At 42.2% G+C, this 47,403-nt stretch carries 45 protein-coding genes; 18 read left to right on the top strand and 27 right to left on the bottom strand.

Going from position 1 to position 47,403, the window contains the following annotated elements:
- Nucleotides 1-375: 375 nt before the first annotated feature.
- From ssb to ACZW67_RS09215, 3 genes are all read right to left on the bottom strand, one after another.
- On the bottom strand, nt 376-1,017 hold the full coding sequence (gene ssb, locus ACZW67_RS09225; protein WP_465183011.1) for a single-stranded DNA-binding protein: 642 nt from the start codon (nt 1,015-1,017) through the stop codon (nt 376-378).
- Nucleotides 1,018-1,308: 291 nt separating this feature from the next.
- A complete protein-coding gene (locus ACZW67_RS09220; protein WP_465183010.1) occupies nt 1,309-1,941 on the bottom strand; it encodes a DUF3833 domain-containing protein in 633 nt (210 codons plus the stop codon).
- A gap of 145 nt (nt 1,942-2,086) precedes the next feature.
- Nucleotides 2,087-3,451, bottom strand: coding sequence for an MFS transporter (locus tag ACZW67_RS09215; RefSeq protein WP_465183009.1), 1,365 nt, complete (start codon nt 3,449-3,451; stop codon nt 2,087-2,089).
- A gap of 578 nt (nt 3,452-4,029) precedes the next feature.
- Between ACZW67_RS09215 and uvrA the strand changes: the two genes are divergently transcribed.
- The 3 genes from uvrA to ACZW67_RS09200 all read left to right on the top strand — a co-directional run bounded on the left by uvrA (nt 4,030) and on the right by ACZW67_RS09200 (nt 10,181).
- A complete protein-coding gene (gene uvrA, locus ACZW67_RS09210) occupies nt 4,030-6,936 on the top strand; it encodes an excinuclease ABC subunit UvrA (protein ID WP_465183008.1) in 2,907 nt (968 codons plus the stop codon).
- A gap of 372 nt (nt 6,937-7,308) precedes the next feature.
- Nucleotides 7,309-7,572: a hypothetical protein gene (locus ACZW67_RS09205; RefSeq protein ID WP_465183007.1), complete on the top strand. Its 264-nt coding sequence runs from the start codon at nt 7,309-7,311 to the stop codon at nt 7,570-7,572.
- 935 nt (nt 7,573-8,507) lie between these two features.
- Complete coding sequence (locus tag ACZW67_RS09200; protein ID WP_465183006.1) at nt 8,508-10,181, top strand: AIPR family protein; 1,674 nt, start codon at nt 8,508-8,510, stop codon at nt 10,179-10,181.
- A 171-nt stretch (nt 10,182-10,352) separates the two neighbouring features.
- Here the strand turns inward: ACZW67_RS09200 and ACZW67_RS09195 are convergent, their stop codons facing one another.
- A complete protein-coding gene (locus ACZW67_RS09195) occupies nt 10,353-11,135 on the bottom strand; it encodes a M48 family metallopeptidase (RefSeq protein ID WP_465183014.1) in 783 nt (260 codons plus the stop codon).
- 453 nt (nt 11,136-11,588) lie between these two features.
- Here ACZW67_RS09195 and ACZW67_RS09190 point away from each other — a divergent pair, with 453 nt between their 5' ends.
- The 3 genes from ACZW67_RS09190 to gorA all read left to right on the top strand — a co-directional run bounded on the left by ACZW67_RS09190 (nt 11,589) and on the right by gorA (nt 14,378).
- Entirely contained in the window at nt 11,589-12,377 is a 789-nt protein-coding gene (locus ACZW67_RS09190) for a threonine/serine exporter family protein (RefSeq protein WP_201591963.1), read from the top strand.
- Between the two features lies 1 nt (nt 12,378).
- Nucleotides 12,379-12,831, top strand: coding sequence for a threonine/serine exporter family protein (locus ACZW67_RS09185; protein ID WP_110923241.1), 453 nt, complete (start codon nt 12,379-12,381; stop codon nt 12,829-12,831).
- A 182-nt stretch (nt 12,832-13,013) separates the two neighbouring features.
- The gene (gene gorA, locus ACZW67_RS09180; RefSeq protein ID WP_465183005.1) at nt 13,014-14,378 is read left to right on the top strand and encodes a glutathione-disulfide reductase; all 1,365 of its coding nucleotides are present in this window, start codon (nt 13,014-13,016) and stop codon (nt 14,376-14,378) included.
- A gap of 115 nt (nt 14,379-14,493) precedes the next feature.
- On the opposite strand, the gene ACZW67_RS09175 is transcribed toward gorA, so the two are convergent.
- Together ACZW67_RS09175 and ACZW67_RS09170 are read right to left on the bottom strand one after the other, a co-directional pair.
- Nucleotides 14,494-15,027, bottom strand: a complete 534-nt coding sequence (locus tag ACZW67_RS09175) for a hypothetical protein (RefSeq protein ID WP_465183004.1) — start codon at nt 15,025-15,027, stop codon at nt 14,494-14,496.
- Between the two features lie 3 nt (nt 15,028-15,030).
- Nucleotides 15,031-15,549 carry an XAC2610-related protein gene (locus tag ACZW67_RS09170; protein ID WP_465183003.1) on the bottom strand — a complete coding sequence of 173 codons (519 nt, stop codon included), beginning with the start codon at nt 15,547-15,549 and terminating at the stop codon, nt 15,031-15,033.
- A gap of 366 nt (nt 15,550-15,915) precedes the next feature.
- Between ACZW67_RS09170 and ACZW67_RS09165 the strand changes: the two genes are divergently transcribed.
- Nucleotides 15,916-16,077 carry a hypothetical protein gene (locus ACZW67_RS09165; RefSeq protein WP_227686685.1) on the top strand — a complete coding sequence of 54 codons (162 nt, stop codon included), beginning with the start codon at nt 15,916-15,918 and terminating at the stop codon, nt 16,075-16,077.
- Nucleotides 16,078-16,122: 45 nt separating this feature from the next.
- On the opposite strand, the gene ACZW67_RS09160 is transcribed toward ACZW67_RS09165, so the two are convergent.
- The gene (locus tag ACZW67_RS09160; RefSeq protein WP_465183002.1) at nt 16,123-16,746 is read right to left on the bottom strand and encodes a GNAT family N-acetyltransferase; all 624 of its coding nucleotides are present in this window, start codon (nt 16,744-16,746) and stop codon (nt 16,123-16,125) included.
- A gap of 261 nt (nt 16,747-17,007) precedes the next feature.
- Nucleotides 17,008-18,693: an FAD-dependent oxidoreductase gene (locus ACZW67_RS09155; protein WP_465183001.1), complete on the bottom strand. Its 1,686-nt coding sequence runs from the start codon at nt 18,691-18,693 to the stop codon at nt 17,008-17,010.
- Between the two features lie 369 nt (nt 18,694-19,062).
- On the opposite strand from ACZW67_RS09155, the gene truD reads away from it, so the two are divergent.
- The gene (gene truD, locus ACZW67_RS09150) at nt 19,063-20,181 is read left to right on the top strand and encodes a tRNA pseudouridine(13) synthase TruD (RefSeq protein ID WP_465183013.1); all 1,119 of its coding nucleotides are present in this window, start codon (nt 19,063-19,065) and stop codon (nt 20,179-20,181) included.
- 73 nt (nt 20,182-20,254) lie between these two features.
- On the opposite strand, the gene ACZW67_RS09145 is transcribed toward truD, so the two are convergent.
- Both ACZW67_RS09145 and ACZW67_RS09140 read right to left on the bottom strand, forming a co-directional pair.
- Nucleotides 20,255-21,706 carry a GGDEF domain-containing protein gene (locus ACZW67_RS09145; protein WP_465183000.1) on the bottom strand — a complete coding sequence of 484 codons (1,452 nt, stop codon included), beginning with the start codon at nt 21,704-21,706 and terminating at the stop codon, nt 20,255-20,257.
- A 553-nt stretch (nt 21,707-22,259) separates the two neighbouring features.
- Nucleotides 22,260-23,141 carry a PHP domain-containing protein gene (locus ACZW67_RS09140; protein ID WP_465182999.1) on the bottom strand — a complete coding sequence of 294 codons (882 nt, stop codon included), beginning with the start codon at nt 23,139-23,141 and terminating at the stop codon, nt 22,260-22,262.
- Between the two features lie 369 nt (nt 23,142-23,510).
- On the opposite strand from ACZW67_RS09140, the gene ispZ reads away from it, so the two are divergent.
- From ispZ to ACZW67_RS09105, 7 genes are all read left to right on the top strand, one after another.
- Nucleotides 23,511-24,062, top strand: a complete 552-nt coding sequence (gene ispZ / locus ACZW67_RS09135) for a septation protein IspZ (RefSeq protein ID WP_194197699.1) — start codon at nt 23,511-23,513, stop codon at nt 24,060-24,062.
- Nucleotides 24,063-24,233: 171 nt separating this feature from the next.
- Nucleotides 24,234-24,563 carry a YciI family protein gene (locus tag ACZW67_RS09130; RefSeq protein WP_465182998.1) on the top strand — a complete coding sequence of 110 codons (330 nt, stop codon included), beginning with the start codon at nt 24,234-24,236 and terminating at the stop codon, nt 24,561-24,563.
- Entirely contained in the window at nt 24,560-25,000 is a 441-nt protein-coding gene (locus ACZW67_RS09125) for an SH3 domain-containing protein (protein WP_465182997.1), read from the top strand. Before ACZW67_RS09130 ends, ACZW67_RS09125 begins: the two co-directional genes overlap by 4 nt.
- Before the next feature lie 39 nt (nt 25,001-25,039).
- The gene (gene mnmC1, locus ACZW67_RS09120) at nt 25,040-27,151 is read left to right on the top strand and encodes an FAD-dependent 5-carboxymethylaminomethyl-2-thiouridine(34) oxidoreductase MnmC1 (protein ID WP_465182996.1); all 2,112 of its coding nucleotides are present in this window, start codon (nt 25,040-25,042) and stop codon (nt 27,149-27,151) included.
- Nucleotides 27,152-27,280: 129 nt separating this feature from the next.
- Complete coding sequence (locus ACZW67_RS09115) at nt 27,281-27,565, top strand: hypothetical protein (protein WP_465182995.1); 285 nt, start codon at nt 27,281-27,283, stop codon at nt 27,563-27,565.
- 67 nt (nt 27,566-27,632) lie between these two features.
- The gene (locus ACZW67_RS09110) at nt 27,633-28,070 is read left to right on the top strand and encodes a secondary thiamine-phosphate synthase enzyme YjbQ (protein ID WP_465182994.1); all 438 of its coding nucleotides are present in this window, start codon (nt 27,633-27,635) and stop codon (nt 28,068-28,070) included.
- Between the two features lie 63 nt (nt 28,071-28,133).
- Complete coding sequence (locus ACZW67_RS09105; protein ID WP_465182993.1) at nt 28,134-28,769, top strand: hypothetical protein; 636 nt, start codon at nt 28,134-28,136, stop codon at nt 28,767-28,769.
- Between the two features lie 92 nt (nt 28,770-28,861).
- On the opposite strand, the gene ACZW67_RS09100 is transcribed toward ACZW67_RS09105, so the two are convergent.
- From ACZW67_RS09100 to ffh, 7 genes are all read right to left on the bottom strand, one after another.
- A complete protein-coding gene (locus ACZW67_RS09100; RefSeq protein ID WP_465182992.1) occupies nt 28,862-29,521 on the bottom strand; it encodes a DUF4112 domain-containing protein in 660 nt (219 codons plus the stop codon).
- Nucleotides 29,514-30,431: a 4-hydroxybenzoate octaprenyltransferase gene (ubiA, locus tag ACZW67_RS09095; protein ID WP_465182991.1), complete on the bottom strand. Its 918-nt coding sequence runs from the start codon at nt 30,429-30,431 to the stop codon at nt 29,514-29,516. Before ubiA ends, ACZW67_RS09100 begins: the two co-directional genes overlap by 8 nt.
- A gap of 94 nt (nt 30,432-30,525) precedes the next feature.
- On the bottom strand, nt 30,526-30,768 hold the full coding sequence (locus ACZW67_RS09090; RefSeq protein WP_465182990.1) for a hypothetical protein: 243 nt from the start codon (nt 30,766-30,768) through the stop codon (nt 30,526-30,528).
- 41 nt (nt 30,769-30,809) lie between these two features.
- Nucleotides 30,810-31,709, bottom strand: coding sequence for a class I SAM-dependent methyltransferase (locus ACZW67_RS09085; RefSeq protein ID WP_465182989.1), 900 nt, complete (start codon nt 31,707-31,709; stop codon nt 30,810-30,812).
- A gap of 49 nt (nt 31,710-31,758) precedes the next feature.
- The gene (locus ACZW67_RS09080; protein WP_465182988.1) at nt 31,759-32,601 is read right to left on the bottom strand and encodes an undecaprenyl-diphosphate phosphatase; all 843 of its coding nucleotides are present in this window, start codon (nt 32,599-32,601) and stop codon (nt 31,759-31,761) included.
- Nucleotides 32,602-32,690: 89 nt separating this feature from the next.
- The gene (gene tsaB / locus ACZW67_RS09075; protein ID WP_465183012.1) at nt 32,691-33,383 is read right to left on the bottom strand and encodes a tRNA (adenosine(37)-N6)-threonylcarbamoyltransferase complex dimerization subunit type 1 TsaB; all 693 of its coding nucleotides are present in this window, start codon (nt 33,381-33,383) and stop codon (nt 32,691-32,693) included.
- 245 nt (nt 33,384-33,628) lie between these two features.
- Nucleotides 33,629-35,179 carry a signal recognition particle protein gene (gene ffh / locus ACZW67_RS09070; RefSeq protein ID WP_194197687.1) on the bottom strand — a complete coding sequence of 517 codons (1,551 nt, stop codon included), beginning with the start codon at nt 35,177-35,179 and terminating at the stop codon, nt 33,629-33,631.
- A 385-nt stretch (nt 35,180-35,564) separates the two neighbouring features.
- Here ffh and ACZW67_RS09065 point away from each other — a divergent pair, with 385 nt between their 5' ends.
- Nucleotides 35,565-36,356, top strand: coding sequence for a cytochrome C assembly family protein (locus tag ACZW67_RS09065; RefSeq protein WP_413786940.1), 792 nt, complete (start codon nt 35,565-35,567; stop codon nt 36,354-36,356).
- 84 nt (nt 36,357-36,440) lie between these two features.
- Here the strand turns inward: ACZW67_RS09065 and purU are convergent, their stop codons facing one another.
- A complete protein-coding gene (purU, locus tag ACZW67_RS09060) occupies nt 36,441-37,373 on the bottom strand; it encodes a formyltetrahydrofolate deformylase (RefSeq protein WP_465182987.1) in 933 nt (310 codons plus the stop codon).
- Nucleotides 37,374-37,828: 455 nt separating this feature from the next.
- Here purU and rpmB point away from each other — a divergent pair, with 455 nt between their 5' ends.
- Together rpmB and rpmG are read left to right on the top strand one after the other, a co-directional pair.
- Nucleotides 37,829-38,065, top strand: a complete 237-nt coding sequence (rpmB, locus tag ACZW67_RS09055; protein ID WP_010201401.1) for a 50S ribosomal protein L28 — start codon at nt 37,829-37,831, stop codon at nt 38,063-38,065.
- Between the two features lie 133 nt (nt 38,066-38,198).
- Complete coding sequence (rpmG, locus tag ACZW67_RS09050) at nt 38,199-38,354, top strand: 50S ribosomal protein L33 (RefSeq protein ID WP_010201403.1); 156 nt, start codon at nt 38,199-38,201, stop codon at nt 38,352-38,354.
- Nucleotides 38,355-38,464: 110 nt separating this feature from the next.
- Here rpmG and ACZW67_RS09045 read toward each other — a convergent pair whose 3' ends face one another.
- The 9 genes from ACZW67_RS09045 to ACZW67_RS09005 form a co-directional block, all read right to left on the bottom strand.
- Nucleotides 38,465-38,776, bottom strand: a complete 312-nt coding sequence (locus tag ACZW67_RS09045; RefSeq protein ID WP_110923263.1) for a hypothetical protein — start codon at nt 38,774-38,776, stop codon at nt 38,465-38,467.
- Between the two features lie 184 nt (nt 38,777-38,960).
- Entirely contained in the window at nt 38,961-39,272 is a 312-nt protein-coding gene (locus ACZW67_RS09040) for a hypothetical protein (protein ID WP_194197684.1), read from the bottom strand.
- Nucleotides 39,273-39,391: 119 nt separating this feature from the next.
- Nucleotides 39,392-39,748 (bottom strand): hypothetical protein, encoded by a 357-nt coding sequence (locus ACZW67_RS09035; RefSeq protein WP_465182986.1) that lies wholly within the window; start codon nt 39,746-39,748, stop codon nt 39,392-39,394.
- A 150-nt stretch (nt 39,749-39,898) separates the two neighbouring features.
- Nucleotides 39,899-40,588 carry a ribulose-phosphate 3-epimerase gene (gene rpe / locus ACZW67_RS09030; protein ID WP_110923266.1) on the bottom strand — a complete coding sequence of 230 codons (690 nt, stop codon included), beginning with the start codon at nt 40,586-40,588 and terminating at the stop codon, nt 39,899-39,901.
- A gap of 112 nt (nt 40,589-40,700) precedes the next feature.
- Nucleotides 40,701-40,949, bottom strand: coding sequence for a TIGR03643 family protein (locus ACZW67_RS09025; protein ID WP_227676205.1), 249 nt, complete (start codon nt 40,947-40,949; stop codon nt 40,701-40,703).
- A gap of 282 nt (nt 40,950-41,231) precedes the next feature.
- Complete coding sequence (gene fghA / locus ACZW67_RS09020; RefSeq protein ID WP_465182985.1) at nt 41,232-42,122, bottom strand: S-formylglutathione hydrolase; 891 nt, start codon at nt 42,120-42,122, stop codon at nt 41,232-41,234.
- Between the two features lie 39 nt (nt 42,123-42,161).
- A complete protein-coding gene (locus ACZW67_RS09015) occupies nt 42,162-43,640 on the bottom strand; it encodes a C13 family peptidase (protein ID WP_465182984.1) in 1,479 nt (492 codons plus the stop codon).
- A 421-nt stretch (nt 43,641-44,061) separates the two neighbouring features.
- Nucleotides 44,062-46,029, bottom strand: a complete 1,968-nt coding sequence (htpG, locus tag ACZW67_RS09010) for a molecular chaperone HtpG (RefSeq protein WP_465182983.1) — start codon at nt 46,027-46,029, stop codon at nt 44,062-44,064.
- A gap of 470 nt (nt 46,030-46,499) precedes the next feature.
- Nucleotides 46,500-47,315: a thioesterase family protein gene (locus ACZW67_RS09005; RefSeq protein WP_465182982.1), complete on the bottom strand. Its 816-nt coding sequence runs from the start codon at nt 47,313-47,315 to the stop codon at nt 46,500-46,502.
- Between the last annotated feature and the right edge of the window lie 88 nt (nt 47,316-47,403).

The following is a 47,403-nucleotide window of genomic DNA, read 5'->3' as shown; positions in this document are numbered from 1 at the left end:
CTTGTGCTCGAAAATCTGCTGAGTAGGTCATCTTTTATATTTCACTTTGCTTGGTTTAAAAGTATTGTACCTTTTCTATTTTGGACTGACTATAGACTAAGCGAGACTGAAACCGTATCCAGTTTATAGAAGATTGACTCTACTACAAAGCAACCGAGTCTAGATATATATTCAATACTTCAAGCGACGTTAACGCAGTAACATTTTTATAGCGGAATGACTATATATAGATAAAGACAGTCTAATTAATTCCTATATGGCTTTTGGTAATACAATAAAACGACTTTTTCAAATTATTTATCGTCACATACAAAAAACCCCGCTATTAGCGGGGTTTCTAGAACATATATTTTACATTAAAGTCTAAGGTGTATCCTAGAACGGAATATCATCGTCTACAGGGCCGTCTGGCATTGCCGTAGGCTTAGATTGAGCAGGTTTCTGCGCAGGTTGATTAAACTGGTTTTGCTGGGCAGATGCTTGATTGTTATTGAAGCTGTTCTGACCACCACTAGCTTGGTTGTAGCCACCTTGTTGAGCAGGCTGATTGTTTGCTTGTTGCTGACCGAAGTTGTTTTGGTTGCTTTGACCACCTTGATTGCTATAGCCACCGCTTTGACCTTGGTTCTGACCACCTTGGTTATTATTACTGAAGCCGCCGCCATTGTCTTGACCACCACCAGTCGCACCATCGAGCATTTGCATTTGCTCAGCACGAATCTCGGTAATATAGCGGTCTTGACCGTTGGGATCTTGATATTTACGTGTGCGTAAGCTGCCTTCGATATAGACTTTGCTGCCTTTACGCAAGTACTGCGCTGCAATTTCGCCTAGACGGTTAAAAAGTGCAATACGATGCCATTCAGTGGCTTCTCTTTTTTCACCGCTTTGTTTGTCTGTCCATTGTTCTGATGTCGCAACCGAGATATTGGTCACGCCACCGCCATTATTGAACTGGCGTGCCTCAGGATCTGCTCCAAGGTTACCGATGATGATAACTTTATTAACTCCGCGCATGATACCGTCCTTTTGCTTATGAATAATTTGATAAATCTTTCTAATTTTTCGTTAATAGTATCGATTAATACTATTAGTCATATAATTTTACTTTAACCAATTTTAGTTTAAATATCTACAGACTATCTACTAAAGGCGACACCTTATGTCGCCTAGATATATTTGTTCTAAATATATTTATCGCAGCCTCTACTATCAAAAGACAGTAATAGTGCTATTTTGCCACTTTAATCAGTGGATTAACACCATCAACCTTCATTGAATATTAGTATAGCGCGGCGACCTATTACTCTACTGAGCGTCAGAGCGATGACGATGCATACTCAAAGTGACACTACCCAACTCTACGCCGAATTTTTTCATCACTGATCGATTCAGCATGACATCTTCATTAATAAGATACATCCAATCGTCAAAATTGACTTTGTAAGTCTTGTCTTCAACGGGCAATTCTAATAAATAATTCCAATGGAGCGTATTACCAACGACGTCCCCTGTTGCCTCACCGATGACATCACCTGCCGTGCCTTTCCAACTACCGTCATCTTGCTTGGTCAATCGCCATATACGCTGCGATTTTGACCCATCTGCCCACGAGAATTTCTCATCTAAAACGATAACATCGTCACCCTCGTGAGTGGCATCGATATCGACATAAAAACGTTTTTTAACCTCACCATTGCGACCTTGAAACATGCCCCAACCATCAATCTGACCTGAGAAAAACTCATGCATATCGAGCGTTGGCGTAGTATTTTGATAAGCTTGAATATTTTGGGTAGCACAGCCAGAGATTAACAAAGTGGCTGATAGCCCAAAACCTATTGCCAATTTAGTCATCGATTTATTGATAGCACTTAAAAGACTGGTTGCTTTGGCTGATTTGGTCACAAACTGATTAGATAGCATCGTAAACTTACTCATATCAATTCCTTTTAAATAGAGACAGATTTAAGTACAGAGGTTTAGATTGCACTTCATAATAGTGACGGTCTATGCAGTTGTTGTCTACTCTGTTTTTGACTATCCAGACCTTTTCGACAAACCTAATACCATTATGTATGGCCTATTAGATATCTAACGGACTCTGCGCCAAGCTTGATAGTTGCTGCCTTGAATCGTGCGTCAGCTGGGTTTTATCCAATTTAAGATAGGCCACTTGCTCTTTTGCCATCACGACTAGCTCATCGACACCATCTACTGCTAGCATCTGGCGTGACCAGTCGTGGATATTGATATCTTTGGGAATACTAACGGTCGTGCTTGATAAATAAGGAGGCTGCGCAATCGGTATAATAAGCAGCAAAGCGACGCCCATAATGACCGCCAATATACCCCATGCCAAGAGGCTAGGCTGACTCAATAATAACCCACCCATTGCCCCACCCACAAATGCACCAAAAAACTGGCTAGATGAGCTTATTCCCATCGCCGTCGCTTTATTGGCCACTGGCGCGCGCTTAGAAATCCACGAAGGAATGGTCGCCTCAATGAGGTTAAAGCCCATAAAATACAGTAATAAGCCGAGTATAATACCAATACCAGCCTGACTGCCAAGTGCGAGTATGGCTAAGGCTGCGGTTATTAATGCCAATGCACCCAAAAATACTTGGCGCATTTTGCGTTTCTTTTCAGCGATGATAATAAAAGGTATCGCTACCGCAAAACCAATAAACAATAACGGCAAATAAACCAAGCCTTGCTGGCGTACCGACAATCCCATCACTTCATTGAGCTGATGCGGCAAAATAACAAATATCGCAGTCATGGTCAGATGTAGCGCAAAGATACCGATATGCAAGCGGTTAAGGTCGCCAATCTTGAGGACAGTAGCCAGTTGCTGACCAATGGTCTTATTATCGAGATTGTGTTTGAGTACGCGCAGAGGCGTTGGTACAAACACCAGTAACAGCATCGCTAAAATAGCGAACCCTGATGTCAACCAAAACAGACCAGAAATGCCAAGCGAACCAACCAACAGCGGGCCAAAGGCAAAGGCGAGCATAATGGAGGTCGCAATGGTCAAACCCATCGTAGCCATCGCTTTGGTACGCATCTCCTCACGAGTCACATCAGCTAGTAATGCCATCAACACAGCAGAGACTGCACCACTACCCGCCAGCGCCCGACCGATAATGACCTCATAAATATCTGTCGCATTGGCCGCGATGATACCGCCAATAGCAAATAAGATTAACCCTAAAAATATAATAGGTTTACGCGGAAATTTGTCAGCAGCAAGGCTCATCGGTATCTGAAAAATAGCCTGCCCAAGCCCATAAATACCAACTGCTAAACCAATCAAAAATGGCGTCGCATGCGCATAATTGTTACCGTATACAGAAAATACCGGGACAATCATAAACAAACCAACCATCCGTAAGGCAAAGATACCACCGACCCCGAGGATTGCCCGTTTTTCTACGCTATTCATACTCGCCTCACTGGTTGATCATTAGCTAGTTTATCACTGCTGCTTTTATCGAGTCATCAGCCTATAAATCAAGCCCACTAGTATAAGACATTCGTCATTTGGTTGCCGAAACTTTTACTTTTTGCGCCCAGACTTAACGGTAAATGTGATGCCATATTTTTGTTACCAAGTGCATCTGATAGCAACCATACCTTGAATAATGCCACTATCATGACAATAAAGTAAGACGGCGCAAACATTACCAGAGCAGCACTATTAGCTTGTACAGAATTGACCCTATAACGAATACCTCTCATAAAATGACATTGTTTGGCAAAATCTATAACAAACCTTACCTGTTACTCACTGCTGATTTGATTTAGATTTACTTATCAAAACAAAAACTTAAAATAAGAAACTAAAACCAGAGCACATTGGCAATTATTTATATCGCTCTATGAAGCTATCCACGCCTTTATAGAGCGATATGAATGACAGCACTATCCACAATTTTAATAAACCACTTCGACTTCATTTACGCTTTTAACGTTTAGACATTTTTTTAAATACCATTTTAGCAAATAGGAAACCTATCACCGATGGCACATGACCATATCGCAATACGCGGCGCACGTACGCACAATTTAAAAAACATTGATTTAGACATACCACGAGATAAATTCGTGGTCATCACTGGTTTATCAGGTTCTGGTAAATCATCATTGGCATTCGATACGTTATATGCCGAAGGGCAACGCCGTTATGTCGAGAGCTTATCGGCCTACGCACGTCAGTTCCTATCACAGATGGAAAAGCCTGACGTCGATAGTATCGAGGGTCTATCCCCTGCGATTGCTATCGAGCAAAAATCAACCAACCATAACCCGCGCTCTACGGTCGGTACGATTACCGAGATTTATGATTATTTGCGTCTGCTGTATGCGCGTATTGGTACGCCGTTTTGCCCTGAGCATGGCGAGCCAATGGTCGCACAGTCGGTTACCGAAATGGTCGATCAAGTCATGGCTTTGCCAGATGACACCAAAATCATGATTTTGGCACCTGTGATTCGTGAGCGTAAAGGTGAGCATACCGTCTTACTAGAGCAGCTCATTGGTCAAGGCTTTGTCCGTGTGCGTGTCGACGGCGATGTGTATGACACCGATGAGCTACCAACACTCGATAAAAAGAAAAAACACACCATCGAAGTGGTGGTTGACCGCTTCAAAGTACGTGATGACTTGGGCAACCGCGTCGCAGAAAGCTTAGAGACTGCTCTACGCTTAGGTCAAGGTCTGGTCACGCTGCATTTTATGGATGGTAATCCAAAAGAAGGCGGTGATGACAATCAAGTCATGTCAGCCAAGCATTCTTGCCCTGTGTGTGATCGTGCCGTCTCTGAGCTTGAGCCACGTATGTTCAGTTTTAACAACCCATACGGCGCTTGTCCAAGCTGTGACGGTCTCGGTAAACGTCAGTACTTCTCTGCCGAGAAACTGATTACCCATCACGAAAAATCGCTCAACCAAGGTGCCATCAATGGTTGGGATAAGCGTCATGCTTATTACTTCGGTCTATTATCGACTGTCTGCAATCATTTTAAAATTGACATGGATGCGCCGTGGCAAGACCTGCCAAAAGAGCAGCAAGACCTCATTATGAATGGCTCTGGTAAAGAAAAGCTAACCTTTAACTTTACCGATGAGCGCGGTCGTAAAACCAATAAGACCGTACCATTTGAAGGCGTGCTTCCTTATCTAGAACGTCGTTATGCTAAGACGCAAAGCAATCTCGTACGTGACGAGCTAGCCAAATACTTGGCTGATACCACTTGTAACGTCTGTGATGGTGCGCGTCTGAATGAAATCTCACGCAATGTCCGTGTTGATGATCAAACCATCGCTGAAATCGTCAAACTGTCTATCGGTGATGCAGCAGAGTATTATAAAACGCTAAAGATTGGCGGGCATAAAGGTGAAGTCGCAGAAAAAATCTTTAAAGAGATCAATGAGCGTCTGAACTTTCTAGTGAGTGTCGGACTGGATTACTTATCGCTTGCCCGCTCTGCTGAAACGCTATCGGGCGGTGAAGCACAGCGTATTCGTCTTGCCAGCCAAATCGGTGCCGGCCTAATGGGCGTGATGTATGTACTCGATGAGCCATCTATTGGACTCCATCAACGTGACAATGATCGCCTACTCAAAACCCTAACGCGCTTGCGTGATTTGGGCAATACGGTACTGGTCGTTGAGCATGATGAAGATGCGATTCGTCAGGCAGATTACGTCATCGACATCGGTATCGGTGCAGGTGTACATGGTGGTCATATCATCGCTCAAGGTACGGTCGATGACATCATGGCAAACAAAGAGTCGCTGACTGGACAATACATGTCTGGCAAGAAAAAGATTGAGATTCCAACCATTCGTCATCAACCAAAAATGATGGATGTGGAAGTCAAAGGTAAAGCTAAGCCCAAACAAGTCCCAATGACGATTGAGCTAAAAGGTGCCTCAGGCAACAACCTACATGATGTGGATTTGACCATTCCCATTGGTATTATGACTTGCGTGACTGGCGTATCGGGTTCGGGCAAATCAACCTTGATCAACCGTACGCTGATGCCATTAGCCGCGACTCAGTTGAATAATGCCTCAACGCTGATTGCCGACAAGTTTGAAAGCATTAGCGGTCTTGAGCATTTGGACAAAATGGTCGATATTGACCAAAGCCCAATTGGTCGTACACCGCGCTCAAACCCAGCGACTTATACAGGCGTGTTTACACCAGTACGTGAGATGTTTGCACAAACGCAAGAAGCACGTGCCCGTGGTTATAAAGCCGGTCGCTTTAGCTTCAACGTAAAAGGCGGACGCTGTGAGATGTGTCAAGGTGATGGCCTCATCAAAGTTGAGATGCATTTCTTACCAGACATGTATGTCCCTTGTGATACTTGTGAAGGCAAGCGCTATAACCGCGAGACGTTAGAGATTCACTATAAAGGCAAAACCATCGCCGACGTGCTCGATATGACCGTTGAAGATGCGACTGAGTTTTTCTCAGCGATACCAGCGATTTATCGTCGCTTGCAAGCCTTGATGGATGTCGGTCTGAGCTATATCCGTCTTGGACAGTCTGCGCCCACGTTATCAGGTGGTGAAGCACAGCGAGTCAAGCTAGCACGTGAGCTTGCCAAACGTGATACGGGACAGACGCTCTATATCTTGGATGAGCCAACCACTGGTTTGCATTTCCATGATATCGATAAGCTGCTCAACATCTTGCATGCCCTACGTGATAAAGGTAATACCATCGTGGTCATCGAGCATAACTTGGATGTCATCAAAACGGCGGATTGGGTGATTGATCTTGGCCCTGAAGGCGGTAAAGGTGGCGGCATGATCATCGCTGAAGGTACGCCTGAAGAAGTAGCGGAAGTCAAAGAGTCTTACACGGGTATATTCTTAAAGCCGATGCTTGAACAAGGCATGAAAGAAGTAAGCTGATATCAGTTAATGAACTATTGATAAAAGGCCACTCTACTTAATAGGGTGGCCTTTTTTTGTTAGGTATTATTTTGTTAGATACTGTTTTGTTAGGTATTATTTTATTGGATACTATAAAGCGCTACCCAGTCCATGAGTTGAAAACCTTGACTGATATATGTGTGTGTAAAATTTCGACCTGTACAGCTACATTGCGTTACCTTTCTTAATATTTATTAAAGATAATTAAACTTTGATTGTATTAATATTTAAATGGTACAACATCATGCGCAAATGCATACGATATAGAAATAACTGGTTGAGAACGATATAGCGTGCACGAATCGACGCTAGTCTCTTTAATACAACCTTTAAAAAATTTAAGGACTTTCCATGAAAAAATTACTATTTATTGTCTTAGCCTCTACTGTTGGCGTTGCTGCCTGTGCATCAAGCGGAACATCAAATAGCAGCCACAATCACAAAAAACCAGCTATGTCAGCTGACATGAAACAAGCCATGGATGATTGTGCTAAGAGAACTGGCGTAAAAATGACTAAAGACAGTCGCCCAAGTAAAAGCGATATGAAAAAACTAGAATCATGTATGACTGCAAAAGGGTATAAAAAACCTGAAGGCCGTCCATCTGCACATTAATTAGTATCTTTAGATATACGATGATGAAAAGCCACTCTCTAGTGAGTGGATTTTTTTGTTGAGAGACATAAAATACTCTCCGTTCAGCTAATGTTTCTTGATGACAGCCACAACTCGGACAAGTTAATCTCGCTTAAAGTATCGCGTCTACATCTGTACTCGGTTGCCTTAACTCTCTCTTAAACTGAATCAACCATACAATCACTGGGTACTATAACCTTCGCCCAACATATAAATTTCAGAGGAAGAAATGGGTCTTGATACAAGTGATGGCATCATTACTAATATAGATAGTGTTTTATACAAAGTCTATATTCGAGATGCGTATGAAGATACTGTCTTCTACTACGATTTATGTAAATATACAGGCAAGGAAATATTGCTCGTAGGTACTCAAGTCACATATTATAAACTTTATTATAAAATCCCAGTTGCCGTTGGCTTACTGACTAAAAAAGAAATACGTCATACTGAGTCGTTCAAGAACTATGATAAAAAAAGACAGTATTTAAGCTATTCTGAACCGGGATTTGAGATATCCACGTATAAGATTTTATTTCTTGGTATATGTTTTTCATTAAGTATCATTATAAGCTTACTGAATTTATTTTGATTTTGATAGCTAAGCTGATGCTGAAAATTACAGGCCTATATGAGTGCGAAAAGGTATAGAAAACCTGAAGGCCAAGAGCCGTCCAACTGCATACTCATTAATATCTTTAGATGACCGATGATGAAAGGCTACTCTTTATAGGGTGGTCTTTTTTTATATTTAAAATTTATAATATTTTGGTTGTTCCTGCTTTTCGTATATAGTTTACAGTGTGAATTAAAACTTTAAACATTAATGCAAGTTTGTAATAATCTAACAAATAACGTAGCTAGTATGGTAAAAATTATTACTAGCTCACTAGCTTATAACTCTGAGAAACCAAATGAATTTAAGTTACCCTAGCCTACTGAAAGAGATAGAATTTTATAAAATTAAAGGGCGCTCAGATAGTGCCGCTTTCTTAATGTGGTACCTAGAAAAATACTTCAGATTAGACCCAGAAATTGCGATTGATGCTGTTTGCGATAACAGTGGCGATAAAGGTGTTGACGGTATTTACCTTAATGAAGGTGCGGGTACTATTGATATATTCCAATCTAAAATAGTCCAAAGTGAAAACAAGTCAGTTGGAGATACAGTTTTAAAAGAGTTCTTAGGAACACTGGATCAATTTAGTTCAAGCGAAAAACTTCAAAACTTAGTTGATACAGCAGGTAAAGCAGAAGTTGCTTCATTAATAAATCGCTTAAATCTTATCAGTAATCTTGATGCTTATAAGGTTAGAGGAATATTTGTTGCTAACACTGAGCTTTCTAGTGATGGAAAATCTTTTCTGTCAGAAGTCGAGAATATAGAGTTTTTTGGTAGATATATATTAGAAGATCAATATATTAGCGATCAAAAAGAAGTAACTACATTAGAAGAAGCCACTTTCGATATTTCAGAAAATGAAACTACTATTTATCATGCTGATACAGAAACAATAACTTATATTGCTCCTATCAAAGCTAGTGAATTAGTTGAGTTAAAAGGTATTAACGACCAGTCAATATTTGACTACAATGTTCGCGGTGCTTTAGGCAACACTAAAATAAATAAAGGAATTGTGAATAGCATTAAGAACGCTGCTCTTCATAAACAGTTTCCTTTATTCCATAATGGAATTACCATTGTTGCTGAAAACGTTGAACGAACTGAAGATAAAATAGTGATTAAGAATTTTTATGTGGTGAATGGATGTCAAAGCCTAACGTCTCTTTATAGAAATAGTCAACATATTACCGATGATTTGAGGATATTGACTAAGGTTATTAAGGTTCCTATTAATTCCGATCTATCCTCTAAAATAACCGAATATTCCAATAGCCAAAATGGAGTTAAACCGAGAGATTTTAAATCTTATAGTCAAATACAGGTACGCTTACAGAATGAAGTAACTAGCAAGTTTGGTACAGATTATTACTATGAGATAAAGCGAGCAGATAATACACCTAGTAATCTAGAAGTGATTTCTAATGAAACTACAGGTGTTATACTAATGTCATTTGACTTAGAAGAGCCTTGGAATACTCATAGGAAGTATCGAATATTTGAAGACGCTCACAATGACCTTTTTGCTAGACCAGAAGTAACTGCATCGAGAGTGGTATTCCTAAAGTTATTGGATAATATATCCTTAGAAAAAATACTAAGTCTTGAAAATCAATTAATTGCTAGATACGCTCTTACAAGATACACCTTAATTTATATTATAAAAAACATACTAAAAAAAGATGAACTTGGTCAAAAGCTAGTAGCTAACCCTGAGCCTTTTGTTAAAGATTTGTCTTCAAGAACGAAGCTTATTACTGCTCTTTCAGCCATAGTTGATGAAATAATTATTGACTTAGATGCAGAAATTAATGATTTAGATGAAGAGTTTGATTATAAATCTAACTTGAGAAATGAATCTTGGGTTAAAAATTTAAGTAAAGTTATCAGTGGCAGTTATTTAAAACAAGTTAAAAGAAATAGAAGTCCTAGTTTCAAAGACGAATGGGAAGAATTAAATCCATAATAAGTTAGCCCGTAGGTTCGGCGCAGCGTGTCACACCCAGCCTACGACGTAATTTCAAAATCAGACCAGTCATTTCTCGATATTTCATTGCAAAAAAAGCAAGCCTCTCGACTTGCTTTTTTTATTTACCATGCTTTTTTAATAGTATCGTACTGATCTAATTGTACCGATCTATTGAGGTGCTTTAGCAGCCGCTTGATAAATTGGCGTCACTTCAGGCAAGAGTGCTTTGATTTTAGCGATACGCTGCTGAGAGTTTGGATGCGTAGACGTCAAAGTAACTAAGGCGCTGCTACGACCGTTTTCGGCTTCCATTTTTTCCCATACTGACACTGCAGATGCTGGGTTATAGCCTGCCTGCGCCATCAAACGTAAACCACCTGCATCGGCTTGTGATTCTTGACTACGAGAAAACGGCTTATCAATGCCTAGGTCATTAATTAAGCCCAACGCATTATCACTTAACCCTGTTTTTGACTGTAGTTGTGCACCACCTAACTGCATCGCTAAACCAGTCAGAACCTTTTGCCCTGCGTCCTTTTTACTGTGCTCAGACAATGCATGGGTCATTTCGTGTCCCATAATTGCAGCGATTTCTGCATCAGTTAACTTTAACGTCTCTACAATACCTGTGTAAAAGGCCATTTTGCCACCAGGCATTGCCCAAGCATTTAATTCAGGTGACTTTATAACAGTAATCTGCCAATCAAAAGGTACGCCTGTTGTATTGGCTTGAACGGCGTAGGGCTTTATACGATTAAAGACTTTTTTAACTCGAATGGCGGTGGCAGATGTGCTATCTACTGCGCCTTGACTCTTGGCACTAGAAACCACTTGAGAGTAGCTTTTTGCCGCATCGCTATTTAGGGTAGCGGTATCGTATCCTGCCATATCGGCGACAGTAGTACAGCCTGCCAAAGTAGTAATGGTGGTAAGCAATAGAACATTTTTCATTTTATTAAAAGTGGTCATTAGACGTCCAAGTTAAAAGATACAGTTGAAGTAGATAGCTAGATAAAGATAATGAATTTAGAATGTAACCAAGATGTAAGTAATGTGTCTGAATTATCGAGGAAGAGATTATCACCATAGAAAACAAAAGTCTATTAATTTTACAGTCTATCGCCTATTTTCCATCGCAAGTCATATCCAACATGCATCTGAAGTATATAACGTCATTATTTTAATTTGAGTCACGGCTTAGTGAGCATCTTATAACCCAAACCTACCTAAACAAATACCCTGTCTACAGTCATCACCTGCGCAACTGCGCTAGTCTCTATCTTCTATTGTCTAAAAAAACTTATCCTTTATAGTCGCATTAAATATAATGTCCAATAATGCCTGCGCGTCAGCACCCAGACCCTTTATAATAGCGTATCAATAACCAATATGCGTACTTCCATAATGACCTCTATCAGTTACGTAAAGCAGCAGCGCATTACCCGACTATGCGTGCGCTGCGGCCTACTTCTTATGCAGTATGGTGCTGAGTCTGCCATCGTGGTGGACTTGTCCAAGCGCTTGGGCATTGCTTTGGGAATGAACAGCGTAGAATGCTCGCTGAATTTTAATGCCCTTACCTTGACCACTATCTGTGATGAGCGCTGTATCACCACTACTAGAGACACGATCAATCAGAGCATCAACGTCAATTTATTGGTGCAAATTCAGCAGATCGTCAATAAAACCGAAGACACCATAGATAGTGATAATTTGATTGACCTGACTACGCTTGCCTTTGATGAGCTAGACAAGACCGTTTATCCAACATGGCTAGTCGGCATATTCGTTGGTATCTCTTGTGCTGCATTTGCTTATTTGAATAGCGCCAGTTGGTTAATGACTGCGGTGACATTTGTCGCTGGTATGGTGGCGATGCTCACTCGTATTTATCTGTCCAAACACCACTTCAATCCCTTTATAACGGTTATCGTGACGGCATTTATTGCCTCCCTCATTGGGGCAACTACCTATTATTTTGATATTGGTAACAATGCCGATATCGCCGTCGCATCTAGCGTGCTGCTACTGGTGCCCAGCTTCCCGCTCATTAATTCTTTTTCAGATATCTTAAAAGGCTATGTCAATATCGGCGTTGGACGTGCCGTGTTTACCTATATGTTGACCTTATCCGCGTGCGTTGGCATCGTGATGGCCCTCGTTTTACTTCAAATACAGCACTGGGGGTTTTGACATGTGGTTTATAGAAACCGTTGTACTGTCTTGCATCATTACCCTTGGTTGGACGCTGATGTTCACCGTTCCCAAACGCTATATTCTGCCGTGTTTGCTCATGACTGCTTTTGGGTTTGGACTAAAGACTGCACTTGTCCATCAGCAAGTACATCTTGTAGTAGCCAGCTTTTTTGGAGCCATGCTCGCCAGTTTTTTGGGCGTGTATTTTTCTAAGAAATATACCCTACCGCCTAAAGCGCTCATTTCGCCAAGTGTCATCTGTATGATGCCCGGTATCGCCGCGTATAAGGCGATGGTCAGTATGGTGCAGATTGGCTATTTTGGTTTTTCAGACGAGTTATTTAGTCAAATGATGGTGTACTTGTTTGAGGCTTTGTTTGTGACCTCAGGATTGGTACTGGGTTTGTCTATTCCTGGGCTGTTATTTTATAGACGTCGTGCTATTGTTTAAGCGGGTCTAGATAAGCTTAGCTATATAAATACTGACCACATGGAAGCAACTCAACACACCTTAACCATAAAAAACTTGTAAGATGGATTATAAGACCCATTACAGTAGAGTCCAAAACAAGAGCATTCAAAACAATAAACCTTAAAACTGTACCAATAACAATTTAACAAAGAGACCTGATTATGACCAAACATTATGACTATATCGCCATTGGCGGCGGTAGCGGCGGTATTGCTTCAATCAACCGTGCAGCAAGCTATGGCAAAAAATGCGCCATCATCGAAGCCAACCAACTGGGCGGTACTTGTGTGAATTTGGGCTGTGTACCTAAAAAGGTGATGTGGTATGGCGCACAAGTTGCCGAAGCCATCCATAAATATGCGCCAGATTATGGTTTTGATGTTGAATTTAAAGGTTTTGATTTCCAAAAACTGGTGCAGAGCCGTCAACAGTACATCGAAAATATCCACCGCTCTTATGATAATAATTTGGCGAAAAATGGCGTAGAAGTGATCAAAGGCTTTGCCAAATTTGTCGATACCAATACGGTAGAAGTGAACGGCGAACTCATTACCGCTGATCATATTTTGATTGCTACGGGCGGTCACCCGATTCAACCAAACATCAAAGGTGCAGAATATGGCATCGATTCTGATGGATTTTTTGCGTTAAATCACTTGCCAAAACGCGTGGCGATTGTAGGCGCTGGTTATATCGCTGTCGAAATTGCAGGCGTACTAAACAGTCTGGGCGCAGAGGTACATTTGTATGTGCGTAAACACTCGCCACTACGCGCATTTGACCATACTATTGTAGAAACCTTGCTGATAGAGATGGAGCAAGATGGTATTCATCTACACACCAACACTGCCATCAATGAAGTCAATAAAAATGACGACGACAGCTTGAACCTATCTACCAATAGTGGTGGCGAAGACTGTATTGACACAGTAGATTGCTTGATTTGGGCCATTGGTCGTGCGCCATCAACAGACGGTATCAATCTGCAAGTGACAGGGGTCGCGACGACTGAGACTGGCAAAATCAAAGTCGATGAGTTCCAAAATACCAATATCGACAATATTTATGCAGTCGGCGATATTATAGAAAATAGTGTTGATCTGACCCCAGTGGCGATTGCCGCAGGTCGCCGTTTATCAGAGCGTCTGTTTAACAATAAGCCCAATGAGCATTTAGACTATACGTTAATACCGACTGTTATCTTTACTCATCCTGCTATCGGTACAATCGGTTTGTCCGAAATTGACGCGATTGAACGCTATGGCAAAGACAATATCAAATGCTATAAATCGAGCTTTACCTCTATGTATAGCGCCGTAACCCAGCATCGCCAAAAGTGCACTATGAAACTGGTATGCTTGGGCGATGACGAAAAAGTCATTGGCTTACATGGTATTGGCTTTGGTGTTGATGAGATGATTCAGGGCTTTGCAGTTGCCATCAAAATGGGCGCGACTAAAGCTGACTTTAATAACACGGTTGCGATTCATCCCACTGGCTCAGAAGAGTTCGTGACGATGCGTTAGTTGACAATGCGTTAGTTGACAATGCGTTAAACTTATTATCTTAGCTAAAAGTAAAAGGCCACTCTGAATCGAGTGGCCTTTTCGTTTGGAATGTCCCGTCCTAGAATAAATGTTTTTATCTAACGCTCACATTGTCAAAATGCCCAAGTTTTTCCAGACTTCCCTGCTCGCTCTGTGGCACTGACTTGAGTAAAACGCTCTTGTTAGATTGTCTCACTGTAATGCCTTGCTTATTGATCTGATAAACCACAGGCTTATTGAGAAAGCTAAGTGTTTTTTTAGCCGTGTCATAAACAAATGGCCCATCATAATACAGCTCGATTCTGTCATTTTTATCGGCAAAGGCATAATACATCTGCTCACCTTCCTTGTCATAAGTCTTATTTAAAACCATTTTTTTACCGTTATCTAAATCCAACTTATAAATGAAAGGCAATGTCCCATCGTGGCTTTCGTTATCGTACTCAGGTAACATCTCATAGCTATCTTCTACCATTTTGCCATTAACTCTTGTGCTCTCGATGATAGAAATTAATTGTTTTGGATTATATTCTTCTACAAGCACATGTACGGCCACTGGCTTATTATCGATCACTTTATACTCTGAATACTGATGCCATCCTGCGCCACTCTTAGTCATCGTATACAAAGTTTAACTGTCTTTATTTATACCAAAAAAACCGCAATAGCCTTGTGCCAACTCAGTAAATCCTTCGCTATGAACGAAAGTCTCACCATCTTTTAGATAAACTTGATAAGAAGGCCCACCATAGCAACCATTGCGCCCATCTTTTATCGCTAAATCTTTTTGTCCGTCAAAATTAAAATCGTCATAGATCAACACACTATGTTCGCCATAAGGAATACTAACGATATTGGCACTGACTTTTTCACCCAATTCATGTTCTTCGCTATTACTTAACTCATATTCAATATCGATACTAGCAGGTTGACTGATAAGGGTTTTATGTGTTTTCTCATCTATAATTTTGATGATACTGTTCGCCTCATAACCATACTCGCTTACTTGGTTAATGACTGCATGATAATCGTCTGAGAAATCTTGGATTTGATAGGTTTGCGCCAAGGCCGAATAGGACAATAGCGGCGAAACTAGCAGCCCCGACAATAAAGCAAGCGGTTTGAGTCTCATATTAAGTATAAAAGTCATATCTGTCCTTAGTGCTTAAAACTTGCTGAACATTTAAAGATGTATTCGAATAGCCAGCAAATGATAGGATTAATACAACTATCTTACTTAGAGCATACTCTCAATCTACACAATACATATTCAATGAGCTATACAGAATTATAACTTTAAACCCAACTTTATTTCTCGATATTTGCCTATTTTTATTTGATATTGCTTTTTTATAATTGAATCACTTCTGTTTGAATAGCTCTGAAAATTTTAAGTGAAGTCACGTTCATACAGACAGCGCAATCACGATGCTGCTATCATGCATTTAATACTGACCGTTGAGAGATGACTGTGTGGCAGGTGTATTTATTTATATTACCGATTGGTCTTGGGATCATGACGTTAGCAGCAAGCTTGCTTTGTTTATTTGCTTATCTTATGTCTGATGATAATGCCACGCGCTTGCCAGCATTTAATTGGTTTAAGCGATTAATCATCGTGGCATTTTTATTGTTGAGCGTGGGGCTATTTATGACCTTTAGATATTTTTGGGGTTAAATAAAACATCCTAGTTCTAAGTGTCTTTTTACTAGACCTACATTATCAGCCAACCATTTTTTCTAGCTCTAATAGCTCTAAATCTTCACGCTTTGGCTCGCCATTATTGCCATCATTGGGAAACGGCATTTTATTACCATTTAACTGATACCCACGGCGCTCATAATAAGCCAATAGCTCAGGACGATGGCTAAGAATAGACATGGTCAAACGGCTCGGCTGATTCTGTGACTGTAAGTGTCTATCTGCAAAAGTCTCAGCCGCTTGTAGGATCACGTTACCAACGCCTTTCCCTTGTAGCACAGGATGTACCGCAAACATACCGATATAGGCTTTTTTATTTGAGTCAGCATCAGTTTTAATATCGACAGCGATACAGCCAAGTATCTCACCCGTTTCTTCTCCATCACGGTCACCCGTGGTCGTTTTTGGATAAACAAAGTAATAGTGGTTAGGGTCATTAATAACAGCAGCAAGCTCTGCTGAAGTGGTTCGAATACCACCAATCAAATCAGCCTCATTGGTCCAACCTGCGGTCTCGCGATAGCAGCAATTCAATAATCGTTCAAGTGCCCCAATATCATCTAATGTCGCTTCACGTAAAAATACAGAGTCTTTACTCAAGTGGTTTTCATTTATAGTGCTCTTATTTATAGTACTTTCGCTCATATTATAATTTTCCTTTTTGATTCATGTATAAAAAAACTGGCTTAGACTCCTAAGCCAGCCTAGGGCATGTCATCAATTAGATTGTGAGGCTTAAAATGAGAAAAATTGTAGATAAATGAGGAAGAAATTGCCGTTAATATGAACATATTGACAAAACTTCTGACGATATTTAGCAAAATTTAGCCATTTTAAGACCACTAAATGTATTAATGTGCTAATTGATGACATGCCCAAGATACTAATACTTATTCTTTAGTAGTGCTAGAGCGATAACACTTTTGCTTGATTAATAATATCGAATCCTGAGTTGATTTGAGCACGAGTTGGGGCTTGACCTATACGTAATAGCTCAGCAAAAGCAATTAGCTCTTGGTCGCGCCCTAATGTACTGGCCGCAGTGGCTCGGCTATTCTCATTACTGTCATCATCAAAGTAGTATTCAATATAATTCAGCGTATCTGGAGTGCCAAGTAATATGCTGTTGTCTGGTGTTTGGGCATGGCCGCTATAGCGTAGGCTCTTGCCAAATTGCATAGTCCAAAAAAACGGCACACGAGCATCTAACGTCTCTACTGTGTCGTCTTTTAATATCGCAGCTGCCGCCACGAGCCCATGCTGTAATGCCACACGCCAATGCTCAATACGCATACGTCCCATCTGCCCAGATGCTTTTGCAATATCGCCCAGTGCATAAACTCCATCACGCAATTGCAGTTTACTATCGACCTGTACCCCATCAGGATCGTTGACCTCTTCTAATAGCTCAGTATTGGCAGATACCCCTGTGCCTAAAATCACAATATCGGCATCGATATGCTCGCCATTTGCCAGTATCACACCACCCACTTGTGAAAAGGTTTGTCTTGCCTCACTGCTGTCCGACTTGTTTTCAACCTTGGTAATTTCATTTACGTTGGCACCTAACACAAAGTTAATGCCGTTTTCTTCGTGCAACTTGATAAGTGCTTTACTAACAGTTTCTGAGACGATATTACCCATCACTCGGTCAGACTGTCCAACCACTGTGATTGAAGCTGTGGTACCTGCCTGCGCTAAGGCTGAGGCGACCTCCATACCAATAAAACCAGTACCGATAATTACCACGCGCTGATCATGACTGGCCGCTTTAATCAACTTGGCATCATCCATACTGCGTAAGGTATACACGCCATCTAAATCTGCTCCCGTAATAGGCGGTATAGATGGCGACGATCCTGTGGCCACCACCAAATAGTCGGCCGATATGGTTTGATCACTACCATTCTCATCGTTGCTGTTGCTGTTGCTGTTGCTGTCACTACTATCACTAACAACCATTAAAGTACGCTCATTAGGCAATACCTTGCTCACGGTTTGATTTAAGCGCAAATCAATATTGTTGTCTTTGGCCCAGTCGCTACCACCCAGCAGCAGCTTTTCTTCTGGCATGTTTCCTGCCAAAAAAGCTTTGGACAATAACGGACGATTATAAGGGGCTTTGTTGTCAGCACTAATCAATGTGATATCACCGCCATATCCGGTATTTCGCAGATTATGTGCCGTCATAAACCCAGCCGCACCGCCGCCCACAATCACAGTATGAGTGTCTTTCAATTTATCGTTTGGTATATCGGTCTTTTCTTTGACTGATGTCGTCACAATCAACTCTTCGCCATTGTCAGTCAGTTGATATTGGGTCAAGCCTTCGGTGGCAATCGGCTCCAACAATGTGCCATCACGACTGTCAAAAGTAGCCTGATGCCATGGGCAAACCACACGGTTGCCACAGCGTAACCCAGTGCCTAAATCTGCTCCCGCATGTGGGCATTTACCATCAAACGCGTGAAACTCATCGTCGTCTCGGGTGATTAAAATGATACTATAATCATCTTGCTTGTATGATTTCATACCGCCACTTAGAATATCTGCCTTACTGATAGTAACTGTGTTAATCGTTGCATTGGTCATAAGTCTTCCTTAACGGTTATAATAGATTTCTAATAAAAACGGGGTGAAAACAATCCTATGATCTTTTCATATCCTATTCATCGATAGTAGCAAGACCATTTAGCACACGCTGTTTCTTTGTATATTTACTGCGTTGCAAAACGTAAGTTTGCGAGTTTCTTTCAAACCCTCTATGACTATGACTTCCATTTTAAATTTACAATCAAAATAAAAGACTACTTTATGACTTATCCAGACAACCATATTGAAACGCCTACGATCTCTGACTCTGAACCACATTTGGAGAGCAAGCCAGTTACGAGCGCATCCGTTGATATAGCTGATATTGATATTACAGCTGCCGCAGATACTACGCAGTTGCCACAGCCGATGCAGCCACCGTTAAAACAGGCAACTTATAAAGCCAATACTACGGATTTCATCGTTAATGAGCTATTGCCATTAGACTTCACCAATGAAGGTGAGCATCTATGGTTGCATATAGAAAAATCAGGAATGAATACTGCTTATTTGGCCAAACTACTATCAGAGTGGGCAGAGATTCCATTGCGTGATGTTGGATATTCAGGACTGAAAGACCGTCATGCACTAACGACACAGTGGTTTAGCCTACGAATACCAAAGAAGCAACTACCAGTAACTGAGTTTGCGCCAATAGATATCGGAGAGACAGAGTCAGTCACTATTCTCGCCCAGCATTGGCATAACAAAAAGCTCAATCGTGGTACGCATCGTGCCAATCAATTCGTAATTACCTTACGTGATATTCAGTTTGACAATAGTGATACTGAGACACTAGAACCTGAGCAACTATTGTCTGCAAAAGAGACGGTCGAGCAGTATTTAACCAATATCAGTCAGAGCGGCGTCCCCAATTATTTTGGTCCTCAGCGTTTCGGTCGTCAGGGCAATAACGTCAGAGAGGCACTATCACTGTTTGCCCGTCCACCACGAGCGCCTCGCCCATCGTCTAAAAAAAGCAAAAGCAAGCGTGCACCGCGAGAGCAAAACACGATGGAGCTGTCTGCAGCCCGTAGCTTGATATTTAATGAGATATTGGCAGCACGCGTACGAGATGGTAGCTGGAATACTGGTCTATCAGGTGAAGTGTTTAACTTGGATGGTTCAGGGTCTATATTTACCAGTGAAGAGATAGATGACACATTACGTGAACGAATGGCTAGTGGTGATATCCATCCAACGGCTGTGATGTGGGGCACAGACAATGACAAAGTCAGTAATGCAGCAGCAGACGTTGAGAATGATATTGTAAAAAGCAGCCCACTATTGACGCAGTTAGCAGCAGGATTAGAGCAACGAGATATCAAGGCACAACGACGAGCGCTGCGTTTACCTATCGAAGCATTAACATGGGAATGGCGTGATTCAGAAGAAGACTCGCAAACGCTAGTATTGAATTTCACGCTAACGACTGGCAGCTTTGCAACGAGTGTATTGGCGAGTTTGGTACAGCAGTTAGTTTTTTAATTAAGTAGATACAGATTAGGACCTTCATAGATGACAGCTATCATCTATGAAGGTCCAGCTGCTTTATCGCTTTTTAATGACTATAAAGCGACTCTATCTTGTTATCGCCTGATTTTAACATCGCGTTAGCACTCACAACTTTATCGCGCCCGAGGCCCTTAGCATTATACAAAGCCTTATCCGCCATACAAATTAAGCGCTGACAAATATCTTGGGGCAATTCTACTGTATCAACCTTTTTATCCGCTCGTTCACTATTCGACTTACTGACCTGTGGTTTTTTAAGCTGATATCCTGCCTCTGCTTGAGACAGCTTTTCGCATGCGTGTTCTATGCATGTGCGCTCATCGTGAGTCAACGTATATAACCCGAGACTAGCGGTCACGTTAAAGGTAGTATTGTCATCGACCACGATGGTTTGATCAGCGATGCTTAGCCGTAGTTGTTCGGCAATAACCATCGCACTATCATGCTTCGTATCTGGTAGCACAATCAAAAACTCCTCACCACCATAGCGGCTAACAATGGCATCATCTGTCAAAGACTGTAGTAGTGCTTGTGCCACTGTCACTAACACTCGATCGCCAATATCATGACCATAGCTATCATTGATGTCTTTAAACCAATCTAAATCTAATAGAATTACGCTAAAGTCCTGAGAACGTTCTATGCTCACCAATGCCTGTTTCATTTGCATCAGACCATAACGGCGGTTTTTTAGTTGGGTCAGCTCGTCTTGATTGGCATGTTGTAAGGTTTCTTTTCTACTGTCATCTAATATCACCAACAAAGTACGAAACATATAAATAATAAAAATGGCTTTTGGTAACGACATATAAATATGGGTAGAGCGCCACAAAAGATTGGAAGATTGACGCAGATAATTGACACTATCCCAATTCAACCTTCCATTTGGTAGGACAGTAGCAGCGGTAGCGTCTTTCATCATAACCATCTCATTATAAGTGACATAACTATGAATATTAGGAGGCAGCGTCGTAGCAATCATTTGACGTAAATTTGGTAACGTGATACCAGCATAAGGAAGGAGTGTTACCACCAAAATAGCAATGATTTGACCTATAAATGCTCGCCATACATACCGCCGGCTAATGAGCATCATGCCCAGCATCGTGCCCCCTACTAACGAGACACCCGCCACCAAACTACTATGTCCTAATACTGCGACAATAAAAGTAATATAGGCACTATAAATGGTGATAAGTATCGCTTGCCATGTATACAAATTGCTATTGGCGTTTCTAAAGGGTGAAAAACGACTGGACATCCATAGTAAAAACACACCTACCATGGACACGCCAATCCATATTGGATAGAGCAGATCTATATCAATGTAATTACTATAGGTATCACGGCGATACCAAACAAATAAGCACCACAGCCAATGCGAAAAAACATCCATCACCATAAATGCTGCAAGTAGTGCCGTCCTATCAGCTGCTTGCCATTCAAAAACTGCCTTAGACAGCTGCTTGTAGCCTAGATAAAACTTAGATACAGCCATAATGGGCTACCGCAAATAGAAAAATTGATAGAGCTAAAACCAGAATAACAACTGACAACTCATGATTACCGCTGAAGCCAAAACTACTTATTCAGTGTGGCCATTTATGCCCGAGTTATCAATCCATTTGATAGATTCACACGTCAATAACTGATGCTTTGTTTTGAATCTTGTTTCAATCGATGTATAGTTGGTTCAATTTAAAAGTAGTACAGGGCAACCGAGTGTAGATGTATATGTGATACTTCAAGCGAGGTTAACGCTGTAATACTTTTATAGTGGAATGACTATATTAACTCAAGCAGCGTTCAAGATTAAACGATAACCAACCACTTTTCAGTGGATTTTATAGGTATTTTTTGAATAGTTGTAAAACACTAGGGCTTGTCCTCATTTTAAAAATGGTGATAAAAATGAGATAAATTGCAGTCAAACAAGGATAATAGCGCAGATAATATCGAGATATTAGTCAGCTATTTGACGCTGTGTGGCAAGATTTGGCCATTTTTAACCCATTTAGATGACTATCGATTGAATTGAGGACATGCCCTAGTTAAGCAAACATCTTAAATGACTGCCAAACCCCTTGCTGTTCAGGGTTCAGAGTCGGTACATCGCCCAAACGTCGCCACGGCATATTACTACCATGAAAGTCACTACCGATTGAGGTAACAAGATCGTGCTCAGCGATACTACGATCGACCATTCTGCGAGTGCTAACTGGCTCACTATTGGCGGGCAGCTCACAAGCATCACCGCCTAACTGGGCAAACTCTTCAATCAGTTTGCGCACACGAGTCGCTGAGAGCTGATAGCGAGTAGGATGTGCCAGTACAGCCTTGCCACCACAAGCATGGATTAGCTCGATACCATGCTGCATCGTTAGCGCCTCGATTGCCACATAAGCAGGTTTATTGTCCGCCAGATATTTATCAAAGGCTTTTTGTACGGTTTTTACTTCACCGCGCTCAAACAGTACTTGACCAATATGCGCACGCCCTACTGCTTGCGGATTGCCACCTGCTTTCACAAGTACCGCTTGCCATAGCTCGTCATAACTGATGTCTAGCAATTCACTGAGCTTTTCCGTAATTTTCTGACCACGCGTGGCACGACTGTCTTGCAGCTGCTGCAATGTTGCATGCATTTTTTCAAGATCAGTAAAATCAAGCCCAAGCACATGAATAATCTTGTTGGTCGATTTATTTTTACCATAACCACCGCTAAGCGTATGCTCACAGCTTATTTCAACGCCATTGATGAGTTGCATATCACAGGCCGTCGCAGCGATTCTCGCCTCATCAATTCCCGCTAGCGTATCGTGATCGGTCAGAGCCAATACATTGACGCCAGCCGCATGGGCGCGTTGTATTACTTCCGTTGGCCCATAAGTACCATCAGAGCAAGTGCTGTGACAATGTAGATCGAATTTCATAAATAAGCCTTAGCATTTTAAAATAATAAGCATTAAAGAGAGTAAAAAGAGAAATACAGTAGTAACTAGCCGTTGTGTAGTCTAGTCAATACGAAAGTCATTCAAACAAACCGAGTGTCGATGTCTATTAGATACTTCAAGTGGGGTTAACGCAGTAATACTTTTATAGTGGAATAACTGTATTTAATACATAGAACTACTGACATTATCGAATCGTTATATTGGGTAGCAGCGATGCCCATGAGCCATAATCATAGAGTATTACTAAGCAAGTCCGCCATGTAGAACGATTATCGCGTTGATTGCTTTTTTTTGGTGCAGTAGACGTGTAAACTACCCCATACGTTTTTGGTGGACACCCTATTTGTTATGAAAGCCCTATTAGACTTTATTCCTTTAATTGCCTTTTTCATTGGTGCGCGTCACAGTGGTATTTTGGCAGGGGCCGGTGCTCTACTCATCGCCACAATTATCGTTTATGCGATTCATTTTATTCGCCAAAAAGGCAAGTTTGATAAGCAGCAATGGGTTGTTTTACTATTAACCATTCTGTTTTGTGGTGGTACCCTAATCTTACGTGATGACATCTATCTGCGTTGGAAGTCACCAATTATCAACGGTATCTTTGCCTTGACGCTATTAGTAAGCGCCGCGATTAATAAGCCTCTGATGCAGCTAGCAATGAAAGATGTTTTTTCACTCACAATGAGTGGCTGGAAAAAACTCACCATCGCTTGGGCATTGTTTTTTGCCATGATGGGCGTCTTACATTATATCACAGCGTTTACGATGTCAGATGAAGCATGGATCAACTTTAAAACGTACGGCTGGATTCCAATTATGTTGGTGTTCGTTGTGGCTCAGTTTGCGGTACTAAAAAATTACTTAAATCCAGAACTGACAAACAAAACCACTAAGTAATACTTAGACTATTATTTTATAATAAATACGATTTTTGAATATCCATAGTATTTTAACTATTCACAGTATTTTAAACATTTATGGTAACGGCATTAGTTGCTATGAATTAAGCTTTATTTATCTATTGATTAAACACACTTACATCAATCATCATTTTATTGAGGAAGTCTTATGTCCTTATTTGCCATTATTGGTCACGATGTTGCAGAGAGCAGCGCGCAACGTCAGATTACCCGTGTTGAACATCTTGACCGTCTTAAAGCATTGAACAATGAGCAGCGACTCATTATTGCAGGTCCAAACCCTATTGAGCATGGTCAAAGCGCTATGTCAGGCAGTCTAATCATTGCTGATTTCGACTCTCTTGAGGCCGCACAAGCATGGGCAAACGAAGAGCCTTACTTGCGCGATGGTGTGTACAGCCATGTAGATATCAAGCCGTTCATTCAAGCACTGCCAAAACCCGATGACAGCACATCAGACAAAGTAGCAGCGTCGTGAGCCAGCGTGTCTCTTATTTAAATACACGTCATTATAAACTCAGCATAGCTACCCTAATGTTTATGGCTGCTGCATCGGTACAAGCTGCACCAACAGTCACTACTATGGATGTGACCGACCCATTAGCAACGATACCGGTGACAGAACCTGAAGCACTAAACGCTCAACCAACCAGTAACTCAACGTTGGATATCAATCGCACTTTAGCAGCGCAACTGCAGCCATCTAAACAGGCGCTGTCCGATGCCAATCAAGAGTTACTAAGCCGCAATGCACAGTTGCAACGTCAGGTAAACGACTTGCAGACTCAAGCAAACGTTTTGGTTTATGAAAGTAAAGGTCAGATTTTCTTGTACGGGGCATTTACAGTATTAATCAGTCTGTTGGTTGGTATCTTTATCTCGTGGCTAGTGTTTGTCCGCCGTGAGCGTTGGTAGCGCATTCTCTATTTATTGCTCTGTCCTATGTGAGTGTCTATGTCTATGTTCACGTCTAAGTCCACGTCTGCACCAAAAGAAACGCCTAACTCTCCTGCGCAATCTAAAACTGCTAACGCACTAAACATCATCACTCCTGCCAAAATTGATTGGCAGGTAGACGATACGGGTAATCAAGTACCCGTATCAGGTGAGTTTGGCGATGTTTATTTTTCACATGCGGATGGTCTAGCAGAGTCACGATATGTGTTTTTGGCGCATAATCAACTACCAGAGCGACTGGCACACCTTGCACCAAAGCAATGCTTTACGATCGCTGAATTGGGCTTTGGTACAGGGCTCAATCTATTAGCCACTTGGCTGCTATGGCGACAGTTACGAGAGACTCATCCACAATTAGCAACGGCTCGTCTACATTTTATTACGACTGAAAAATTTCCTATACCCCTTGCAGATTTAACGCACATACTGACATTGTGGGCGCAGCGTGCGCCTGAGCTTGCAGAATTAATTGCGCCTCTTTTGGCCGCCTACCCACCCCTTATCGCTGGCTCTCATCGTCTAAACTTCTTTGATGATAATTTGACCGTTGATATGTGGTTTGGTGATGCTGCTGAGAGTTTGGCCAAGTTAGCATTAGATACTTCCATAGAACCTGCACCCTGCGTTAACGCATGGTTTTTAGATGGCTTTGCCCCTTCTTGTAATAGCGCCTTATGGGCAGAAGATATCTTTACTCAGATAAAGCGCTTATCCTGCCAAGACACTACCGCTGCGACCTATAGCAGTGCAGGTATTGTTAAACGTGGGCTAAGAGAGCATGGCTTTGAGATTAACAAGGTCAAGGGCTTTGGGCGAAAGAACCAAATGCTAACAGCTGTTATGACTGATGCTGCCTGTCTATCTGAAAGTGATAGTCAGAGTAATCCTGCTAATAGTACACACAATACTCCTGCTCGTAGCAACCTTAAGCCTGATCATAGTATCGTCATTGGTGCTGGTGTCTCAGGATTGCTAACGGCTTGGTCGCTAGCCAATCGTGGTATTCAAGTCACTTTATTAGATAAATCCGCACCCTTGGCAGGTGCATCAGGAAACCCCCGTGCTTTACTTGCTCCCAAGATGACACCTATTCATCATGTCGATGAGCATTTACACACCATGGGTTATCTCTACAGCAGCAGACTATATCGTGTGCTGAATGAAACAGCTGTACAGCTCAATATAGCACCCATATTGGAGCCAACAGGCGCCCTTGATTTACTGATCAAAGCCAATATTGGTACAGCGCAAATTGCAGATTATCCTAATGATATGGCAACCACGTTATCGCTTACGCAGGCTCAAGATGCCAGCGGATTAAAGACGCAGGATGTATCGGAGAATTTATATTTACCGCAGTCAGGCTTGGTCAATCCACAAGCCTTAAAAAATACGATTCTGACCCATCCGCTCATTCATTTTCAGCAGTTAGCCGTCAATAATATTAGCGAGATGGAAAGTCATGTTTGTGTTGAAGGGTATGATCAAAATCAAGAAATGATATCTATAAATGCTGATAATGTGGTCATTTGCGCAGCTTTTGAGAGCCGTCAATTAGATAAGCGTATTTTTGATTGTCGCAAAATTCGTGGTCAGCTCTCATGGTTTACGCCTACAGCCGAACAACTCGCAAACTTACCTAAAATACCACTCAAATATAGTGGTTACTGTACGCCATTCACTGCCCAATCAGATGACGGACAATTAAACGATGTTACAGAGTGCAGCCCTCAGTTTCTACTAGGGGCAAGCTTTATACGTAATGATACGGACACGGATATCCGTGAGGAAGAGCATCAGATTAGCCGTGATAAGTTGGTCACTGCAATCCCTGGGATGGATTCGGTCATTCCAACAGATATGAGCTTATGGCAAGGACGTGCTGGCGTTCGTACCCAAACACCTGACTACCACCCCATCGTTGGACAATTGATTGATAGCGAATGCGTTTGGGTAATGAGTGCGATGGGTGCGAAGGGCTATGCTATTGCACCATTATGCGCTGAGGCACTAGTAGATATGATGCTAGGCTCGTTTACCCCTCTATCTACCGCGATGCTAGCACGCCTATCACCAAATCGTACGCGTTTGCAGACACCGCTTACTTAATTATTTTTTTTAATGGGAAGCTTTAATCATTGCCTTCCATTCTAGATTTAACCGAACCGAAAAGCGATTTTCCAGAATCAGATTCAGATACCCCTTGATGAGCAATTTCCTAAGGTCTTTCGAGCCACGATGGATGATATTGGGCAGCAATATGAGTCGACTCATCATGATGAAATCACTGAATCGCAATTATTCACCCTTAATAAGCTCATCGCGACACGTGTGCCAGAATTAATTACTGACTATTTGAGCCTTGATCAGCACTATGCAAAAACAGTCATCATTGATAGGAATCAACAAAACACCAGCTATGACGTCGTGTTAAGTCAGTTAAATTCAATTTTAGACTTTTCACAAAAGCTGAATACTCAAAGCCAAAATGGGGTCGTTGATAAGTTACTAGCTAGCCGCTGATATCTGGATGATGTCTATAAAGAAAGTGGCATGGCAGCCGATAGCCTAAAGATAAAGTGAGTCTCGTATGTCTTATCACCAAACCACCCTTACGTTACCTGCTTATGCACGCGGTCTTCATATCATTACTCCGATAGTCGAAGACGCGATTGACCAGCTGATACCTCACTCTGACAATGCAGGATTGGTACATCTGTTTTTGCAGCATACCTCTGCTAGCCTAGCCATTAACGAAAATGCTGATCCCGATGTCAGACTAGATACCGAAGACTGGCTCAATAAAATCGCACCCGCTGATCAACCAGAGTATCGCCACACCCTAGAAGGTTCAGATGACTTGCCAGCCCATTTTAAAAGTATGCTGTTTGGCGTAAGTTTGACCATTCCACTTATTAATGGAACGCTAGGATTGGGGTCGTGGCAAGGTATTTACTTGTGTGAGCATAGAGACCATCTCGAAAAATATGGCGAGCAGCGAAAGCTGGTTATTACGGTTAATATTTGACAGCACCACTGACTCTTGCATCTTACTGTGCTTAAAGCACGCTTATTGGATAACTACCCTATTATGAACAACCTTACTTTAAACCTACTAAAATCCAAGTCTTACTATAAAGTAATCCCTGCTGTTTTCTTTAGTGCATTGCTACTGACTGGTTGCCAAAAAGATCCGGAACCTAAATCAGCTAATGAAGTGCAGACGGAAATAGCGGTACAAACAACGCCCGTCACGACTAATATCAACGGTATTGATGCTGATGAAAGCTTAGACAGCAATACCGACAGTAACACAGCGCAACCAACAGATTCAGAGAGTGATATTAACTTGAGTGAGTTAGAGGGTGATCTTAATACGACTAATACAGCAGCAAACAGTGCTGCTGTAGCACCCAATCCTGAGCAAGCCATTAAAGGTGCACAAATCACAGATGTCCGTTATAAAAATGCAGCAGGTGAAACCCTATCCGTTGTCTTTCAAACCTCGGCAGCAGGCATGCTTAATGCTATCCTCACTTTGCCCAATAAACCAAAGCTGACGCTAAGTGCACCAGAAGGCCAAGGTAATAACCCTACCTATCGCTCAAAAGATGGCAGTATCGAGCTGGTCAGTCATGCTGGTGGCGGTACTATCGACCTTGTCCAAAATAACAAAATCACTAGCTTTGATGCGGTCAGTGCGGAAGCAGAAGTCATCACTGAGTAATATCTGAGCCTTAACATTTATAAAAATTTGCCATAAAAAAGGCGGCATACGTTACGATTAAATAGTAACGTATGCCGCCTTATTCTTTTATTTTAGCCAAACCCAGTAGTTTGCCCGAATAGGCTGACCAACCAACTTATCACTGCCCATAATCCCCAACCAATCACCACAATGACGATTAATCCTAAAATATCAGGGATATGTAGGTACAGCCAAGCAACGATTGGATTACGCCAAAATTGACTGTTCTGTTGCTTATCTTCTAGGGATTGATGTAAAAATGGCCGATCCATATGCATCGTTTCGGTAATGCCATATTCATTATGTAGATGCTCGTGCACGATACCCAATGTCTTACGACTCGGACGAATAAATATATCGAGCAATGTCCCAATACCAGGCACGATACCTACTACCATATCAATGAGTGCTAGCCTAACTGCTGGCGTCATCTTATGTGCTGGCACACCCAATTGACGACCCAATATAAATGCATAGCTCGTCAGTGCCAGTCCTGCCAAATCGCCCGCCAATGGAATGGTTGAAAGCGCCGCATCCGCACCCATACCTTGTTTGGTGAACGGTATCCGTACTAACGAATCCATGGTATTGGCAAACTTTGCCAATTTACGCTCGGTCGCAATGACTTGCTCACGTGTTAGACCATGCTCAGCCAGTCTTGCCTGATAATCGATAATAGGCGTATTAGCGGCAGAACTTCCTTTCACTTTTAATTTCGACAATTTATCCATTGAACGTTGTCCATATACAAGCGATGGCAATGAGAGCAAAGACGTAACGTCCTACCCAAATGTTAGCCAAAAATGCCTGAAAGCAAGCCAATGCATTATAGCTAGCACAAGCACCATTTTGCTTAGCAAACATCATGGCTACCAGCGCCAAACCAAATACTGGCGTAACACCCAACGTAGTCGGCGCAAAATAATGCCACATGACCACGCCCATAATGAGCAAAAACAACGTTTGGAGTAGCGAAATAATAATCACATCATAGCGACCAAATAATATCGCCGTTGATTTTACCCCAATTTTCAAATCGTCCTCACGGTCAGCCATGGCATACTGCGTATCATAAGCCACCGTCCAGCACATATAGGCTAAAAACAATAACCAACACCAGATATCAGGAGCACCTTGTACGGCTACATAAGCCATCGGTATCGCCCATCCAAAAGCTGCGGCTAAAAACACTTGCGGCAGATGTGTATAGCGTTTCATAAACGGATAAATAAATGCCAATATAACGGCACCAAGCGACCAATAAAACACGGCAATAGGTAAGAAAAACAACAGACTGGCACTTAATAACACCAATACCAAAAACGCAGCGACGGCTTCTTTACCTGATAAACGCCTATCAGCTAATGGGCGTCCTTTGGTACGGGTCACATGGCCATCTACTTTTCGATCAGCAAAGTCATTAATCGCACAACCAGCCGCCCGCATAAAAATCGCACCTAGCGCAAATATTATAAATATTTTGAGATTTGGCAGCGCTGCCGTTGCTCCTTGCTGCTGCGCTTGACCCATCGCAGCCAGCAGCACGCCCCATAATGTTGGCCATAGTAGCAACTCAATGCCCACTGGCTTATCAAAACGGGTTAGTTGGATGTAGGCCTGTAATTTGTCTTTAAATGTCATGGCTTTCTATTATCATCAATATAATATGTTGTGTGCGTGTTTATAGACTTTGTTAAAAGCGCCTAGAATGACTGCTTAATGAACTGACTGCTGGCTACTGAACTTTTTTCCATAAGCGATTGGCATCAGCCAGTGATAGCTCAGGATACTGTTTGCGTAACGCTTTAATTGCCGGAATCTTATCTTTCTTCGATGCTTGCTGACGCAAAAAAGCCAATTGCTCTTGTGGATTGCTCAGCTCTTTTAGACGCGCTTCAAGCCGAAGGATTCGGGTACGCAAAATGATATTGATCAATAATAGCACCGCACCCATGGCCCAAATAATTAGCGTTGACATTCCTTGCTCCTAAATCCATTAGTTCTGATAAACAATCGCTATCAAACAAAATAACCATCAAAACGAACTGCTTCATTATGCCAGCTTTCATTGGGTTGTTGGCTTGCTAACAATGGCGCATGCTGAGGACGTTTTACGATAACGCGCCCAGAGTGCTGTGCACGCTTACTGACAACAGCTTTTGCAGATGCTAGCAGCTGGCATTCTTCGTCTGATGTTGGGGGTCTTGCCAACTGATGCAATGCTTGCATGTGCTTACCAACTTTAGCACCCTTGCCTGTCTTGTTATCTTGGTAGCTATCCTCTGGAAACATAGGGTCCAGATAGACGACATCGATGACGTTACTCTCGCTAGCATCTGACTCAACGTCTAATCCTTCAAAATAACTAAGCGCATCCGTATTTATGATATGTAAACGTGACATCAGCTTTTGCCAATTCGGCAACGTACTCATTCGCTGTTGCTCTACAAGTAAGAGCAATGCCATCAAAGGCTGCTGCTCAAGCATGAAGATTTGGGCGCCCGTACTACCCAATATCAAGCTATCATGCCCAAAACCCGCCGTCGCATCAATGATGCAGCTATCCGATGTGAGCTTGGCAGCTTGTAATAACAATTCAGACTTTCGTCCTGCACTCACCACACGACGTTGCAGTTTGTCCCACTCTGGTGCGACACTGAGTCCATCACTTAGCCATGATAGTTTGTTTTTATCATCCAATAGTAAGATAGGCTGAATGGCTGTTTGGCTTAATTGCTGACGACGCTTTTGCGTTAACTTATCGACAGACAGCTCAGCATTTAATTCGATGGGTAATCGATGCTGCTCTATCAATACTTGCAAGCTATCCACTTGGTCTTGCTGCGACTCATTAACATAGAGTAACTGGCATTGCATAAAGGCATTAGCCTGTTTAGAAGCGTGTGGCAAACTACTCATGACTACCCTCTTTTTTACTACTCATAAGGCCATCAATCATCATGATAGCTTAACCTGCCATTTGATAACCAAAGCCCCAAGCGGCGACCAATACGATGATACCAGTGATAATGCGTAACCAAGCAAAGATCGTAAAGTCACGGCGGCTCACCCATGCTACTAGCAAGCGAATACAGAGTAAAGCGACGATAAATGACACGACTGTGCCGATACCCAATACTAGCCAGTCTTCACTGTTGGTCAATACGTCACCATGTTTGATTAGATCTAATAATGCCGCGCCTACGATAACTGGAATACCTAAAAAGAATGAAAACTCTGCTGACGCTTTGCGCGAAACACCAAGCCACAATGCACCAATAATAGTCGCACCCGAGCGTGATGTACCTGGTATGAGAGCTAGACATTGCAGCAGACCAATCATAAGCGCAGTTTTCATGCTGACATCTTCTGCCTCTTCTGCAATGACCGTCTTAGGGCATTTTTCTACATAAAATATCAGCAGACCGCCGATAATGAGCATAATCGCAACGACGATAGGATTGAATAAATAAGCTTTAATCTCATCGGCAAAGGTAAAGCCAACGATCATCACAGGAATGGTGGCGACAATCAGGCTAAGTCCCAGCTGTCTTGGATTGGCCATGCCTTCTGCTTTACCCGTTAGCAAGCCCATGAACGCTTGCCATAGTCTGCCCCAATAATCATAGATAACGGCCAAGATAGCACCCAGTTGGACGACGACGACAAACAAATCGACCTTTTCTTTGGTCCAAAATCCCATTACATCTGCTGATAAAATTAGGTAGCCAGTGCTAGAGATGGGTAAAAATTCAGTGATACCTTCAACGATACCCATGATGACAGCTTGAATTAATAAAATGATATCCACGGTGGCTTTCCTAGATACAGACCTATTGGTTAGTACAGTTTTTAGTGTGTTGTTATATTTTACATAGCGCTAAAAATGACGGGGATTGACTACGCTTTACCTTGCTCTTTAAGGGTTTTCCAAGCTTGATTACGTAAGTATTTTGGTAACGCTTGTGATGCTTCGGTCCCACCTACCGCCATAAACTGGGCGATACCGAGCTGACCGATAACTACCGCATCCGGCGACACGTCTTCATGAAAAATCTGATTATCGTGCAATGTTAATAGACCTGAGCCATTACCGACGATGGCTATATCGAGCATAGTCTGACTGTCATAATCTAACAGCTGCTCAGTGCTATCACTATCAGCAATCAGCACTGGCTGCATAATGGCTGCTTCACTATCGATTACTGCATACTGTCCAAAATACACTTGCTGCATACGGGCATCAAGCGCGCTATATACTTGCGTCAGACCATACTGCTGATACGCACTCTGCGCAATTGCTTGCAAACTTGAAATGCCCACACATGGGATGTCATGTGCCACAGATAGCGCTTGCACCACTGCCGTATTGATTCTAATCCCACTAAATGCACCAGGACCTCGATTGAATATTAATGCCTGTATATCAGCAAGCTTTAACTGCGCTTCGGATAAGGCCGCATCAATCATTGGTAAAATCTGCTGAGTCTGCTGACGTTTACCAGTCTCGGTATGACTCGATAGCACCTGACCATTCGAATCCAAAATTGCGATTGAGCACTGATCAAACACGGTATCCATTGCTAAAAACATCATAACCTCGGCTTATAGTCTGGGCATTTTAAAGTAACTTGATAACTGAATATTATAAAAGCGTGCTTGCTTCATAAAATAGCGCCTATCATAGCATTTAGGGCTGACGAATTTTATCACTTTCTGCGTTTTCCATACTTTATCCATGAGCGCTGAATTGAATTAAAGGAAAAGAAAAAACCTCAAAACCATATCAGTTTTGAGGTTTCCATCAGAAAGTCATAGACAGTACAGTCAGTTATGGTTTAAAAGCGCGTTTTAAACTTTTTTGGCGCTTGATTCTGCATTTCCTGCATCTGCTTTTGCATCTCTTCGGTGCTCGGCATGTTATTTGGATCAAGACCCATCTGTTTTGCCATTTGCTCTGGATTTACATCCTTTGCGCCGCCTTGTTGGCCACCGCCGCCGAATAATGGACCACCACCGCCGCCACCTGCTCCGCCGCCGCCCATCAGTCCTTGCATAGACTTCATCATTTTACTGATACCTTCAGGCTTGGAAATCATTTTCATCATTTTTGCCATTTGCTTATGTTGCTTGAGCAAACGATTGACATCTTGAATCTCGCGACCAGAGCCCGCAGCAATACGACGCTTACGACTTGGGTTAATCTTATCAGGGTTTTTACGCTCAAATGGTGTCATAGAATTGATTAACGCTTCCATTTCACGCACTTTTTCTTCTGGCTTGGCGTCTTCGACTGCTTTTTGCATATCAGAGCCGCCCATGCCTGGCATCTTGTCTAAAAATCCTGCCATGCCGCCCATACTTTTCATTTGCTGGAACTGCGTCAAGAGATCCTCAAGGTCGAACTCGCCGCCCTTTTGCATCTTTTTCGCCATTTTTTCGGCTTTATCACGGTCGATTTTTTGCTCGACTTCTTCCACCAAGCTCAGTACATCACCCATACCAAGAATACGCTGAGCAATACGTTCAGGATGGAACAGCTCTAACTCATCTAGTTTCTCACCGCGACCTAAAAACTTAATCGGCTTACCTGTGATCGCACGTACAGAAAGTGCCGCACCACCGCGTGCATCACCATCCGTTTTGGTCAGAATAACACCTGTCAACGGCAACGCATCATTAAAGGCTTTGGCGGTATTGGCAGCATCTTGACCTGTCATCGCATCAACGACAAACAGTGTCTCAGACGGATTGACAGCAGCGGTTAGCGCCTTAATCTCATCCATCATTGTGTCATCAATATGTAGACGACCAGCCGTATCGATAATCAAAATATCTTGATATTGGATTTTTGCTTCTTCGATGGCACGTAGCGCGATATCGATTGGATTTTCATCAGCGCTTGAATTCACAAACTTAGCATTTACCTGACCTGCTACTTGCTCAAGCTGCTTGATGGCGGCTGGGCGATAGACGTCAGCTGAAACCAACATGACTTTTTTCTTATGACGCTCTTGTAAAAACTTGGCCAATTTACCAGCGGTAGTGGTTTTACCCGCACCTTGCAAACCTGCTAGCAAATAAACGACAGGTGGCTTACCAGTCATCTCTAACTGTTGGTTGGCACTGCCCATCATCTCAGTCAGCTCGTCATGGACGATTTTGACAAAGGCTTGTCCTGGCGCTAGCTCTTTCAGCACTTCAGCACCAAGTGCTTGCTCTTTAACACGCTTAACAAAGTCGCGAGTGACAGGTAGCGCCACATCAGCTTCCAGTAGCGCCATGCGCACTTCACGCATAGTGTCTTTGATGTTGTCTTCGGTCAGCTGTCCAGTACCCACGATATTACGCAGGCTCGACGATAAGCGTTCTGTTAAGGTATCAAACATAAATAACTCTCAGTTAAAATAATTCTCGGTTAAACCATTTGAATGGCTTATAAATAATATTAGGGTGCATTATGAGGTATTAGCTATTGGCTCACATTCTCTACAAATGCCCTATAAAAAATCGTATTATCAATACTATAGCATCAAGCAGGGTCAAAACTTATAGGGTTTTTGCAAAATCGTTCGCTCCTAAATATATCATTTAGGGCTATCCGTTCTATTTAACTTACTCTGGCTAAACATTTATAAGGAATACGCAAGATGGTACTCAATTGGCTGCCATTTTATGATAAATTGGATAATTATTCTAATCATTCCAATAATACCACTTTAGCATTCACCTGAGCGGCTATTTTCACTCAGTATGAGACGAGGCTTTATGTCTGTGCACCTTGCATTCTTACTTGCTAGCCTAGCTTATATCTTAGTCAGCATTTACATCGGTTGGGCGCTGATTCGAAGCACACCTATTCGGAAAGACATCAGCTTGGGTCTATTGACGGCTGGCATGGTCGCGCACGCAGTGCTGCTCTATCCCTATGTCGTAACTCTTTATGGTCTAAATTTTAATCTGTTTAATACCATTAGCCTGATTAGTTTGTTTTTCTTGTTTTTCTACATGCTATTTAGTCTCTATCGCCCCATTATTAGCCTTGGCATTTTAGCAGCGCCAACGGCACTTATGGGCATGACCATTGGTTATGTTGGTCGTGCCCCTTATCAGCCCATCACTGATATCAGCATCGGGCTTGAGGCTCATATACTGCTCTCTCTCGCCGCCTATTGTGTGCTGCTGATGGCAGCGGTGCAAGCGCTATTTTTACGCCTACAAATCCGCGAACTTAAGCATCATACGATTCATCGGTTTTGGGTCAATAAACTCCCTTCACTACAAAGTATGGAAAGCTTATTGTTCGATATGCTTTTGGTGGGCTTTGTCTTGCTCAGTATTGCGCTCGGCATTGGATTTGTCTATGTACAAGACTTGATGGCGCAGCACATTGTCCATAAGACCGTCTTTAGCCTGCTCTCATGGTTGCTATTTGGCACGCTACTATTTGGTAGTTGGCGCGCAGGGTGGCGTGGCAAACGTGCCGCTAATATTACTATTTACGCCTTTATCTTACTGGCCATTGGTTTTGTCGGTAGCAAGTTTGTTTTAGAGATGCTGCTATAAAACCAGCAAAAATATTGCGGTCGGCAGTAATATTTATTCCTACCGACCGCTATCGTATTAGATGAATTCTCTACTCGCTTTGTCTTAGTTAAAAACCACGGTCTTGTTACCTGCCACAATCACACGGTTCTGCACATGCCAGTTCACAGCGCGCGCCAGTACATTACGCTCGATATCACGGCCAATAGCACGTAGCTCCGTCACACCTTGACGATGCGTCACACGATGCACATCTTGCTCTATGATAGGCCCTTGATCCAGTTCAGCAGTGACATAATGCGCCGTTGCACCGATTAGCTTCACGCCTTTATCATAGGCTTGACGATAAGGATCTGCCCCTACAAAGGCCGGTAGGAATGAATGGTGAATGTTGATAACTTGCATCGGCCAACGCTTCACAAAGTCAGACGATAATATCTGCATATAACGCGCCAATACGAGCAAGTCATTGCCTGCCATCAATTCATGAATCTGCTCTTCTGCTTCAGCTTTATTATTCTTAGTCACTGGTACGTGATGGAAGGTGATACCAAAGTTTTCTACCGATTGACGTAAGTCAGGATGGTTGCTGACGACAGAGGTAATCTCGCAATCAAGCAGACCGCGCTGATGACGCCATAACAAATCTAATAACGCGTGATCAAACTTCGATACCAAAATACCGACCTTGGTTTTAATTGCATTATTGTGTAGTCGCCATTCCATATTGTGGCGTTTGGCGACCGTATGACCAAAACTGGCTTCAAAATTATCAATAATATCGCTCAGTCCTGCTAAGGCAAACTCTAAACGCATAAAATACTGACCGCCTTCATGGGCAGTTGAATACTGATCGAGAGTAATGATATTGGCGCCATAGCGATGTATAAACTCAGATACGGCTTGTACGATGCCTGCTTGATCTTTGCATTTAATCAGCAATGTCGCGGTATCGATAGCAACCGGAGCGGCTGTATTTATAGAAGTGGTACTCGACTGTATATTCGATGATGAAACCGTTTTTGTATTATCTGACATAGTAAACCCAATTAAAAATAAAACTCGCTACTAGGTTCAAATGCTAGTAGCACAGGAAACTGGCTATTTTAGTCTTTTTTGCGAGTCTTTGCTGACTGAGTTGATGATTTTTTATAATAACTGATACAAAATAACCTCAAGTGAAAATTAATCTTTACTATTAAACAATCAACAACATAGCCCATTCATTTCAGGGTATAATGACCACCCTTTAAACCAACAATAATCATAAAAATATTTGAGTATTCATCTCTTTTATGGTATAAATGTCGGCTTTAAAATTTTCTGAATTGGTATGCTTGTTATTTGCCTTTAGATAACAGTAATATCAACTCAACATTCATATAGTTTTGTTTGGTGCAAAGCTGCCGCTTGCTGTGTCCATGCCGCAAAAACGTGCAACTTGCCCAGACTGGTATGAGAAAAACTCATACCTCATAGATTAGGAGTTCGCCATGTCTCGAGTTTGCCAAGTGACTGGAAAGCGCCCTATGGTGGGTAATAATGTTTCGCACGCAAACAACAAAACCCGTCGTCGCTTTCTACCAAACCTTCATAACCATCGTTTTTGGGTAGAGTCTGAAAATCGTTTTGTACGTCTACGTGTGTCTACCAAAGGTATGCGCACTATTGACAAACTTGGTATCGATAAAGTGTTAGCAGATATGCGCGCACAAGGTCAAAAAGTTTAAGTTAAGACTTGCAGCTCGATATGTTGATAATTTTCAGCAATTGAGCTGCTTTTCTGCTACATCTTATGTAGCTACTTAATATTTTAGATCCGTACCTATCGTTTGAAGACCCCTCATTTACAGGAAAGCTATCATGAGAGATAAAATTAAGTTAGTATCAACAGCTGGTACTGGGTATTACTACACCACTACTAAAAACAAGCGCACTATGCCTGGCAAAATGGAAATCAAAAAGTTTGATCCAAAAGTACGCCAGCATGTGATCTTTAAAGAAGCTAAAATCAAATAATTACCATTTTTATCAATGGTTTTATCTGAAAAAAAAGGGTTTATCAATTGATAAACCCTTTTTTTCGTTTTGATTAATTATCCATCGCTAGCGACTAATCAAATCACTTATCAGCTGTAGTGCGTTGGCTCTTTGTCATAGACATGTGCATGCCATTGGCTCATCTGCTTTTGCATAATGACCTGAATCGCTGCATGAATCATGTGCTGACCAATCGCTTGAGTATCACTACCAAGCAGCTCTTTGAGTTTTTCAGAAAAATCAATGGTCATCAGTGGTGCTTCATCTTGTTCGGCATCACGCAATAGCAACCTACCATCATCCGCTTCTACTAGCTCAAGTGTTGTCTCTTTGGCAAATCCTGCAAATTGATCGGTACTCTCGTTATCTACTTCTATATCGTTATCGATATCGTATGGCATGAATTTGCTCCTTATTATCCCGTCCAATACTGGCAAAAAATCGCATATAGCCACATTATTGTTTTACAGTAATACGGGTAAAACTGTCTTACTCATACAATGGACGCTTTCACCTTAGAATTCAAGGGCTGTCACATAAGTCCTCTACATAGATGAGCACTTAAATAAGATATTTCTTATAAAATCAATGCCAGTAACGCAGCTTTCCTAGCGTAAATAAGAATGCCACAAACATGCCAAGGTAGTAAACAAGCTTTAGCTCAAGCGTGCGATCACGATATTTGAACGGTAGTGCAACGGTGGCAGTCGCGGTAGGCAGTATCAACAGCATAAGCAGCCAATTTTCGATGACATTTAGCCAACCTTGTAAATCCGTACCATTACGTAACGAAGCCAAGCCCAATAGCAAACACGCTATAATTAAGCTCGTAAACAAACCGTTTGGTAAATCTTTTGGGTAAATAATGTTGGCAATACTGGCTGGCATAATTCGCATGTAAAATCCCAGTCATACTTATATGGCATGACTTCATGATTAAAAAGTGTATAGAAAACAGCTTATAAAATATGACAACGCTACCTTATTAAGTAGCATCGTCTTTGCTGCTAAAGCCTTTAACTATAAGTACCCATCAACCATAGCATCGAAATACAAGACGTCAAATAGCCCAAGCTAATAGCATTCCAGCTCTCGATATGCATACCTTTGACCTTGTTGAAAATACGTGATCCTACCCAGAACAACAGGGGAATACCCAGTACAAATGAGGGCACAATTACGGCTGCATGGCGCAATACTTCTCCGACATCATCGCCGACCATTAGACGAAAGCCATAACCTGCTAGACTGAGAACGAGCGCAAACACCGCTAGGCCAATAGTGATACCTTTCGGAACTAAGCTACGTTGCTGCGCTGTGCTTGCTGCTGGTTCCGGCGACACTGACGAGTTTATTGAATTTTTTGTGTCCATATTTCACCTACCTTTACGTAACTTGCTGTTAGGCATCGTTATAAGTTATACAGCATATTTTTAGACTTTGTTGCTCCAATAGCATTGGGGCATTTTCGCTATCACACTATACGGCAGTGACTGGCAGTTATTGACAGCTATTGGCAATTATTAACAGTTATTAGCCAATGCAAGCTCTACACGCATAGCGTCGATAGCAGCCTTATAGTCTTCTTGGTTAAATATCGCAGAACCTGCGACGAACATATCAGCGCCTGCCTCAGCTATCGCACGAATATTACTGGCTTTGACACCGCCATCGACTTCTAATCTAATGTCTCGGCCACTGGTAATAATACGCTGACGAACTTGGCGCACCTTGTCCAGAGTGCCCTCAATAAACGACTGGCCACCGTAGCCAGGGTTGACACTCATCAGTAGAATTTGATCCACTTTATCCATGACATAATCTAAATAATGTAATGGCGTTGCTGGGTTCAATACCAGACCACATTCGGCACCACCATCTTTAATGAGCTGTAACGAACGGTCAATGTGTCCACTGGCTTCTGGATGAAAAGTAATAATGCTCGCACCCGCTTCCAAGAACTGCTCAATCATACTATCGACAGGTGACACCATCAGATGTACATCGATAGGTGCATCAATGCCATAGTCGCGCAGCGCCTTACAAATCATACTTCCAAACGTTAAATTGGGTACGTAATGATTGTCCATCACATCAAAATGAATCACATCGGCACCCGACTCTAATACCTTTTCGACTTCTTCGCCTAAACGTGCAAAATCAGCTGAGAGTATCGATGGTGCAATAAGATATGGTTTAGAAGGACTAATCATAATTGAGCTACCTAATTGATGTATAAATAAAGTATTAATAAAATAGAAAGAAACTTGCAACTGGTGTGTCTATTATAGCAGGCATCAAGCGACTGATATTGAGTGCAGATGACTAGCGCTGCTTGTACTGAGTTTTACAATAAGCACGCCCGACGCCAAAATCTCGTTTCGCTTGATGTTTGGTAGCGCGGTTGCTCACTCGCTGACGCCATAACCGAAAAGACGACGGCTTGAGCTCTTGGCGCATGAGTTTGATAACTCCTGCTTCATTGAGACCATAGCTGTGCTCGATAGCGCCAAACGGTGTCCTGTCTTCCCATGCCATCTCTATCACTCGCGAGACTTGGGTCTCATCAAGCACTCGATCGCCAGCGTCATTGATATTTTTTGCAATAAACTCATCCGAGTTAGCTTTAGAGACTTGTTCACTGTTGTTATGCTGCTTATTTTTTAGAGCAGCATCCATTTCAGCTTGCATAGTCTCAAGTGCTGACGGCGCACTTTTAGACTCTGAGTGGGTGTTACGTATTGAATGAGCATCGGAATTAGATGCTGTTAAATCTTGATAACTTGCCATAATTTTACCTTTTAAACATTAGCGCGTGTTGAGCGGCGGCTTAGTGAAAAGATTTCGCTTCAATGCCTAGCTAAGTTGTGCCATGCGCCAATGATGTTCGATATGGTCGTTGATAACGCTTTGAATAAAATAATAACTGTGGTCGTGACCTGCCTGATAACGCAATGTTAAGGGCTGTTTGGCTTTTTCACAAGCCTGTTGTAACTTAGACGTTTGTAACTGACCTTCTGCTAAGAAATTATCCGCAGCGCCTTGATCAACCAAAATACTCGAGTACTGCTGACCGACTTTTTCGATCATTTTTGAGGCATCTGCTTGCGACCATAATGACTCATCCTTACCAAAATACTCAGTGTAAGCAGCCTCACCCCATGCTGAACCACTGGCAGCGCATACTGGCGACAGTGCAGAAACACTGACAAACTTACTTGGGAATTTAAATCCTAAAAGCAGCGCACCGTGACCACCCATTGAGTGCCCTGTGATACCAATGCTATGGATTGGGAACTCTGAGCGCAGCAAATCATATAGCTCATCGACAATGTAGCTTTGCATATTGAAGTTGTCTGCCCAAGGTGCTTGGGTAGCATCAACATAATAGCTAGCCCCTTGACCCACAAAGTAGCGCTCATCATTGGGCACATCATGGCCTTCACTACTGCGAGGAGAAGTATCGGGCGCAATCAATATCATGCCAAGCTCACTACATTTTTGCTGGAAATGCGCTTTGTGCGTGACATTATCAGCATTACAAGTGAGGCCTGACAAGTAAAGAATCGCTGGGCAAAGTCGGCCAGCAAGCGCTTCGTCAGGCAGATAAATGCTGAACGTCATTGGCGTTTTGGTAGACGTTGATTGATGACTATAATAGTGTTGCTCGCCATCAAAACAGCGATTCACACTTTTCTTTGTCAGCGGTGAGTTGGCGGATAAACTGTGATTATAAGAATGATTCATGAGTGATGTTCCTTTTGTTCAAAGCAAAATACACAATATTTAGTTTGTAGTACTGGCGGTCTCAACGACTGGCTGATTACCATCATTGTTATTAACGATATTAATAGCCGTATCGGACTCGTTAGTAATACTAGCGACAGATGGTCGAGTGTTATCAAATAACACTTGTTCGAACGCAGGCAATGCTGTTTCCATGAGACTACCAATGACCATCTGCGGCTCTGATGGCTCAAAGCCCATTAAGTTCTCGCGTTCACTAACACGCAATCTCGCGTCTTTAAATGCTGCCTCAAAACTGGTGTTACTTCGCAGACTCTCAGCAAAAAATGCTTGCCCAAAGTAAGTCATCTCTGCTGTATTGGTACAGCCAAATGAGGCTTTATCAGCAGCAGAGGCAGTAATCACCACCGTGGTTGGAGATGCTAAGTCATCGATAAATGATCCTGAATAACAAGCAGATACTACAATTACACGCCAGCGGATACCTGACGCATCTAGCGCCTCACGTAGCCAAGCGGCATCTAAATTATCCATCTCAATCGGTGGGTTGGCCAGTTGTATAATGTCCTCGTTGCCATGTGAAGATAGCGTGAGGAATAACACATCTTCGTCGGCATTCATCTGCTGACCGATTCTTTTTAGACCACGCAAGATACTGGTCTTGGTAGCGATTGGCTCATCCATCCAGCTATAGGTGTTGTTAATCAATGAAAGTGAGTGCCCGCTGGTGCCAAAACGCACATCAAACAGCTCACGCACCTTATTAATTTCAGAACGGAAAACGTTTTGATTAGAGAAGCCTGCAACGCCCATAAAATACCAGTCGGTCTTACCTGGCGTACTTGGATCAATGCTGTTTAATGCTTGCTGTAATAAACGTGGCTGCTCATATAATGCCGCTTCTTCTAAAACAGGCTCTACAGGAATCTGCTTAAATATCGGTTGGTCAGCGACATTACGCTGCCAAATCGTGAGAAGTGCCACAGCACCTACCAGTACGATCACCCGCTCCCACCACGGTATACGCAAGCGATGGAAGAAAATCCACATCAACGCTAACGTCTGCCACAAAAACAGCACTAAAAATAAGACGGGTAAAAATGAATAACTCCAATTGGGCAACCAACCATAGCTACTCAAGTATTGCACCAAGCTCTGTAATAGCGCTGACAATGTATCAGCAACCAACCACAAGACCACGGGCACAAAAACCAGCGCTTGATTACCAGCACGCCGTGCCAGAATAATGCCGCTCAATAGGATAATCATCGGCCAAATTAGATAACTGACCAACCCTTGCTCATTAAAGATACTGCCACTTTCGGCAGCCAACCAAGAAAACAATACATTGCTACCGAGTGCTAATAGCGCAAACACGGCAAACTGTATAAAAGTGGGTTTGACCCAAGAAAACGCACGCGTCGACCCTACCAGCATCCATAAGGTTGCAATAATATTGGCAGCGAAGTTGAGCGAAAAGCGCTGAAGAGATACGGTTTTTAACGACGCAAGTGACAAAGACTTAGACCTCTAGCCAGCCGAGAAAATAAAGTGAGTCAATGATAAGTATAGTCGGGGTAATTTAGAGTTAATACAAGGCAACCGAGTGTAAATAGTACAGCTGTACCACACACAAGATTAGCACCCTATCAATCTACCAATACTTTGACTATATTTTAATATGTTAGCCATTTAATGCCTGTAATTTACATTTTTGCGTGGCATATAAATATCAATTTTATATTTAATTCACTATGAAATGATTATAAGAGGCATCAAATACTGCCTAATAGTTTAGCTCGCTAATCTATCGCGATTGTAACGGATTGTCGGTCAAGAGGATAAGGCTGATTTGTAAAATTTGCTCATATTTGAGCTGAAAAACCAACAAAAAAGAGGCCTTGCGTACAAGACCTCTTTTTTTATTAAATATCAGTCATTATCTCATCAATAACTCATTAACACGTTTTAGATAAGCGGCTGGATCGTCTAATTGACCGCCATCTGCTAATAACGCTTGATCAAAAATCACTTGCGCCAAATCATCAAATTGTTCGCTGCTCTCAAGCTTCTTAATCAATGGATGATCAGGGTTTACTTCAAGCGTTGGTTTGCTTTCTGGTACGTCCTGCCCCATCTGCTTAAGCATCTGAATCATCTGCGGTGACAGCTCACCTTCACCCACAACTAAGCAAGCTGGGCTATCAACCAAACGAGTAGACACTTTAACGTCTTTAGCACGTTCGCTTAGAGCCGCTTTGAGCTTATCGACTACTGGCTTTAAGGTTTCTTCTGCTTTTGACGCTTCTGCTTTTTCTGCTTCATCTTGCAAGTCGCCTAAATCTACTGCGCCTTTCGCGATGTTTTGCAGCGGTGTCTCATCGAATGAAGTCAAGAAATTCATCGCCCACTCATCGACACGACTGGTCATCAAAATAACTTCGATACCTTTCTTTTTGAACAGCTCAAGTTGCGGGCTATTTTTTGCCGCAGCCAAATTATCAGCCGTTAGATAGTAGATGGATTTTTGACCCTCTTTCATGCGCGCTTTATAATCTTCAAAGCTGGTCTTTAGACCGTCTTGCGTGCTGGTGGCATAACGAAGCAACTTGGCAATACGTTCTTGATTGCCCATGTCTTCGCCAAGACCTTCTTTGATAACATCACCAAACTCTGCGTAGAACTGCGCAAACTTTTCTTGCTTATCGCTGTCTTCGCTATTGCCCAAACTTGCCAATGTCGTCAAGATACGGCGCGCGTTACCATCGCGGATAGACTTCACATCACGAGACTCTTGTAACAGCTCACGGCTGACGTTTAGTGGCAAGTCTGCTGAATCGATAACGCCTTTAACAAAGCGCAGATACATCGGTAGCAGCTGCTCTGCTTCATCCATAATGAAAATACGTTTGACGTATAACTTGAGGCCATGTTGCTGCTCTCTAGTGTACAAATCTGCTGGTGCTTTGTTAGGGATATACAGAAGCTGCGTATACTGAACACGGCCTTCGACACGGTTATGTGTCCACGTAAGTGGTGCATCCATGTCATATGAGATGTTTTTATAAAAATCAACATACTCATCATCTTCAATCTCAGATGCTGAACGTGTCCATAATGCACTGGCCTTATTAATGGTTTCCCATTCGTCAGTCAATACCATCTCGCCACCAGCAGGCGCCTGATCATCAGTGCTGTCGTCTTCGGCTACGTCTTCTTGCCAGATCTCTTTACGCATTTGAATCGGTAAGCTGATATGGTCAGAATATTTATTCACTAGGTGCTTGATTTTACCACGATCTAAATAGCTGTCTTCGCCTTCAGAGTACTCTTCTTTTAAGTGCAAAGTGATTGCAGTACCGCGTGTGGCTTTGGTGATAGGCTCAACTGTGAAGCTACCTGTACCATCTGATACCCAGCGCACACCTGTATCTGCAGGCTCGCCTGCTTTACGCGATTCAACGCTAATCCTATCTGCCACGATAAAGCCTGAATAGAAACCAACCCCAAACTGACCAATTAATTGGCCTTCTTGCTTTTGCGACTCAGAAAGTTTATCTAAAAATGCTTTGGTACCTGACTTGGCAATCGTACCCAAGTTTTCGATAGCATCCGCTTCATTCATACCAATACCATTATCGGTAAAGGTAATGGTTTTAGCATCTTCATCAACAGCGATGCGAATTTTTAACTCGCCATCATCTTCATAAAGGCTGTCATCATTGGTACCTTCAAAACGCAATTTGTCACAAGCATCAGAGGCATTAGACACTAATTCACGGACAAAGATATCAGCATTAGAATACAGTGAATGCGTCACTAGATGTAGCAACTGCGCCACTTCTGCTTCAAACGTATGTTTTTTTAATTCTGGATTCAGACCTTCAGCTTGAGTTGCTTCACTCATAAAAACTCCTTTAAATTCTATGGAAGACCTATTATAAGATAACGATAAACTTGCCAGAGCTGACCTACTAATACTAGAAAACCTGCCGTGTGCAATATCGTTAAACTGTCTATACTAATAGGGGCATAGAAGAAAATTTCAAGCGCAAAAGGGTTATTCAATAAAAAACACCGCCTTAGTTTCCTAAAGCGGTGTTTTCAGATAGTACTTATTGTTGCTCAGTACTCATAAAAGCTTTCTTTAAATAGTAAACAACTTAAGTTGCACAGCTTATTCTGAATAAGCTTCTAGCAATATATCCAAAATAGTAGTCAATTTTTTTGAAAAACGATTGTCCTTTTTCATAGTAACCTTCAGTGCAGTCATATTGTCTTGGTAGACACCATTACAACCGATTACTATAATTATGTAAAATATATTAAATACATGTTTTTGTTTTGTTTTTTAAAACAATAAAAATCATTGAATGTTTAGCGCGGCATCGGACGAATCGTTAAAATTTGCTCACTGCGACCAAAAGGTCCATGTACATCATGCAACACCCCACTGGTCAGCCCTATCCCATCATCGCCGTATTGCTGCATGGCTTCAATACCGAGCCAGCGACCTTGTGGTATACGGTGCATATGAATTTGCAAATCAGTATTTGGAAACATCCATTCTAACTTTGACAACCCAAGACCAAGTCGCGGTACGACACCATTAGCGGTATCAACCATGCCTAGCAAGTGCACCATGTCATCGGTAGGTTCGCCTTCGATCATTTCCATATCATTGGTAATCCACACCATCCCTTTACCAGGGCGACGGTCAGGTTCCGCAACTAGGCGTACGCTTTCAATAAAACCACCCGGCCAGCCTTTCATATCGTCCCAAACTGGCAAATCTTCAGGTTTATGTTTGGCTTTTTGGTCTTCAAGCCCTGCTATAGGACTGGTATCTTGCGTCATGAGTCGCCACGCTCGTGCAATAATAGCGTCGCGACCGCGACTGCTCATCACTGCCTCAACTAGCTCAATGGTCTTGCCCGGACGAATACAACGCGTGGTAATGGTAAAATCGTCAAGCGGTATTAACCCCAAGATATCGAGACTAATACGGGCAATACGGGTACCTGCTTGCGGTGCATAGCCTTTTAGTTCAGCAGTAAGCAAGCCTGTCGCTGGTGCCATATGTTGCTCATGCTCATTCCAAGCACCTTGTGCATGCTTGGTTGGCTGATAATATGCAACGCTAACGCCATCATCCTGTTGTTCTCTTTTTATAAACTTATAATAAGCGGTCATAACTGTCCTATGTTTTTGCTTTTTATTTTATTGAGTAAGCTCTTGCTTTCTTAGCATGAGGATATTACGAGCTTTTCTTATAAAAAAT

Source organism: Psychrobacter sp. TPE 89C (assembly GCF_055522395.1).
This window is presented reverse-complemented; position numbering and strand designations above follow the sequence as displayed.

Excerpts from the sequence above, each read along its gene's own strand:
- ssb (WP_465183011.1), bottom strand. The coding sequence starts at position 1,017 with ATGCGCGGAGTTAATAAAGTTATCATCATCGGTAACCTTGGAGCAGAT.
- ACZW67_RS09220 (WP_465183010.1), bottom strand. The coding sequence starts at position 1,941 with ATGAGTAAGTTTACGATGCTATCTAATCAGTTTGTGACCAAATCAGCC.
- ACZW67_RS09215 (WP_465183009.1), bottom strand. The coding sequence starts at position 3,451 with ATGAATAGCGTAGAAAAACGGGCAATCCTCGGGGTCGGTGGTATCTTT.
- uvrA (WP_465183008.1), top strand. The coding sequence starts at position 4,030 with ATGGCACATGACCATATCGCAATACGCGGCGCACGTACGCACAATTTA.
- ACZW67_RS09205 (WP_465183007.1), top strand. The coding sequence starts at position 7,309 with ATGAAAAAATTACTATTTATTGTCTTAGCCTCTACTGTTGGCGTTGCT.
- ACZW67_RS09200 (WP_465183006.1), top strand. The coding sequence starts at position 8,508 with ATGAATTTAAGTTACCCTAGCCTACTGAAAGAGATAGAATTTTATAAA.
- ACZW67_RS09195 (WP_465183014.1), bottom strand. The coding sequence starts at position 11,135 with ATGAAAAATGTTCTATTGCTTACCACCATTACTACTTTGGCAGGCTGT.
- ACZW67_RS09190 (WP_201591963.1), top strand. The coding sequence starts at position 11,589 with ATGACCTCTATCAGTTACGTAAAGCAGCAGCGCATTACCCGACTATGC.
- ACZW67_RS09185 (WP_110923241.1), top strand. The coding sequence starts at position 12,379 with ATGTGGTTTATAGAAACCGTTGTACTGTCTTGCATCATTACCCTTGGT.
- gorA (WP_465183005.1), top strand. The coding sequence starts at position 13,014 with ATGACCAAACATTATGACTATATCGCCATTGGCGGCGGTAGCGGCGGT.
- ACZW67_RS09170 (WP_465183003.1), bottom strand. The coding sequence starts at position 15,549 with ATGACTTTTATACTTAATATGAGACTCAAACCGCTTGCTTTATTGTCG.
- ACZW67_RS09165 (WP_227686685.1), top strand. The coding sequence starts at position 15,916 with ATGACGTTAGCAGCAAGCTTGCTTTGTTTATTTGCTTATCTTATGTCT.
- ACZW67_RS09160 (WP_465183002.1), bottom strand. The coding sequence starts at position 16,746 with ATGAGCGAAAGTACTATAAATAAGAGCACTATAAATGAAAACCACTTG.
- ACZW67_RS09155 (WP_465183001.1), bottom strand. The coding sequence starts at position 18,693 with ATGACCAATGCAACGATTAACACAGTTACTATCAGTAAGGCAGATATT.
- truD (WP_465183013.1), top strand. The coding sequence starts at position 19,063 with ATGCAGCCACCGTTAAAACAGGCAACTTATAAAGCCAATACTACGGAT.
- ACZW67_RS09145 (WP_465183000.1), bottom strand. The coding sequence starts at position 21,706 with ATGGCTGTATCTAAGTTTTATCTAGGCTACAAGCAGCTGTCTAAGGCA.
- ACZW67_RS09140 (WP_465182999.1), bottom strand. The coding sequence starts at position 23,141 with ATGAAATTCGATCTACATTGTCACAGCACTTGCTCTGATGGTACTTAT.
- ispZ (WP_194197699.1), top strand. The coding sequence starts at position 23,511 with ATGAAAGCCCTATTAGACTTTATTCCTTTAATTGCCTTTTTCATTGGT.
- ACZW67_RS09130 (WP_465182998.1), top strand. The coding sequence starts at position 24,234 with ATGTCCTTATTTGCCATTATTGGTCACGATGTTGCAGAGAGCAGCGCG.
- mnmC1 (WP_465182996.1), top strand. The coding sequence starts at position 25,040 with ATGTCTATGTTCACGTCTAAGTCCACGTCTGCACCAAAAGAAACGCCT.
- ACZW67_RS09115 (WP_465182995.1), top strand. The coding sequence starts at position 27,281 with ATGGATGATATTGGGCAGCAATATGAGTCGACTCATCATGATGAAATC.
- ACZW67_RS09110 (WP_465182994.1), top strand. The coding sequence starts at position 27,633 with ATGTCTTATCACCAAACCACCCTTACGTTACCTGCTTATGCACGCGGT.
- ACZW67_RS09105 (WP_465182993.1), top strand. The coding sequence starts at position 28,134 with ATGAACAACCTTACTTTAAACCTACTAAAATCCAAGTCTTACTATAAA.
- ACZW67_RS09100 (WP_465182992.1), bottom strand. The coding sequence starts at position 29,521 with ATGGATAAATTGTCGAAATTAAAAGTGAAAGGAAGTTCTGCCGCTAAT.
- ubiA (WP_465182991.1), bottom strand. The coding sequence starts at position 30,431 with ATGACATTTAAAGACAAATTACAGGCCTACATCCAACTAACCCGTTTT.
- ACZW67_RS09090 (WP_465182990.1), bottom strand. The coding sequence starts at position 30,768 with ATGTCAACGCTAATTATTTGGGCCATGGGTGCGGTGCTATTATTGATC.
- ACZW67_RS09085 (WP_465182989.1), bottom strand. The coding sequence starts at position 31,709 with ATGAGTAGTTTGCCACACGCTTCTAAACAGGCTAATGCCTTTATGCAA.
- tsaB (WP_465183012.1), bottom strand. The coding sequence starts at position 33,383 with ATGTTTTTAGCAATGGATACCGTGTTTGATCAGTGCTCAATCGCAATT.
- ffh (WP_194197687.1), bottom strand. The coding sequence starts at position 35,179 with ATGTTTGATACCTTAACAGAACGCTTATCGTCGAGCCTGCGTAATATC.
- purU (WP_465182987.1), bottom strand. The coding sequence starts at position 37,373 with ATGTCAGATAATACAAAAACGGTTTCATCATCGAATATACAGTCGAGT.
- rpmB (WP_010201401.1), top strand. The coding sequence starts at position 37,829 with ATGTCTCGAGTTTGCCAAGTGACTGGAAAGCGCCCTATGGTGGGTAAT.
- rpmG (WP_010201403.1), top strand. The coding sequence starts at position 38,199 with ATGAGAGATAAAATTAAGTTAGTATCAACAGCTGGTACTGGGTATTAC.
- ACZW67_RS09045 (WP_110923263.1), bottom strand. The coding sequence starts at position 38,776 with ATGCCATACGATATCGATAACGATATAGAAGTAGATAACGAGAGTACC.
- ACZW67_RS09040 (WP_194197684.1), bottom strand. The coding sequence starts at position 39,272 with ATGCGAATTATGCCAGCCAGTATTGCCAACATTATTTACCCAAAAGAT.
- ACZW67_RS09035 (WP_465182986.1), bottom strand. The coding sequence starts at position 39,748 with ATGGACACAAAAAATTCAATAAACTCGTCAGTGTCGCCGGAACCAGCA.
- rpe (WP_110923266.1), bottom strand. The coding sequence starts at position 40,588 with ATGATTAGTCCTTCTAAACCATATCTTATTGCACCATCGATACTCTCA.
- fghA (WP_465182985.1), bottom strand. The coding sequence starts at position 42,122 with ATGAATCATTCTTATAATCACAGTTTATCCGCCAACTCACCGCTGACA.
- htpG (WP_465182983.1), bottom strand. The coding sequence starts at position 46,029 with ATGAGTGAAGCAACTCAAGCTGAAGGTCTGAATCCAGAATTAAAAAAA.
- ACZW67_RS09005 (WP_465182982.1), bottom strand. The coding sequence starts at position 47,315 with ATGACCGCTTATTATAAGTTTATAAAAAGAGAACAACAGGATGATGGC.